Annotated in this window: 42 protein-coding genes (1 of these 42 only partly in view); 26 read left to right on the top strand and 16 right to left on the bottom strand. The window is 62.4% G+C overall.

Annotation, left to right across the window (positions count from 1 at the left end; all coding sequences use genetic code 11):
• Positions 1 to 185 precede the first annotated feature (185 nt).
• The 4 genes from NKI41_RS05680 to NKI41_RS05665 are packed head-to-tail and all read left to right on the top strand — an operon-like array spanning position 186 to position 3,740.
• Positions 186 to 605, top strand: a complete 420-nt coding sequence (locus NKI41_RS05680) for an endonuclease domain-containing protein (protein ID WP_352503192.1) — start codon at positions 186 to 188, stop codon at positions 603 to 605.
• Between the two features lie 3 nt (positions 606 to 608).
• Positions 609 to 1,859: a Zn-dependent hydrolase gene (locus NKI41_RS05675; RefSeq protein WP_352681865.1), complete on the top strand. Its 1,251-nt coding sequence runs from the start codon at positions 609 to 611 to the stop codon at positions 1,857 to 1,859.
• 58 nt (positions 1,860 to 1,917) lie between these two features.
• Positions 1,918 to 3,369, top strand: a complete 1,452-nt coding sequence (gene hydA, locus NKI41_RS05670; protein WP_352681863.1) for a dihydropyrimidinase — start codon at positions 1,918 to 1,920, stop codon at positions 3,367 to 3,369.
• A 29-nt stretch (positions 3,370 to 3,398) separates the two neighbouring features.
• Positions 3,399 to 3,740, top strand: coding sequence for a hypothetical protein (locus NKI41_RS05665; protein ID WP_352681860.1), 342 nt, complete (start codon positions 3,399 to 3,401; stop codon positions 3,738 to 3,740).
• Positions 3,741 to 3,775: 35 nt separating this feature from the next.
• Here NKI41_RS05665 and NKI41_RS05660 read toward each other — a convergent pair whose 3' ends face one another.
• A complete protein-coding gene (locus NKI41_RS05660) occupies positions 3,776 to 4,180 on the bottom strand; it encodes a cupin domain-containing protein (RefSeq protein WP_023720850.1) in 405 nt (134 codons plus the stop codon).
• A gap of 161 nt (positions 4,181 to 4,341) precedes the next feature.
• Here NKI41_RS05660 and NKI41_RS05655 point away from each other — a divergent pair, with 161 nt between their 5' ends.
• The 5 genes from NKI41_RS05655 (at position 4,342) to NKI41_RS05635 (ending at position 9,175) form a co-directional block, all read left to right on the top strand.
• Entirely contained in the window at positions 4,342 to 5,133 is a 792-nt protein-coding gene (locus NKI41_RS05655) for an ABC transporter ATP-binding protein (protein WP_352681858.1), read from the top strand.
• A 427-nt stretch (positions 5,134 to 5,560) separates the two neighbouring features.
• A complete protein-coding gene (locus NKI41_RS05650) occupies positions 5,561 to 6,439 on the top strand; it encodes an ABC transporter permease (protein ID WP_352681856.1) in 879 nt (292 codons plus the stop codon).
• Positions 6,436 to 7,572, top strand: a complete 1,137-nt coding sequence (locus NKI41_RS05645; protein ID WP_352501093.1) for an ABC transporter permease — start codon at positions 6,436 to 6,438, stop codon at positions 7,570 to 7,572. Before NKI41_RS05650 ends, NKI41_RS05645 begins: the two co-directional genes overlap by 4 nt.
• A 40-nt stretch (positions 7,573 to 7,612) precedes the next feature.
• Positions 7,613 to 8,584 carry an ABC transporter substrate-binding protein gene (locus NKI41_RS05640; protein ID WP_352681854.1) on the top strand — a complete coding sequence of 324 codons (972 nt, stop codon included), beginning with the start codon at positions 7,613 to 7,615 and terminating at the stop codon, positions 8,582 to 8,584.
• A gap of 147 nt (positions 8,585 to 8,731) precedes the next feature.
• On the top strand, positions 8,732 to 9,175 hold the full coding sequence (locus NKI41_RS05635) for a CHRD domain-containing protein (RefSeq protein WP_352681852.1): 444 nt from the start codon (positions 8,732 to 8,734) through the stop codon (positions 9,173 to 9,175).
• A gap of 40 nt (positions 9,176 to 9,215) precedes the next feature.
• Here the strand turns inward: NKI41_RS05635 and NKI41_RS05630 are convergent, their stop codons facing one another.
• The 3 genes from NKI41_RS05630 to NKI41_RS05620 form a co-directional block, all read right to left on the bottom strand.
• The gene (locus NKI41_RS05630) at positions 9,216 to 10,865 is read right to left on the bottom strand and encodes a thiamine pyrophosphate-binding protein (protein ID WP_352681850.1); all 1,650 of its coding nucleotides are present in this window, start codon (positions 10,863 to 10,865) and stop codon (positions 9,216 to 9,218) included.
• A complete protein-coding gene (locus NKI41_RS05625) occupies positions 10,862 to 12,037 on the bottom strand; it encodes a CaiB/BaiF CoA transferase family protein (RefSeq protein WP_352681848.1) in 1,176 nt (391 codons plus the stop codon). The genes NKI41_RS05630 and NKI41_RS05625 overlap by 4 nt, the downstream gene beginning before the upstream one ends.
• Before the next feature lie 78 nt (positions 12,038 to 12,115).
• Complete coding sequence (locus NKI41_RS05620) at positions 12,116 to 13,051, bottom strand: alpha/beta fold hydrolase (RefSeq protein ID WP_352681847.1); 936 nt, start codon at positions 13,049 to 13,051, stop codon at positions 12,116 to 12,118.
• Between the two features lie 266 nt (positions 13,052 to 13,317).
• Here NKI41_RS05620 and NKI41_RS05615 point away from each other — a divergent pair, with 266 nt between their 5' ends.
• From NKI41_RS05615 to NKI41_RS05600, 4 genes are all read left to right on the top strand, one after another.
• Positions 13,318 to 14,103 (top strand): alpha/beta fold hydrolase, encoded by a 786-nt coding sequence (locus NKI41_RS05615; protein WP_352681845.1) that lies wholly within the window; start codon positions 13,318 to 13,320, stop codon positions 14,101 to 14,103.
• Positions 14,100 to 14,549 carry a MarR family winged helix-turn-helix transcriptional regulator gene (locus NKI41_RS05610; protein ID WP_352681842.1) on the top strand — a complete coding sequence of 150 codons (450 nt, stop codon included), beginning with the start codon at positions 14,100 to 14,102 and terminating at the stop codon, positions 14,547 to 14,549. The genes NKI41_RS05615 and NKI41_RS05610 overlap by 4 nt, the downstream gene beginning before the upstream one ends.
• A 120-nt stretch (positions 14,550 to 14,669) precedes the next feature.
• Complete coding sequence (locus NKI41_RS05605; protein ID WP_352681840.1) at positions 14,670 to 15,683, top strand: ribonuclease T2 family protein; 1,014 nt, start codon at positions 14,670 to 14,672, stop codon at positions 15,681 to 15,683.
• A 74-nt stretch (positions 15,684 to 15,757) separates the two neighbouring features.
• Positions 15,758 to 16,372, top strand: coding sequence for a hypothetical protein (locus NKI41_RS05600; RefSeq protein ID WP_352681838.1), 615 nt, complete (start codon positions 15,758 to 15,760; stop codon positions 16,370 to 16,372).
• 27 nt (positions 16,373 to 16,399) lie between these two features.
• Here the strand turns inward: NKI41_RS05600 and NKI41_RS05595 are convergent, their stop codons facing one another.
• Positions 16,400 to 17,695, bottom strand: coding sequence for a GGDEF domain-containing protein (locus NKI41_RS05595; RefSeq protein ID WP_352681836.1), 1,296 nt, complete (start codon positions 17,693 to 17,695; stop codon positions 16,400 to 16,402).
• Positions 17,696 to 18,040: 345 nt separating this feature from the next.
• On the opposite strand from NKI41_RS05595, the gene ettA reads away from it, so the two are divergent.
• The 6 genes from ettA to NKI41_RS05565 all read left to right on the top strand — a co-directional run bounded on the left by ettA (position 18,041) and on the right by NKI41_RS05565 (position 22,723).
• Positions 18,041 to 19,690 carry an energy-dependent translational throttle protein EttA gene (gene ettA / locus NKI41_RS05590; RefSeq protein WP_352453385.1) on the top strand — a complete coding sequence of 550 codons (1,650 nt, stop codon included), beginning with the start codon at positions 18,041 to 18,043 and terminating at the stop codon, positions 19,688 to 19,690.
• Positions 19,691 to 19,748: 58 nt separating this feature from the next.
• Positions 19,749 to 19,982: a type II toxin-antitoxin system RelB family antitoxin gene (relB, locus tag NKI41_RS05585; RefSeq protein WP_352471524.1), complete on the top strand. Its 234-nt coding sequence runs from the start codon at positions 19,749 to 19,751 to the stop codon at positions 19,980 to 19,982.
• A gap of 2 nt (positions 19,983 to 19,984) precedes the next feature.
• A complete protein-coding gene (locus NKI41_RS05580) occupies positions 19,985 to 20,248 on the top strand; it encodes a type II toxin-antitoxin system RelE family toxin (RefSeq protein ID WP_352501113.1) in 264 nt (87 codons plus the stop codon).
• A complete protein-coding gene (gene tam / locus NKI41_RS05575) occupies positions 20,245 to 21,036 on the top strand; it encodes a trans-aconitate 2-methyltransferase (protein WP_352681834.1) in 792 nt (263 codons plus the stop codon). The genes NKI41_RS05580 and tam overlap by 4 nt, the downstream gene beginning before the upstream one ends.
• Positions 21,037 to 21,144: 108 nt before the next feature.
• Complete coding sequence (locus tag NKI41_RS05570) at positions 21,145 to 21,480, top strand: hypothetical protein (RefSeq protein ID WP_352471527.1); 336 nt, start codon at positions 21,145 to 21,147, stop codon at positions 21,478 to 21,480.
• A 121-nt stretch (positions 21,481 to 21,601) separates the two neighbouring features.
• Positions 21,602 to 22,723, top strand: a complete 1,122-nt coding sequence (locus tag NKI41_RS05565; RefSeq protein WP_352681832.1) for a beta-ketoacyl-ACP synthase III — start codon at positions 21,602 to 21,604, stop codon at positions 22,721 to 22,723.
• Between the two features lie 84 nt (positions 22,724 to 22,807).
• On the opposite strand, the gene NKI41_RS05560 is transcribed toward NKI41_RS05565, so the two are convergent.
• Positions 22,808 to 23,374: a methyltransferase family protein gene (locus NKI41_RS05560; RefSeq protein WP_352681830.1), complete on the bottom strand. Its 567-nt coding sequence runs from the start codon at positions 23,372 to 23,374 to the stop codon at positions 22,808 to 22,810.
• A 207-nt stretch (positions 23,375 to 23,581) separates the two neighbouring features.
• Here NKI41_RS05560 and NKI41_RS05555 point away from each other — a divergent pair, with 207 nt between their 5' ends.
• Positions 23,582 to 24,199: an MOSC domain-containing protein gene (locus tag NKI41_RS05555; RefSeq protein WP_352681828.1), complete on the top strand. Its 618-nt coding sequence runs from the start codon at positions 23,582 to 23,584 to the stop codon at positions 24,197 to 24,199.
• A gap of 294 nt (positions 24,200 to 24,493) precedes the next feature.
• Here the strand turns inward: NKI41_RS05555 and NKI41_RS05550 are convergent, their stop codons facing one another.
• Positions 24,494 to 24,805, bottom strand: a complete 312-nt coding sequence (locus tag NKI41_RS05550) for a DUF2293 domain-containing protein (protein ID WP_352456194.1) — start codon at positions 24,803 to 24,805, stop codon at positions 24,494 to 24,496.
• Positions 24,805 to 25,323, bottom strand: a complete 519-nt coding sequence (gene tsaA / locus NKI41_RS05545; protein WP_352501079.1) for a tRNA (N6-threonylcarbamoyladenosine(37)-N6)-methyltransferase TrmO — start codon at positions 25,321 to 25,323, stop codon at positions 24,805 to 24,807. The genes NKI41_RS05550 and tsaA overlap by 1 nt, the downstream gene beginning before the upstream one ends.
• 142 nt (positions 25,324 to 25,465) lie before the next feature.
• On the opposite strand from tsaA, the gene NKI41_RS05540 reads away from it, so the two are divergent.
• The 4 genes from NKI41_RS05540 (at position 25,466) to NKI41_RS05525 (ending at position 29,129) form a co-directional block, all read left to right on the top strand.
• On the top strand, positions 25,466 to 26,488 hold the full coding sequence (locus NKI41_RS05540) for an ArsR/SmtB family transcription factor (protein ID WP_352501078.1): 1,023 nt from the start codon (positions 25,466 to 25,468) through the stop codon (positions 26,486 to 26,488).
• Entirely contained in the window at positions 26,488 to 27,405 is a 918-nt protein-coding gene (gene metF / locus NKI41_RS05535) for a methylenetetrahydrofolate reductase [NAD(P)H] (RefSeq protein ID WP_023676795.1), read from the top strand. The genes NKI41_RS05540 and metF overlap by 1 nt, the downstream gene beginning before the upstream one ends.
• Positions 27,406 to 28,001: 596 nt before the next feature.
• Positions 28,002 to 28,439, top strand: a complete 438-nt coding sequence (locus tag NKI41_RS05530; RefSeq protein ID WP_352681826.1) for an antitoxin Xre/MbcA/ParS toxin-binding domain-containing protein — start codon at positions 28,002 to 28,004, stop codon at positions 28,437 to 28,439.
• The gene (locus tag NKI41_RS05525) at positions 28,440 to 29,129 is read left to right on the top strand and encodes an RES family NAD+ phosphorylase (RefSeq protein ID WP_352681824.1); all 690 of its coding nucleotides are present in this window, start codon (positions 28,440 to 28,442) and stop codon (positions 29,127 to 29,129) included.
• A 111-nt stretch (positions 29,130 to 29,240) separates the two neighbouring features.
• Here NKI41_RS05525 and NKI41_RS05520 read toward each other — a convergent pair whose 3' ends face one another.
• Positions 29,241 to 30,158 carry a DMT family transporter gene (locus tag NKI41_RS05520; RefSeq protein WP_352681822.1) on the bottom strand — a complete coding sequence of 306 codons (918 nt, stop codon included), beginning with the start codon at positions 30,156 to 30,158 and terminating at the stop codon, positions 29,241 to 29,243.
• A gap of 224 nt (positions 30,159 to 30,382) precedes the next feature.
• Here NKI41_RS05520 and NKI41_RS05515 point away from each other — a divergent pair, with 224 nt between their 5' ends.
• On the top strand, positions 30,383 to 31,603 hold the full coding sequence (locus NKI41_RS05515) for an alanine racemase (RefSeq protein WP_352539504.1): 1,221 nt from the start codon (positions 30,383 to 30,385) through the stop codon (positions 31,601 to 31,603).
• Between the two features lie 199 nt (positions 31,604 to 31,802).
• Here the strand turns inward: NKI41_RS05515 and NKI41_RS05510 are convergent, their stop codons facing one another.
• Positions 31,803 to 32,975 carry a lytic murein transglycosylase gene (locus NKI41_RS05510; RefSeq protein ID WP_352501074.1) on the bottom strand — a complete coding sequence of 391 codons (1,173 nt, stop codon included), beginning with the start codon at positions 32,973 to 32,975 and terminating at the stop codon, positions 31,803 to 31,805.
• 80 nt (positions 32,976 to 33,055) lie between these two features.
• A complete protein-coding gene (locus tag NKI41_RS05505; RefSeq protein ID WP_502893719.1) occupies positions 33,056 to 33,853 on the bottom strand; it encodes a glycoside hydrolase family 25 protein in 798 nt (265 codons plus the stop codon).
• Between the two features lie 406 nt (positions 33,854 to 34,259).
• On the opposite strand from NKI41_RS05505, the gene NKI41_RS05500 reads away from it, so the two are divergent.
• Positions 34,260 to 35,639, top strand: coding sequence for a serine hydrolase domain-containing protein (locus tag NKI41_RS05500; RefSeq protein WP_352681820.1), 1,380 nt, complete (start codon positions 34,260 to 34,262; stop codon positions 35,637 to 35,639).
• A 24-nt stretch (positions 35,640 to 35,663) separates the two neighbouring features.
• On the opposite strand, the gene NKI41_RS05495 is transcribed toward NKI41_RS05500, so the two are convergent.
• The 5 genes from NKI41_RS05495 to NKI41_RS05475 form a co-directional block, all read right to left on the bottom strand.
• Entirely contained in the window at positions 35,664 to 35,972 is a 309-nt protein-coding gene (locus tag NKI41_RS05495; protein WP_352453138.1) for a HigA family addiction module antitoxin, read from the bottom strand.
• Between the two features lie 12 nt (positions 35,973 to 35,984).
• The gene (locus tag NKI41_RS05490; protein WP_352456184.1) at positions 35,985 to 36,281 is read right to left on the bottom strand and encodes a type II toxin-antitoxin system RelE/ParE family toxin; all 297 of its coding nucleotides are present in this window, start codon (positions 36,279 to 36,281) and stop codon (positions 35,985 to 35,987) included.
• A gap of 136 nt (positions 36,282 to 36,417) precedes the next feature.
• Positions 36,418 to 37,083 carry a class I SAM-dependent methyltransferase gene (locus NKI41_RS05485; RefSeq protein ID WP_352681818.1) on the bottom strand — a complete coding sequence of 222 codons (666 nt, stop codon included), beginning with the start codon at positions 37,081 to 37,083 and terminating at the stop codon, positions 36,418 to 36,420.
• Positions 37,080 to 38,327, bottom strand: a complete 1,248-nt coding sequence (locus tag NKI41_RS05480; protein ID WP_352681816.1) for a BtaA family protein — start codon at positions 38,325 to 38,327, stop codon at positions 37,080 to 37,082. Before NKI41_RS05480 ends, NKI41_RS05485 begins: the two co-directional genes overlap by 4 nt.
• A 997-nt stretch (positions 38,328 to 39,324) precedes the next feature.
• Positions 39,325 to 42,145 carry the 3' portion of a hydantoinase B/oxoprolinase family protein gene (locus NKI41_RS05475; protein ID WP_352681814.1) on the bottom strand. 1,094 nt of this gene lie beyond the right edge of the window, so 2,821 of the gene's 3,915 nt are visible here — the last part of the coding sequence; its start codon lies beyond the right edge, outside the window; it ends in the stop codon at positions 39,325 to 39,327.

The raw sequence follows: 42,145 nt of genomic DNA, 5'->3' as shown, positions 1-42,145 counted from the left end.
CGAATTGATCGACCACGTGCGCGAAGTGCTGAGGGCGGTGGATTGAGGAACGCGCTGCAGCTTTCCCTCCCCCTTGAGGGGAGGGTGGCCGCGAAGCGGCCGGGTGGGGTCGGCGCGGCAGCGCGCCAGCCTGACCTTCGGCCGCATAGGTGCCTGTGATGCCCCGGACCCGCGTGAGCTTCGAAATGCGCCAGAAGGCGCGCGCGCTTCGAGTTCATGCGACCAAAGGCGAATCGCTGCTTTGGTATGAACTGCGCGAATTGAAATCGGCCGGGATGAAATTCCGCCGCCAGTGTCCGATCGGGCCTTATATCGTCGACTTTGCCTGCCTTGCGGTAAAGCTGGTCGTTGAAATCGATGGTGATCTGCACGAACAGGAGAAGGGCAAACGGCACGACGCCGTCCGTGATGCCTATCTGCGATCGCTCGGGTTCGATATCTTTCGCGTCGATGAGCCCGATGTCATAAACAGCGCTTGGCATGTCGCACAGGTGGTCAAGGAGAAGGTCGCGCGCATGTCAGCCGACCCCACCCGACCGCTTCGCGGCCACCCTCCCCTCGAGGGGGAGGGGGACGCTGGCGTGCCACAACCGATGAGGTTTTAGAATATGGCCGCCCCCGGCGAGAATCTGCGAATCAATTCAGACCGTTTGTGGGATTCGATAATGGAGATGGCGAAGATCGGCCCCGGCATTGCCGGCGGCAATAATCGCCAGACTGTTACTGACGAGGACGGCGAAGGGCGGCATCTGTTCAAGCGCTGGTGCGATGAGGCGGGGCTCGAAATGGGCGTCGACGAGATGGGTACGATGTTTGCCCGTCGCGAAGGCACCGACCCCAGCCTGCCGCCGGTCTATGTCGGCAGCCATCTCGACACCCAGCCGACCGGCGGCAAGTATGACGGCGTGCTCGGCGTGCTCGGCGGCCTGGAGGTCGTGCGCTCGCTCAACGATCTCGGCATCAAGACCAAGCATCCGATCGTCGTCACCAACTGGACCAACGAGGAAGGCGCCCGCTTTGCGCCGGCGATGATGGCGTCCGGGGTATTCGCCGGCGTGCTCGACCAGGCCGACGTCTATTCACATGTCGACAAGGACGGCAAGAAATTCGGCGAGGAACTCGAACGGATCGGCTGGAAGGGCACCGAGAAAGTCGGTGAGCGCAAGATCCACGCCTTCTTCGAATTGCATATCGAGCAGGGCCCGATCCTCGAGGACGAGGGCATCGACATCGGTGTCGTCACCCATGGGCAAGGGTTGAAATGGCTGCAGGTGACGCTGACCGGCAAGGAGGCGCATACCGGCTCGACGCCGATGCCGAAGCGCCGCAATGCCGGGCTCGGCATGGCGCGGGTGATCGAATTGGTGCACGAGATCGCCATGGACTATCAGCCCGACGCCGTCGGCGCGGTCGGCCATATGGAGGTCTATCCGAACTCGCGCAACATAATCGCCGGGCGCACCGTCTTCACCATCGACATCCGCTCGCCGGAAAAGGAGGTGCTGGACGCCATGGACGAGCGCATCCGCGAAGGCATCGACACGATCTGCGACGCGCTCGACATCAAATATCAAATCGAGCAGGTCGGCCATTTCGACCCGGTCACTTTCGACGCGGGCTGCGTCAAGGCTGTGCGGGATGCGGCGGAGCGCCTGGGATATACGCATCGCAACATCGTCTCCGGCGCCGGCCATGACGCCTGCTGGATCAACCGCGTCGCACCCACCGCAATGGTGATGTGCCCCTGTGTCGACGGGCTCAGCCACAACGAGGCCGAGGAAATCACCAAGGAATGGGCAGCGGCCGGCGCCGACGTGCTGTTCCATGCGGTCGTCGACACGGCGGTGATTGTCGAATGATGGGATAGCCTCGCAACGCCGCTCACAAGAAGCGCGAAGAGAATAAGGGAACAAGAAAATGTCCAAAGTCATCAAGAATGGCACCATCGTCACCGCCGACCGCACGTGGAAGGCCGACGTGCTGTTCAAGCACGGCAAGATCATCGGCATCGGCTCGGATTTGCATGGCGACCATGAGTTCGACGCCAGCGGCTGCTATGTGATGCCGGGCGGCATCGACCCGCATACCCATCTCGAAATGCCGTTCATGGGCACCTATTCGGCCGATGACTTTGAATCCGGCACCCGCGCGGCCCTTGCCGGCGGCACGACGATGGTCGTCGATTTCTGCCTGCCAGGGCCGCAGCAGTCGCTGCTCGAGGCCCTGCAGATGTGGGACAACAAGACTTCGAAGGCGTCCTGCGACTATTCCTTCCACATGGCGATCACCTGGTGGGGCAAGCAGGTGTTCGACGAGATGGCCACCGTCGTCGACAGGGGCATTACCTCGTTCAAGCATTTCATGGCCTACAAGGGCGCGCTGATGGTCGATGACGACGAGCTCTATTCGTCGTTCCAGCGCTGTGCCGATCTTGGCGCGCTGCCGCTGGTCCATGCCGAGAATGGCGACGTTGTGGCGGCGCTGTCGCAGAAGCTGCTGGCGGCGGGCAACAGCGGCCCGGAGGGACACGCCTATTCGCGCCCGCCTGAAGTGGAAGGCGAGGCGACCAACCGCGCCATCATGATCGCCGACATGGCCGGTGTGCCGCTCTATGTCGTGCATGTCTCCTGCGAGCAGGCGCACGAAGCCATCCGCCGGGCGCGGCAGAAAGGCATGCGGGTATTCGGCGAGCCGCTGATCCAGCACCTGACGCTGGACGAGAGCGAATATTTCAACAAGGACTGGGACCATGCGGCGCGCCGGGTGATGAGCCCGCCCTTCCGCAACAAACTGCACCAGGATTCGCTGTGGGCCGGCCTGCAGGCCGGATCGCTGCAAGTGGTGGCGACCGACCATTGTGCCTTCACCACCAAACAAAAGCGCAACGGCGTCGGCGACTTCACCAAGATCCCGAACGGCACGGGCGGGCTCGAGGATCGTTTGCCGGTGCTGTGGACGACCGGCGTCAAGACCGGCCGGCTGACGATGAACGAGTTCGTCGCGGTGACCTCGACCAACATCGCCAAGATCCTCAACATGTACCCGAAGAAGGGCGCCATCGTCGAAGGCGCGGACGCCGACATCCTCGTATGGGACCCCATGCGCAAGAAGAAGATCACGGCCAAGAAGCAGCAGTCGGTGATCGACTACAATGTCTTCGAGGGTTTTGAGGTAACCGGCCTGCCGCGCTTTGTCTTCTCGCGCGGCGAACTGTCGATCGAGGAAAACGAGGTCAAGGCGAAGCCCGGCCATGGCGAATTCGTCGCTCGCGAGCCGAACGCGGCGGTCAACCGGGCGCTGTCGACGTGGAAGGAAATTTCCGCGCCGCGCAAGGTGGAACGGACGGGCATCCCGGCGACGGGCGTTTGAGCTTGGCGAGCCACGGAGCGATTATCTCAATGGCCGCGGTGATCCTTGCCGCCGGGCCGGCGGCGGCTGACGTCCTTGCCGGCTCCTTTGGCAATGAGGTCGGTTGCGCTGGTGTACGGCTCGGTTATCAGGACAGCGACGATTATGTCGTGCTGACCGCCGACGGCGTCGAAACCTATGGCAGCGGCTGCCAGTTCGCACAGCGACTGACGGCGGCGCCTGGCACCCTGTTGTTGAGCTCCAGCTGTTTCGCCGAGGGCGAGGAGGGCTCGACCACGGATGTCGTCAAGGTCATCAACAGAGGAGGGGACGGTTTCTTCGTGACCATTCCCGGCCTTGAGGAGATCGGGCCGCTGAAATCATGTTCGTGACGGTGCCGATGACGACCGCCGCCTCGATGCCGGCGTCAGGCGACCAACCCGTCCAGTTCCGGCAGCAGGACGACGCTTTCCTGTTCGTTGGGATCGGTTCGGGCAATGACCGCCGAGGCGGGGCTGTCGCTCAGATTGGCCGGCAGATGCGGCACGCCGGGGGGAATATAGAAAAGATCGCCGGCCTTGACCACGATATGCTGTTCGAGCCGGTCGCCATACCAGGTATGGACTTCGCCGGAGAGCACGTAGATCGCGGTTTCATGGTTTTCGTGCATATGCGCCTTGGCGCGGGCACCCGGCGGCATGGTCAGCAGATGCATGCAGATGCCGGACGAGCCGACTGTTTCGGCGGCGATACCGGCGAAATAACTCAGGCCCTGCTTGCCTTCATAAGAGCTTTCAGGGCGGATAAGATGGCAAGTCGGTTTGGGCGACATGGGGGCAACTCCGGGCGTCTATCTGATGGGACAAGGGCGCATAGAACTGGCGCGCGTAGAACTGCGGCGAGTAGGACTGGGCGAGTGGAAAGCAACATCTGGGTAAAATCAATGGGATTCCGGCCGGCGCCGCAGTGGCCGGAAGCGACAGGCTACGGCCGATGACGGGAGTATCGCCAGCCGTTGTTTCGGCAAGCAAGCTTGGACTGACCTTCCAGACCAATGATGGTCCGGTACAGGCGCTGTCGAATGTCGACCTGACGATCGGCAAGGGGGAATTCGTGTCCTTCATCGGGCCCTCCGGCTGCGGCAAGACGACCTTGCTGCGCGTCATCGCCGATCTGGAGAAGCCGACATCGGGAGCCATCTCCGTCAACGGCATGACGCCCGAGCAGGCGCGCCAGAGCCGCGCCTATGGCTATGTCTTCCAGGCGGCTGCACTTTATCCGTGGCGCACCATCGAGCGCAATGTGGCACTGCCGCTGGAGATCATGGGCCTGTCCAGGGCAGAGCAGGCGGCGCGCATCAAGCGAACCCTCGACCTTGTCAATCTCAGCGGCTTCGAGAAGAAATACCCCTGGCAGCTTTCGGGCGGCATGCAGCAGCGCGCCTCGATCGCGCGGGCGCTCGCCTTCGACGCCGACCTTTTGTTGATGGACGAGCCGTTCGGCGCGCTGGACGAGATCGTGCGCGATCACCTCAACGAACAGCTGCTGGAGCTTTGGGAGCGCACCAACAAGACTATCTGCTTCGTCACCCATTCGATCCCCGAGGCGGTCTATCTGTCGACGCGCATCATCGTCATGTCGCCGCGCCCGGGGCGTGTCAGCGACGTCATAGAATCGACGCTGCCGAAAAAGCGGCCGCTCGATATCCGCGAGACGCCGGGGTTCCTGGCCATCGCGGCACGCGTGCGCGACGGGCTGAGGGCGGGGCACAGCTATGATGATTGAGCGGGATGAGCTCCCTCCTCTCCCCGTCGGGGCTAGCGGGGCCCCCCATGCCTTCGTCATCCTAGGGCGGAGCAGCCGCGAAGCGGCCTGCGCAGACCCTAGGATCCATGCCGTGACATTAGCCGAAAGGCGCAAGCGGTTCAGAATATTCGCCGGGCAGAGCGGTGTGGAGGAAGCCATTTTCAGCACCGTTGCGGAGCGGGGAGATAATGGCATGGATCCTAGGGTCTGCGCCGCGTCGCTTCGCTCCTTGCTTCGCCCTAGGATAACGAAAGCGTGGTGGGGCGCTCCCGATACGCACGCCGCTTCGCGGCGGTTCCGCCCTAGGATGACAAAAGCGCGGTCACCCTCACCCGGCCTCCGCTTCGCTCCAGTCACCCTCTCCCCGTTGGGGAGAGGAGGGCGCTTACCCGGCGAGGCCTGCTAGATGGACTCGTTTCGCGACAAGATCGTTCCGGTGACCTCGATCCTCCTGGGCGTGGTCGTCGTCTGGTACGTCATGGCCGTTGTCCTCAACGCACCGTTCCAGCGCGATCTCGACCGCCGCGCCAATCAGACACCGGGTATTGTGGAATTCATCGGCAAGACGCTGGCGCAGCCGAAGCCGACGCTGCCGGCGCCGCATCAGGTGGCGGTGAATTTTTTCGAAAACACCTTTCTGCGCAGCATCACCTCGAACCGCAGCCTTGTCTACAATGCCTGGGTGACGCTGTCGTCAACACTGCTCGGCTTTGCTTTCGGCACGGCGCTCGGCATCGTCATCGCCGTCGGCATTGTCCATGTGGCGACGCTCGACCGCAGTCTGATGCCGTGGATCATCGCCTCGCAGACCATTCCGATCCTGGCGGTGGCGCCGATGATCATCGTCGTGCTGGCGGCGGTCGGCATCACCGGGCTTATCCCGAAGGCGCTGATCTCGACCTATCTGTCGTTCTTCCCGGTGGCGGTCGGCATGGTGAAGGGACTGCGCTCGCCCGAGCTCACCCATCTCGACCTGATGCACACCTATAATGCCAGTGCCTCGCAGACCTTCTGGAAATTGCGGGTGCCGGCTTCGGTGCCGTTCCTGTTTACCTCGATGAAGGTGGCGGTGGCCGCCAGCCTGGTCGGCGCCATCGTCGGCGAGTTGCCGACCGGCGCCGTCGCCGGCATCGGCGCCAAATTGCTCGCCGGCGCCTACTACAGCCAGACCATCGACATCTGGTCGGCTCTGGTTGCCGGGTCGGTGGTCGCGGCGCTGCTGGTGATGGTCGTCGGCATCGCCGGGCGCCTTGTCGACCGCGCCATGGGCGGGAGGCCGGCATGAGCTCCATCCTGAGCCTTTCCTCAATCACGCCTCGATCCTGGCAGGGCTATGCCGCGCTTGTCCTGCTTGCCGGCGCGCTGCTTCTTTGGCCGCTCGTCAGCGCTACGCCCGGTTACGGCATGGCAACTGCGGTTTTGATTTTCATTTTGCTGCTCGTGGCAATCGAGGCCGACAACTTTCCACCGATGATCGGGGTGGTGTTGCTGTTCCTTGGCGCGCATGGCGCAGCGTGGATGCTGCTCGCCGGCATAACCGGCAATGAGGGCAGCGCTCGCGCATCCTTCTATCTGCTGCTCGTCGCGGCGTGGTTTTTGGCCTGGCGCTGCGTAACGGTCTTGTCGTCGTTTCGCCCGACGTCGCGCTGGGCGTCAACCGCCCTGCGCCTGATCATTCCGGCCATCTTCGGCGCCTGGATCCTGATCATCTGGGAGGCGGTGACGCGTGGTGCCGGCATTCCCTTCATCCTGTTGCCGCCGCCAAGCGCCATCGGTGCACGCATCGTCGGCTCGCTGCCGGTGCTGGGGGCCGATGTCAGGCAGACCATCTTCAAGGCGGTTATCTTCGGCTATGTGGTGGGGAGCAGCGCCGGCTTCCTCGTTGCCATCGCCGCCGACCGCGTGCCGTTCCTGCGGCGCGGGCTTTTGCCGATCGGCAATATGGTGTCGGCGCTGCCGATCATCGGCGTCGCGCCGATCATGGTCATGTGGTTCGGCTTCGACTGGCAGTCAAAGGCAGCGGTGGTCATCATCATGACCTTTTTCCCGATGCTGGTGAACACCGTCGCCGGGCTTGCCGCCTCCGGCCATATGGAGCGCGACCTGATGCGCACCTATGCCTCGAGCTACTGGCAGACGCTGTTCAAGCTGCGGCTGCCGGCGGCGGCACCCTTCATCTTCAATGCGTTGAAGATCAATTCGACGCTGGCGCTGATCGGCGCCATCGTCGCCGAGTTCTTCGGCACGCCGGTGGTCGGCATGGGATTCCGCATTTCGACGGAAGTCGGGCGGATGAACATCGACATGGTGTGGGCGGAAATCGCAGTTGCAGCACTTGCGGGTTCGGTCTTTTATGGCGTGGTCGCTCTTTTCGAGAGAGCAGTCACGTTTTGGCATCCCTCTGTCCGTGGTGGATAGGGGCGGTGGGTTTAGGGCGCTAACTTCAGAGGGTAAAAACATGAAAAGACTTGTTGTTTCGATGCTGGCCGGCGCGATGTCGCTTGCCGCGTTCCAGGCGATGGCCGCGGACAAGGTGACGCTGCAGCTGAAATGGGTCACCCAGGCACAGTTCGCCGGCTATTATGTCGCCAAGGCCAAGGGCTTCTATGAAGCCGAGGGCCTCGACGTCGACATCAAGCCCGGCGGCCCGGACATTGCGCCCGAGCAGGTCATCGCCGGCGGCGGCGCCGACGTCATCGTCGATTGGATGGGCGGCGCGCTGGCTGCGCGCGAGAAGGGCGTGCCGCTGGTCAACATCGCCCAGCCGTTCAAGAAGGCCGGCATGGAGCTGGTCTGCCCGAAGGACGGGCCGGTCAAGACAGAAGCCGACTTCAAAGGCCACACGCTCGGCGTCTGGTTCTTCGGCAACGAGTATCCGTTCTATGCCTGGATGAACAAGCTTGGCCTCAAGACCGATGGCGGGCCGGACGGCGTCACCGTGCTCAAGCAGAGCTTCGATGTGCAGCCGCTGATCCAGAAGCAGGCGGATTGCATTTCGGTCATGACCTATAACGAGTACTGGCAGCTCATCGACGCCGGCTACAAGCCGGAAGAGCTGACCGTCTTCAACTATTCCGCCATGGGCAACGATCTGCTCGAAGACGGGCTCTATGCCCTGGAGGACAAGCTCAAGGATCCGGCCTTCGAGGACAAGATGGTGCGTTTCGTGCGCGCTTCGATGAAGGGTTGGAAATACGCCGTCGATAATTCCGACGAAGCGGCCGGCATCGTCATGGACAATGGCGGCCAGGACGAGAATCACCAGAAGCGCATGATGGGCGAAGTCGCCAAGCTGATCGACAATGCCGATGGCAAGCTCGATCCGGCGACCTACGAGCGCACCGCCAAGGCGCTGCTCGACCAGAAGATCATCAGCAAGGAGCCTACCGGCGCCTACACGACGGCGATCACCGACAAGGCCATCAAATAGGGCTGTCAAACTGGCTTGTAGCGGAAAAGGGGCGGGCGACCGCCCCTTTTTAGTGGGAGGTAAAATAAACGTTACCGGCGGAAACATCCGCTCGCAAAATCGTTGTGCCGGTGCATCCGCCTCAAGGGTGTCACAACGGAGGTTTCCATGCGCATCCAGTCCTTCACGCCGATGCTTTCGGCGCTGGCCATTTCTGCAGCCATCTTCTCTGCTTCACCGGTCTTGGCCGAAACCATGAAGATGACGGCGACGCTCGATGGTGCTCAGCAGAACCCGCCCGTCACCACGAAGGGCAAGGGCACCGCCACGCTCAGGTTCAACACCGCCACCAAGAAACTCAGCTGGACCGTGAGATATTCCGGCCTCAGCGGGCCGGCGAAGGCCGCACACATTCACGGCCCGGCGGCAAAGGGTCAAAACGCCGATCCGGTGGTGCCGTTCGAAGGCAAGCTGAAGAGCCCGATCAAGGGTTCGGCGACATTGACCGATGCCCAGGCGACCGATCTTGAGGCAGGCAAATATTACGTCAACATCCATACCGCGGCCCACGCGGACGGCGAGATCCGCGGCCAGATCGAGAAGGCCAAATAGGCAGATCACGACGACAAAACAGGGCAATCATCCTGTTTTGTCAGGCCTTGTCGCGAATCTGGGTCATAGTGCGGGTCGGCGTGATGGCTTCAGGGTCGAGCCGGATCTCTACGATTGACGGCTTGCCGCTGGCCCGCGCTCGCTCGAAGGCCGCCGCGAAGTCGGCGGTCTTTTCCACCGTCTCGCCATGGCCGCCATAGGCACGGGCCAAAGCAGCAAAGTCGGGATTCTTCAAGTCCGTGGCGACGACACGGCCAGGATATTCGCGCTCCTGATGCATGCGGATGGTGCCGTAGATGCCATTGTTGACGACGATGACGATGATCGGCAGCCCGTATTGCACGGCGGTGGCGAATTCCTGGCCGTTCATCAGGAAACACCCGTCGCCGGCGAAAGCAATCACGTCGCGGTCGGGGAAAAGCTGCTTGGCGGCGACCGCCGCCGGCGTGCCGTAGCCCATCGAGCCGGATGTGGGTGCTGCCTGCGTGCCGAAACGCCGGAAGCGATGGTAGCGATGCACCCAGGTGGCGTAGTTGCCGGCGCCATTGGTGAGGATGGCGTCGTCCGGCAGCATCGTTTCGAGATAATTCATGATCGGCCCCATCTGGACGGCGCCGGGGCCGCTCTCCGGAGGCGTCGACCAGTCGAGATAGGCGGCGTGCAGCTTCGCTGCCTCAGCCGCCCACACCGGTGTTGCGGCCGGCTTGCGTCCGGCAAAGGCTTCGACGAAAGCGGCAGGCGAGGCATTGATCGCCAGCGCCGGCCGGTAGACGCGGCCGAGTTCGCCGGCGTCGGCATGGATATGGACCAGCGTCTGGTCGGGATAGGGGCTCTTCAGCAGCGTGTAGTCGGATGACGGCATCTCGCCCATGCGGCCGCCGATCAGCAGCACAAGGTCGGCCTGCTTGATGGCGGTTGCTACCTTGAGATTGATGCCGATGCCGACATCGCCGGCATAGTTCGGGTGGAGATGGTCGAACAGCATCTGGCGGCGGAAGGAGCAGCCGACCGGCAATGACCAGGCTTCGGCTATCGTCCGCATCCGTGCAACGGCCTGCGCGTCCCAGCGCGTACCGCCGAGGATGACGAAGGGCCGCTTTGCCTTGTTGAGCAACACTTCCAGTGCGTCGAGCTCGACTTCGCCAGGCCGCGTCTCGACAGGGGTATAATGCCGGGCGTCCGGTGCCTCGGCGAGGCTGGTCAGCATGTCCTCGGGCAGCGAGATGACGACCGGGCCCGGGCGACCGGACGTCGCCACCGCAAAGGCGCGTGTGACGAATTCGGGTATGCGTGCGGCGTCGTCGATCTCGACCACCCATTTGGCAATATCGCCGAAGAACCTGACGTAGTCGACCTCCTGGAAGGCCTCGCGCCCTTTGGCGTGGCTGGCGACCTGGCCGATGAACAGGATGAGAGGGATTGAATCCTGCATCGCGATGTGGATGCCGGCCGAGGCATTGGTGGCGCCTGGGCCGCGGGTGACGAAGCAGATGCCGGGCCTGCCGGTCAGGCGGCCATGGCAGTCGGCCATCATTGCGGCACCGCCCTCCTGGCGGCAGACGATTGTGCGGATCGGTGAATCATGCAGCGCGTCGAGCACCGCCAGATAGGATTCGCCAGGTACGCAATAGATACGGTCCGTTCCGTTGGCTTCGAGCGCATCGACGATGAGTTGTCCGCCGGTCTTCATTTTCCTGACCTCTCCAGTTCGGCAAGGATTTCTTGGGTGTGTTCGCCGAGACGCGGTGACGGACGTTCATAGACCAGCGGCGTGCCGGACATGACCATCGGCGCCCGCACCGAGGGCAAGAGATTGCCATGGCCGTCATCGAGGTCGAGCCGCATGCCGCGCGCTACGGTCTGCGGGTCGGCAAACATCTGGCCGATGTTGTTGATTGGGCTGGCCGGCACTCCGGCAGTCTCAAGTCTGGCCAGCAACGGGTCGCGATCGAAGGCTTTCAGCGCCTCGATCATATGCTCGCGCAGCTTTGCCCGGTTGGCGACGCGGGCGGGATTGGTGGCGAAGTCAGGGTTCGACGCCAGCTCGTCGAGGCCGACGGCAGCGCAGAACTTTGCGAACTGGCCGTCATTGCCGACCGCCAGGATGATGTGGCCATTTTTCACCGGCACCACTTCGTAGGGCGCGATGTTCATATGCGCATTGCCCATCTGCACCGGCGACTGTCCGGAGACGAGATAGTTGAGGTTCTGGTTGCCGAGCGTCGAGATCTGGGTGTCGTAGAGCGCCATGTCGATATGCTGGCCTTCGCCGGTCTTCTCGGCATGGCGAAGCGCCGCCTGGATGGCGATGACCGAATAAAGCCCGGTGAAAACATCCGATATAGCGACGCCCGCCTTTTGCGGTTCGCGGCCGACTTCGCCGGTGATCGACATCATGCCGGCCATGCCCTGGATGATGAAATCATAGCCGGCACGCGGCGCATACGGTCCCGACTGGCCAAAACCGGTGATCGAGCAATAGATCAGCCGCGAGTTGATTTTCCTCAGGCTGTCATAGTCGAGGCCGTATTTCTTCAGTCCGCCGACTTTGAAGTTTTCGATCAGCACATCCGACGTCGTGACCAGCCGGCGCACCGTCTCGGCACCCTCGGGCGTCGAGAAGTCGATGGCGATGGAGCGCTTGCCGCGGTTGCAGGAATGGTAATAAGCGGCCGAAAGGTTCTCGCCGTCATGGCCGATGACGAACGGCGGTCCCCATTTGCGGGTGTCGTCGCCGCCGTCCGGGCTCTCGACCTTGATCACGTCGGCGCCGAGGTCGGCAAGCAGCTGTCCGGCCCATGGCCCGGCGAGGATGCGTGCGAGTTCGATGACGCGGATGCCTTTGAGCGGAGGCTCAGTCATGGATCACCGTGGTTGATCGAAAGCGCAGCCTCTATCAATCCCGCGCGCCGCTGTCACGGCCCTTGCAATGGGCCAGTATCACTGTGCCCCCAGCACGCGGTCGGCCCAGGCGGCAAAATCCTCCATGATGATGTCTCGGTTGACCTCGTTCAGGCTTTCGTGGCGGGTTTTGGCGTAAACCTTTGAAACGAGATTCGAAAAACCCATCATGTGCATCCGGCCGGCAAGATGGCTGACCGCCTTGCCGCCGTCCGAGGCCGGATCTTGCTCGCCTCCGACCAGATTGACGAACAGGTCGCGCCGCACGCCGGAAAAATTGCGGTCGCTGCCGCAATGCAGCGTCATCATGACGATGTCCTGCCACATCGATACCGATGCGTCCCAGCCGCAAAGCGGGTCGGCGATGTATTTCTCGACTTCAACGGCATCGCGCGACAGCCAGTCGAACGGCGTCCGGTGATTGGGCACCGCCTTGCCCCAGGCCCGGAACGTCAGCCGGGGCAGCAGGCGCGACGGCACGTCTGAGCCAAGCCGGAACTTTTCCCAACCAAGCATGGCCAGCGCGATTTGGCCGAGCAGTCCGGTCGAGAAATTGCCGTTCCAGATCGCGGCGGCATGGATGCGCGCCGAGTGGCGGAGGACAAAGTTCAGCGAGACCGACGCGCCCAAGGAGTGACCGAAGACGATGACCGGCAGGCCCGGCTGTTCCCTGGCGATGAGATCATGGACGGCAGCGACATCGGCGATGACCTTGGCACCGCCATCCGCATCGGCGAACCTGCCAGGTGGCGCGTCGGGCGCCTTGGTGGCGCCGTGGCCACGGTGGTCGTGCGCGTAGACCTGGTAGCCGCGCTCGCCAAGGAAATCGGCGAAACGGGCATAGCGCGCCGCGTGCTCGGCCAACCCGTGATTGACCTGGACAATGGCGCGCGGTTGGCCGATGGCGTGTTTCACATAAAGGTTGAGCTCGGCGCCGGTCGGCGATGCCAGCATCCTCTGCTTGTCAAATGGCATGTCTCGCTCCCGTCGGCGACTGTTGGGCGACGCAGCGATCGACGTCAAGGGACGCAGGGTACCCACTCGACGGCGTTGACAGCATGCTGTCAATGTGATTACATGACAGCATACTGTCAAATGGTCAGCGGCAGATTGGGGGTATGACTATGAAAACCACCGGGGCCATTTCGCGGCGTGCAATCTTGCTGGCGGGCTTCGCCTTCACGACGGCCACCCTGTTGTCAGGGATTGCTGCGTTCAGTCAGGAAACCAGGGAGATGACCATGATGACGTCCACTGTTCCAGGCCCGCAAGGCCAGCTTGCCACTTATAGGATCAACGCCGGCAATGGCCTGCCGATCATGTTCCTGCATGGCGATTGCAGCCGCGCTTCCCACTGGGACCGGGTGATGCAGCTCTCCGTCGAAGGCCGCGAGGCGGTAGCCTTCGATTTTCGCGGTCATGGCGCCTCCGCGCCGGCGCAGGACGGTGACTATGGTTATGACGGTCGTGCAATGGATGTCGGTGCCGTGGCCGACGCGTTTGGCCTGAAGCGGTTTCTCATTGTCGCGCACAGCGGCGGCGGTGGCGTGGCGCTCGCTTATGCCGCCAGCCATGCCGAACGGGTCGCCGGTGTCTTGCTCGTCGACCCGGCGACCGATCCTCGTGCGCTGCCGCAGGCGATTCGTGACGGCTTTGTCCGCGATCTGGCCGGTCCGCAAGGCCGTGATGTCCTGAACGCCTATTATGCGTCGATTGCCGGCCCTAACGCGGTTGTTCGCCAGCGTGTTCTGGCCGATGCGGCAGTGGTCGATCCGGCGGCGAGGGCAGGTGTCGGCAAGGCACTGGCCGAATGGAACCCGGAGCCGGCACTCGATGCGTATCGCGGGCCTATGTTCGTATTGGCTACCGAGGCCAGTGACACTCCAGCCGCGCTCTACCGGCTGCGCACGGACATTCCGCGCCAGATCGTGGCGGGCAGCGGCCATTGGGTGATGCTTGACAAGCCCGAGGTCGTAGCCGAAGCCGTTAATAATTTCGTCGCGACCATCGAGGCCGGCCAGAAATGACGACCAGGACCGAAGCGGCAAATGTGCTCACCGAACTGGTGCTTGCCGTGTTCAGGATGAACGGCAGTTTTCTGGATGCGGCCGACCGGCTGGCCGCTCCAACCGGGCTGACGGCAGCGCGCTGGCAGGTTTTGGGTGCAGTTTTGAAGGAGCCGAAATCTGTGGCCGACATCGCCCGCGACATGGGTCTCGCCCGTCAGAGTGTACAGCGGCTGGCCGACATACTGGCTGCGGAGGGGCTTGCCGCCTACGCCGACAACCCGGCGCATCGCCGCGCCAAGCTGTTGTCGATAACCGATGCCGGCCGGGCAGCGGTCAAGAATATCGGCACACGCCAGCATGTTTGGGCGAACCGCGTTTCGGAGGGTATGGACGCCGACGTGCTGAAAGCCTCGCTTGATCTGCTGCGCACCCTGACGGAACGGGTGGAGGCGGGCGGATCCTGATCGACCACGCGCGAGCCGTCTCAATGCGCTGGCGATTGTTTTTACGGCCGGCGAAAGAAATCGTAATTCTGACATGTCGCAAGTTTCTAGCTTGCGGCGTGAATCACGAGGAGTGCCGGAATGCGGATTTGGGCGATATGGGGGGCAGTGTTTGTTGCGTTTGCTGGCGCAAGCGCGGCGCGGGCCGATGTGAAGATGACCGGCTCTTTCGTCGCCGATGCCGCCTGTCCGGCAACGCAGGCGATCAAGAGCGGCAAGAATCCCGGCAATGTCTCGACCGCGGCTGGTCAGAGTTATGATCTGCTGGCCGGCAACAAGGACGCGCCCACGCACTACCTCATTCGCGTGCCGGGCGCCGATCCGGAGCGCCGCTGGGTCAAGATCAGCTGCGGTCACGTTTCGGGCGGCAGCGCGTCGACGATGCCGGCTGCACCGGCGCCTGCCGAGCCGAACAAGCCATCGGCGTCCGGAAAGCCGGAATATGTCTTCGCGCTGAGCTGGCAGCCGGCTTTCTGCGAGACCAAATCCGGCAAAACCGAATGCCGTGCGCAGACCGCCGCCGGTTTCGATGCGACCCACTTCACCTTGCATGGGTTGTGGCCGCAGCCGAACGGAAATTTCTATTGCCAGGTCGCGGCAAGCGACAAGGCGAACGACGATCCGGCACACTGGCGGGATTTGCCGCCGGTCACCCTTGACCCGAAAACGCGAGCGGAACTCGACCAGGTGATGCCGGGCACCGCGTCCGCCCTCGAAAGGCATGAGTGGATCAAGCACGGCACCTGCTACGGCAAGAGCCAGCAGGAGTATTTCGCCGACGCCTTGAACCTGATGCGCGCGATGAATGCGTCGCCGGTGCGCGATCTCTTCATCAAGAACATCGGCAAGCAACTGACATCCGATCAGATCCGCAGCACCTTCGACAGTGCCTTCGGCAAAGGCGCGGGCGACCGGGTCCGCGTGTCCTGCGTGGTCGATCCTTCGAACGGCAGGCGGCTGATCGGCGAACTGACGCTCGGCCTGACCGGCCCGATCGCTTCGAACGCTTCGCTCGGTGCCCTGCTGCTTGCCTCGGCGCCGACATCCAAGGCCGGCTGCCCGAAGGGCGCGGTCGATGCCGTCGGGTTCCAGTAAACAGGCCGTACGCGACTGTCGCTTTGCGCCGGGGATGGTATGATCCCGGGCGCATCATTCATAAGGGGGTGGCGATGAGTGGTATGACGAGCGGCGCGCTGGCGCGGCTGGCGTTCTGGGCCAAGGGCATGACGGCGATCCGCGACGGCCATATGGAGTGGCCGGGCTTTTCCTACACCGAAGTGGAGTGGGCTCGCATGACCACGCTCGCCAAACCCGTCGGCAGCGGCACCTACCAATTGTTTACGCTGGTCAACGCGGCGATCTTCATCGCCATCGCCGCGCTCGGGATGTTCTGTGTCTTCCTGCCGCTGGCGGCGCTGCTGTTCCCGGTACCGGCCGAAACCAGTGCGCTCAAGTTTTCGCTGCTCCTGGCGGCATGCGCCTTCCTGATCATCGGCATAGGCCTGCCGATTTCGCTGCGTCTTTCGACCACGCTCGTGGCGCCGAAGGCAATGCGGGCCGCGCTTGTCGCCGTGCCCGGCGACCAGGCGCTTGCGGCAAAAGTGTCATGGCAGATCAACCGGATCACGCTCGTGCTCTGCGGCCTGCTGGTACCGGGCATTCTTCTGTTCATTGCCTACGATATCGAAGCCGGCCCGATTATTACCGCGTTGAAATGGCTGGCGATCGCGCTGATGGCGGTTTCGGTTGCGATCGGCGGATGGCAGCGGCGCAAACAATCCTGATTGAGCCAATCGCAGGCCTGGGCAGCGTTACGCGCCGGCGCTGCGCTCCGGCCAGGTCCATGCGTTGCGGCCGTCTGCTTCGTTGCCGCCCGGTTCGCCGACAACGCGATCGCGTCCCGTGGATTTGGCCTTGTAGAGACGCTGGTCGGCCAGCGCAAAGAGATCGGCAAGGCAACGGGTCGTCTCGCTGACCGTCGAGATGCCGGCGCTGACGGTAATGTCGAACCGGCTGGTGCTCGCGGACGTCTTGACCGCTTGCCTGACGGTTTCACCCAGCAGCCTGGCAAGCGGCTGCGGACGCCAGCCGAGGATGGCGAATTCCTCACCGCCGATCCTGAACAATTGATCTTCGGTCCCGACAAGTTCGCCAAGCAAAATCGCCAGGGCTTTCAGCACCTTGTCTCCCTCGGCGTGGCCGAAGCGGTCGTTGATCGATTTGAAGTGGTCGACATCGATGATCAGCAGGCTGAGCGGCCTGGCGGTCCGCAGGCTGGCGGCAACGGCGGCCTCGCCATCGCTGTCGAAGCGCCCCCTGTGCAGGAGGCCGGTGAGGCCGTCGCGACCAACATGCTCGACCAGCGCCTCATAGCGCTCGCGATAGGTCAGCGTGTCGAAAATGTCGGAAAGCCCGCGCGGCGCCGGCACCTGCCGCGCCTCGAACCACCTGATATAGGCGACCAGCATGGTGCTGTAGACCAGGGCCGCTGCCATCTTGGCGAACCAGCCGCCGAAGAACACCGCGACCGGCGCACCGGTGACGAAATGCAGCGCCGTGAAAAAGCCTGCCTGGTCGAAGGTGAGCACGCAGGCGACGGAGACCAGGATGCGGGTGAAAAGCGCCTTGCGCAGGTATTTGCCGAGCTTTTCATAGAGCAGAATGATCAGGATGGCGTCGACGAACAGCAGCGTCGTGCCCCACACCATCAGCCAGCCCATCTCATCGATGAAGCCGATGTCGGGAAGCTTGCCGTCGGGCAGCGGTGCGATGTCGTGCAGGCGCAGGATCAGCACGAGCCCGACCATCAGGGCATTGCCGAGCAGCAGGCCGTAAATCGGCTGCCGGACAGTTGCCGCGTCCTCCTTGATGTAGAGCAGGAGAAGCATCACCAGCTTGCCGGAAAACAGCACGGCCGAACCCGGCGATACCATGCCGAACGGCAGCGCGACGTAGAAGACGCTGGCGAGATAGGTTTCCAGGAAATGCATGACGCCAAGGGCGCAAACAAAGACGCCGAGGCCGATGCGGCCCCTGAACCGGAAAAGCGTGACCATGATGCCGAAATAGAGAACCGCTTCGGCAAAAAGCAGGAAACTGTTCAACACGGCCCGATCTCTCTCCCCGAAATCGCGGCTGCCAGCGATTTCCAATCCAACATTGTTTGACGCGGAATGATTAACCGGAGCTTTCGCCTGGGCGCCGGCACGAAATGAAGCGGCTAAGCGTTTGCGGCTGCGACCAAATCCGCCTGGAGCGGGTCATCGTTTCACGGAACCGCTGAACCGCTCCATCTTTTTTGTTTTGACGCAATTCCGGACGGAAAACCGTTTCACGGTTTTTCCTGGAATTGCTTTAGGGCCAAAACTGTTTGCCGTTCGCGGCTGCATCGCTTACATAGCCCCCAACTTCCATCCAATCCGACATCAGTCGACTTTTCAGGGAAAGCGCGCGTGGCACGCCAGTTCATCTATCACATGGCCGGCCTCAACAAGGCCTACGGCACCAAGAAGGTGCTCGAGAACATTCATCTGTCCTTCTACCCGGACGCCAAGATCGGCATCCTCGGCCCCAACGGCGCCGGCAAGTCGACGATCCTCAAGATCATGGCCGGCATCGACAAGGAGTGGAGCGGCGAGGCCTGGCTGGCCGAGGGTGCTACCGTCGGTTACCTGGCGCAGGAGCCGGCGCTCGATCCGAACAAGAACGTGTTCGAAAACGTCATGGAAGGCGTCGCCGCCAAGACCGCCATCATCGAGCGCTACAACGAATTGATGATGAACTATTCCGACGAGACGGCGGACGAGTCGGCCAAGCTGCAGGACGAGATGGACCGGCTCAACCTGTGGGATCTCGAACAGCAGGTCGAGATGGCGATGGAGGCACTCGGCTGCCCGCCCAAGGAGGCCGATGTCACCAAGCTGTCGGGCGGCGAACGCCGTCGCGTCGCGCTTTGCCAGCTCTTGCTGCGCCAGCCCGACCTTCTGCTGCTCGACGAGCCGACCAACCATCTCGACGCCGAGACGACGGCGTGGCTGGAAAAGCATCTGCGGGCCTATCCGGGCGCGGTGATGATCATCACCCACGATCGCTACTTCCTCGACAATGTCACCGGCTGGATCCTCGAGCTCGATCGCGGCCGCGGTATCCCCTACGAAGGCAACTACACCAAATACCTCGAAGCCAAGGCCAAGCGGCTCAAGCAGGAAGGCCGCGAGGACGATGCGCGCCAGCGGGCGATCGGCCGCGAGCGCGAGTGGATCCAGTCCAGCCCGAAAGCCCGGCAGACCAAGTCGAAAGCCCGTATCCAGGCCTTCCAGGATCTGCTGGATGCAGCCGACAAGCGGCGTCCGAGCGACACCCAGATCGTCATTCCGCATGGCGAGCGGCTCGGCAATGTGGTGATCGAGGTCGAGGGCCTGTCGAAGGGCTTTGGCGACACGCTTTTGATCGACGATCTCGAATTCAAGCTGCCGCCGGGCGGCATCGTCGGCGTCATCGGCCCGAACGGCGCCGGCAAGACGACGCTGTTCCGCATGATCACCGGCCAGGAAAAGCCCGATGCCGGCACCATTCGCGTCGGCGAGACGGTCAAGCTCGGTTATGTCGACCAGAGCCGCGACGCGCTCGACCCGACCAAGACGGTCTGGGAAGAGATCTCGGGCGGCGCCGAAGTGGTCAAGCTCGGCAAGTTCGAAGCCAACACCCGCGCCTATTGCGCGTCGTTCAATTTCCGCGGCGGCGACCAGCAGCAGAAGGTCGGCAACTTGTCCGGCGGCCAACGCAACCGCGTGCATCTGGCCAAGATGCTGAAGACCGGCGGCAATGTGCTGCTGCTCGACGAACCGACCAACGATCTCGATACCGAAACGCTGGCGGCACTCGAAGACGCGCTCGAGAGCTTCGCCGGCTGCGCCGTCATCATCTCGCACGATCGCATGTTCCTCGATCGCCTGGCGACGCACATCCTCGCCTTCGAAGGCGACAGCCATGTCGAATGGTTCGAAGGCAATTTCGAGGACTACGAGCAGGACAAAATCCGCCGGCTTGGGCCTGAGGCGGTCAATCCGCACAGGATGACGTATAAGCGGCTGACTCGGTAACAACGGATTGGTTGCAAGCGCCCCAGGCTGCTCATAGAATTACCGGAAGGAGATAAACATGCTTAATGTCGAGCTTCCTACCGCGCTGGAAAAACGCCTCGAGATCGTCGCAAGGAAAACTGGCCGGACAAAACATGACGTAGTCGTTGAGGCCATTGTCGAGCAAATTCAGGATCTGGAAGACGGACTAATCGCCCTCGAGCGCCTTAACGATGGTGAAGGTGAATGGCTTTCTCTGGCCGAAGCTAAGGAACGACTGGGATTGGACGCAAGCGACCGCAGTGACGGTTGATCGTGTGGACAATTCGTGTCGAGAAGCGTGCACTGAAGGATATCTCCAGATTGCAAAGGTCCGATCAGCGTCGGATTGTGGACTTCCTGGAAAACAGGCTCGCCTCGCGCGATAATCCACGCGAACTTGGCGAAGCGCTAACAGGACCACTGGCAGGTCTCTGGAAATATCGTGTGGGCTCATTCCGAGTTCTGACAAGGATCGATGATAGCGCTGTCGCGATTTGGGTGGTTCAAGTAGGCGACCGTCGCGAGGTCTATCGATGAATACAGTCGCGAAGGTGAGACCCGACTGGTCCGCCGCCCTCTACCTGAAATTCGAGGACGAGCGCACCCGGCCGGCGCGCGATCTCGTCGCGCAGGTGCCGGTGCCGGAACCGCGCCGGGTGGTCGACATCGGCTGCGGGCCGGGCAATTCGACCGAATTGCTGGTCGAGCGCTGGCCGCGGGCGCAGATCAGCGGCTTCGATACCTCGCCCGACATGATCGAGAAGGCGAAGGCGCGCCTGCCCGGTGTCAGCTTTGCCTTGGCGGATGCGGCGGCGTGGCAGCCGAACGAACCGGTCGACGTGATCTTTGCCAATGCGGTGTTTCAATGGCTGCCGGAGCATCCGGCGGTCTTCCAGCGGCTGATGGGATTTTTGGCGCCCGGCGGCGCGCTTGCCGTGCAGATGCCGGACAATATGGCCGAACCTTCGCACCGGCTGATGCGGGAGACCGCGGCCGAGATGCCGTTTGCCGAAAAGCTCGAGCGCGCGGCCCGCGCGCCGCTGCCGCCGGTCGCGTTCTATTACGACCTTTTGTCGCCATTCTCGGATCGGCTCGATATCTGGCACACGATCTACAACCATCCGCTGGCCGATGCCGAGGCGATCGTCGAGTGGGTGAAATCGACGGGGCTGAAGCCGTTCCTCGATCCGCTCGCCGAAAACGAGCGGCAGCTTTTCCTGAAGCGCTACGCGGGCGGGATCAGCGAAGCCTATCCGAAAACGGCAAGCGGCAAGGTGTTGCTGCGCTTTCCCCGTCTCTTCATCGTGGCGCGGCGTTCCGCTTAGAAACGCTTAGCTACACCCAAAAACAGCTAGCAGCGGATGCTTGACCGGCTTTCGCCGTCATGCGCATCTCGCTGGGGCACGGCCCTTTATGGGCCATGGGGGTGGATGATGACACTGAAAAAGATGGGTTTCGGCGGCAGCATTTGTGCGGCCGCTGTGCTTGCCTTGTCTCTATCGGCGGAGGCCAAGCGAGCGCGCTGCTTCACCAGCGACGACGGCTATTTCTCGTGCAGCTATCGGGCGCTGGACGATGCCGGCAGCTTTCGCATCTCGGCGCCGGGTTATCCGACCTACGTCCTGGAAATCGACGGACCGGGTTTTGCCTATGGCTATGTCAATCTCGGCCGCCGCAACGTGCCGCTGCCCGGGCAATTCGTGCGCAGCCGCGATGACGGTGCCTGCTGGAACAACCCGCAGACCAATACCAAGCTCTGCGCCTGGTAAAGACCCGTCCCAGGGACTTGATTTAAGCCGGCATAAACTGGCTAGGTGCAAAAGAGGTTGCGCCGAGCTTTCTGCGGCGTCGACATGAAGCCGCAACGCCTGCGCACGGGACGAACTGGAAATGCATCGCGTCATCATCAGCGGCATCGGCGTTGAAATCCCCGAAGCTTTGATCACCAATGAGGAACTCGTCGCCAGCTTCAACAGCTGGGTGGATATGGAAAACGTCCGCCGCGAGGTGTCGGGCGAGCCGCTGGTACAGAAATCGGACAGTGCCTTCATCGTCCATGCCTCGGGCGTCCAGACCCGCCATGTCATCGAACGGGAAGGCATCCTCGATCCGACCCGCATGGCGCCGCGCTTCCCGGCGCGGCCCGACGATGCGCTGTCGCTGGAGGCCGAGTTCGGCATCGCTTCGGCCCGCAAGGCGCTCGATCATGCCGGGCTGACGCCTGGCGACATCGACCTGGTGATCTGCTCGGCCTCGCACCATCAGCGGCCCTATCCGGCGATCGCCATCGAAATGCAGCAGGCGCTGGGCACGAAAGGAGCCGGCTTCGATATGGGGCTTGGCTGCTCTTCGGCAGCGGCGGCGTTGCACATCGCCGTCAATCTGGTACGGGCAGGGGCGCATAAACGCGTGCTGGTGACGACGCCGGAGATCATCACCGGGCACCTCAATTTTCGCGACCGGCAGACGCATTTCATCTTCGGCGACGCTTCCGTGTCGATGGTCGTCGAAGGGCTTGCCCAGGGCGAGAAGCGGCCGGGCCGCTTCGAGGTGCTGGATACGCGCGCCTGGACGCAGATGTCGAACAGCATCCGCACCAATCTCGGTTATTATACCCGCGCTGCCCAGGACGATCCGTACATGATCGATCTGGAAGGCAATCTGATCAAGCAGATCGGCAACAAGGTATTCAAGGAAGTCACCGTTGCCGGCCACAAATTCATCGTCGAGTTCCTGGCCGAGCACGGGCTGACGCCGCAAGCGATCCGGCGTTTCTGGCTGCATCAGGCCAATGCGCGGATGAACGCCATGATCCTGAAACTGTCGTTCGGCCATGACGTCGACCACGACCGCGCGCCGATGGTGCTGGAGCGCCTCGGCAACACCGCCGCCGCCGGCGCCATCATCGCCCTGTCGGAGAACCATGCCGACATGAAGGCCGGCGACTACGGCCTGCTCTGCGCCTTCGGCGCCGGCTACTCGATCGGCGGCGCGCTGTTGCGCATGCTTTAGATTTTTGTTTTACGCATGTCGTTGTCCCAAAACCACTGCACACCCTCGGTTCAAGCCCGAGGGCATGCTTTTGGGCGACATGCATTAGCCCGGCGCGAACGGCACCAGCATCGGAACGCGCCTGGCATAGTCGTCGTAAGCGCTACCCAGTTCACCGCGCAGAAAACGCTCCTCCAGCGTTGCCTTCATGACGATGCCGACGGTGATGAGGATGGCGCCGGCAACGCCCCAGACAGTGCCTTTCGCCGCCATGGTGGCGAGGATCGCCAGAAGCAGGCCGGTATAGATCGGGTGGCGGACCAGCCGGTAAGGGCCGGTGTCGACGACGCGATGCGCGGCCTTGGCGGTGACCGTGGCCGACCACAGGCGGCCAAGATGCAGCCGCGCCCACCAGGCAAATGCCAGGCCGGCGGCAATCAGCGCGACGCAGATCCACGCTTCGGCAAGGTTCGGCGTCCAAAGCCTCAGCGGGCCGGCATAACCGTGCGCCGGGATGAAGAGCAGGATCGTGCCGAGCACCATGACGGCGCGGGATGGAAGCTCCACCCCGAAGCCGGCGCGTTTTTCGGCCCGGTCGGCCCAGAAGGCGGCCGCGGCCCATGAAACCACCCAGAGCAGCCAGAGCTGTGCGATTGCCGATGCGGGATGCATGATAAACCTCCGCGGGCTTGACCTGATCGATATTATCAACCGATGCAGCGCGGCAGCAATGCGGCACGCTTTTGCACGAGGCTGATTCAACCAGGACGCTGGTGGTGCCGACCCGTATCAGCCGTCTTGATTGGAGCATCAACGCTTTCGACTGGACCCTATGAATCGACTTCGGCTAACTGCATCCGGCAGCTAGGAATGAAACCAATGCCGGATATGTTTCCCGAAGCCGAAACTCCGGTCGAGATCGTCCCGTCGCGAAAACTCGCCGCCAGGGTGGCGGCGCTCTATCTCGCATCATTCGATCGTTTTGAGACACGAGCGGTGGATACGCTGCAACTCGGTTTCGACGGCATCGACGGCGATTTCCATGCCGGCACGACGCGGCGCTCCGGCGGGCGGGAACCCTGGTATCGGCGCGGCACCGAGATGCGCAACGAACGGCAATTGTCGATCGTGGCTGCGGACGAACTGGCAATCGTCGCCGAACGGATGGGCATCGCCGAGATCAAGCCGGAATGGATCGGCGCCAATCTCCTGATCGAAGGCCTGCCGCGCCTCTCCATGCTGCCGTCCGGCACGCTGCTGTTCTTCAAAGGCGGCGCGACCGTCAAGGTCGACGCGCAGAACGGGCCTTGCCGGATCGCCGGGCGATCGGTCGCCGAAAATGCCGGGATGGCCGACCATGAGGCCGGCGCGCTGCTGTTCCCGAAGGCGGCGAAGCGGTTGCGCGGGCTCGTCGCCTGGGTCGAGAAGCCCGGCACGATCGCGGCCGGCGAGGAGATTTCGGTGCGCGTGCCGGAGCAGTGGATTTACCGGGCCTAGTCCAGGCAAGGCGACCTCTAGTCACGGCGTATTTTGTTCTTGCTTTGTGCCGGCAGCTATGCTACTAATTTGGGTATGGTGCCAATTGGGTTCCAACGACCCGCCCACCGAGGCGGGTTTTTTATTTCAGGCTTTGAAAGTTCCGATGTTGCCGACCTGAGGTCGGCGGGACAGCGCCCCCCTCTGTCCTGCCGGACATCTCCCCCACGAGGGGGGAGATTGGCCGTCACCTTTCGATTTCGCCAATCACAACGGTGAAGCGCCGTAGAACTCGACGCGTGTGCCTGCCATTCTCTACGCCTCATCCTCATCGTCGAGCAGACGGGTGGCGCGCCAGCGGGTGAGCACATTGTTGGTCTGTTCGATGACGAAGAAGCGCGCGGAATCGCGGTCATAGCCTTCGGCCAGCAGCTTTTCGTAGTCGGTGTGGGCGTGGCGAATATGCGCTATCGTCGCCAGCCACACGGCAATGCTCGGCGGCAAGGTCTTCATGTGCACGGCGCCGGCATCGGCACGGATCTTTTCCATGTCGGCATAGGGCGCCAGCGGCAGCAGCGCTGTCAGTGCCTTGGCGATGGCGCGGCGGCGGCCGGTCGGCGCGCTCATCACTCCACCGGCCCTGGCTCGTCCCGCCCGGCGATGGTCGCATCGGCAAAGGCATCGGTCGAGGCGAAATAGGGCTTGATGTCGATGACCGGCGTGCCGTCGAGCACGTCGATGGCGTCGAGATCGATGCGGCCGGTGTCGATGTCGAGGGCAACCAGCTTGGCGACATGCAGTCCGACAGGATTCGGCCGGGCAGGGGAGCGCAGTGAAAAGACGCCTTTCGGCCCTGTGGCATGGCGGGGTTTCTGGACAATCAGTTGCCGCGGCGCATGGTGCAGCCAGGACAGGACGATCACGTGGCTGGCGCGTTCCAGCCCAAGCAGGCCATCCCGATAAAGCGGGTCGATGACCAAGTGCGCCGGCTGTTCCGTCTCCCGCGCCGCCTTCATGTTTTTGGGGCAAGTCTCCCGCGTGATCCAAGGCGAAGCGATGCGGCCGATGAAGACGACATGGCCATCCGGTGGCATCGTTGCCGGGTCGGTTTCCAGGAGCTTTTCGCCGCTGCGCGTTTCGAACATGGTTCTCGCCCCGATCATGCGTCCGTTTTTGCGCGATCCGCCACGCATGCGTCATTTTCTTGTCCGGAAGCGACATAGCGCTTGCAAGCCTATCCAAACCGACATAAACATATGTTTATATCTTTTCAAAGAGAATGCTCGCATGCATGTCGCTCTCGACACGATGGTAGATACATTGAAGGCGGCGGCGGAATCCAGCCGGCTGCGCATATTGGCGCTGCTGTCGCGCGGCGATCTGACCGTGTCCGATCTCACCGAAATCCTCGGCCAGTCGCAGCCGCGCGTCTCGCGCCATTTGAAATTGCTGCTGGAGGCCGGGCTGATCGGCCGCTACCAGGAGGGCTCGTGGGCGTTCTTCCGGCTATCGGATTCCGATGCGTCGCGCGATTTCGTGCTCAGGCTGGTCTCCGGCATCCGCGGCGCCGATCCGCAGGTCGAGCGTGATCTCGAACGGCTGGCCGCAGTCAAGCGCAAGCGGCAGGACCGGGCTGCCGAATATTTCTCGGTAAACGCCGCAAGCTGGGACCATATCCGCTCGCTGCATGTGCCGGATCGCGCCGTCGAAGCAGCCCTCATCAAGCTCGTCGGCAAGCGGCCGTTCCAGTCGATGCTCGATCTCGGCACCGGCACCGGACGGCTGCTCGAGATCTTTTCGCCGCTCTATCGGCGCGGTGTCGGCATCGACATGTCGCGCGAGATGCTGACGGTGGCGCGCGCCAATCTCGACAAGGCCGGCGTTTCGAATGCGCAGGTGCGCCAGGGCGACATTTTTGCGCCACCGGTCGAACGCGACGCCTTCGATCTCGTTACCATCCATCAGGTGCTGCACTATCTCGACGATCCCGCCCGCGCCATCCGCGAGGCAGCGCGTCTGCTACGCCCGGCCGGCCGGCTGGTGATCGTCGATTTCGCGCCGCACACGCTGGAGTTTTTACGCGACGAGCACGCGCATATGCGTCTCGGCTTTTCCGACCGGCAGATTGGCGACTGGTTTTCCGAGGCCGGCCTCGACCTCGAGGACAGCCAGGAATTCGAGCCGCGCGGCGGCAACGAGGCCAAGCTCACCGTCAAACTCTGGCTCGGCCGCGATCGGCGCATGCTGATTGCCGAGCCTTCCAACGACAGACAACCGGCCAATGCGTATCCGATAGGGGAAACCGCCTGATGAACCAGTTCCGCTTCTCCCGCCGCCCCGACATCGGCGACAAGGTCAGGGTTTCGTTCGAGTTCTTTCCGCCGAAAAACGATGAGATGGAAGCAAGGCTGTGGGACACGGTCACCCGGCTTGAGCCGCTTAAGCCGAAATTCGTCTCGGTCACCTATGGCGCCGGTGGTTCGACCCGCGAGCGGACGGCCCGCACCGTCAAGCGCATCCTCAATGAAACGACGCTGACGCCGGCGGCGCACATGACTTGCGTCGATGCGGCGCGTCACGAGGTCGATGCGGTGATCCGGGAGTTCGCCGATATGGGCGTCAAGCGTTTCGTCGCCCTGCGCGGCGATCCGGCCGAGGGCGTCGGCGCGGCCTACCGGCCGCATCCGGAAGGCTATGCCAATGGCGCCGAACTGGTTGATGCGCTGAAGGGCGCCGGCGATTTCGACATATCGGTCTCGGCCTATCCGGAAAAGCATCCGGAAAGCCCGGATTTCGCCACCGACTTCGACATGCTGAAGCGCAAGGCCGACAACGGAGCGACGCGGGCGATCACCCAGTTCTTCTTCGACAACGATCTCTATGAGCGCTATGTCGAGCGGGCACGGCGGGCCGGCATCTACATACCCATCGTGCCGGGCATATTGCCGGTGCACAATTTCACCCAGGTCGCCAACTTTTCGGCGCGGTGCGGCGCCTTGGTGCCGGCATGGCTGGCCGAGCGTTTCGATGGGCTGCAGAACGATCCGCAAACGCATGCGCTGGTGGCATCTGCCGTGGCGGCCGAGCAGGTGCTGGACCTTGTCGAGCGCGGCGTCGGCGATTTCCACTTCTACACGATGAACCGAGCCGATCTGGTCTTCGCCATCTGCCACATGATCGGCATCAGGTCGCACGAAGTCGAGGCGGCGGGATCAGCCGCGGCGTAAGGCGGCAAGCTCCTTTTTGAAATGTCAAAGATCGGGGGAATGCAAAAGGCCGGGCAAAATGCCCGGCCTTTTCAAATGGTTTGGAGTATTCGGTGCTGGTCTTCCCCCGCTCAGCGGCCTTATGGAAGGACGCCCATAATGAGGGCGCCGATGAATGCAAACGCAGCACAAATCATCAATGCGTTGATCGGCCTCGTCAGTCCCATGTCATAGCCTCCTCTTAAAGAGCTATGGCGAGAGTCTAGGGTCATTTGTGCCACAGGCAAGCAGAAACTTTGCTGCAATGCGACGAGATTGTGGAATTTGCGACCTGCCGTTTGCCGTTAGGCATTGAAACTCTTTGTCAAAAGCCGGCTCGGGACCTGTGAATAATTTGTGGCAAAGCCGTGGCAGCAGCGAGAATGGCAGCGCTACCGCGGTGGAAAATCGGAATCGATTTTTCGGACCGACTGAAGATTCGACGCATCCTTTGCGCATCCAACCGGATGCTGCACGCTATACCAATGCGGTGGGCAACCAGCAGCGTTGTGAGATAGCCATGACTTGAATTTTCTGCCAATTGGCAGTATATTGTCTGCCAAGTGATGGAGGCCGGAATGAGTGTCGGTTATGCGGTTCGCGATCCTGCAAATCAGGCTTTGCCGGCAAATCTGGCGGATGCCTCGGTACGGGCGCGGCTCACGCCAGCGGCTGTTGCCGGCATCGTCAGGCTCGCAGACATCTGGCATCTGACCAGCACCGAGATCTGTACCTTGATCGGCGAGGTGTCGGAGAGAACCTGGTTCCGCATGAAGAAAGGCGAGTGGGAGGGCGTTCTCTCCCAGGATTCGCTGACACGCATCAGCGCCCTGATCGGCATCTTCAAGGGACTGCGGCTTCTGTTCTCTGAAGCGCTTGCCGATGAATGGGTGCGGTTGCCGAACAAAGGGCCGCTTTATGGTGGCCGGCGCCCCCTGGACGTGATGATCGAGGGCGGCATTCCGAAGCTGCTGCAGGTTCGCCAACACATCGACGCTTTGCGCGGTGGACTTTGAATGCAGATCCCGCCGCGCGCTGACATTTCCCAGCGCGACACGATCCGGCTCATTTCGACAGGCAGGCTCAAGGAACCGGTCCTGATGCCGTTGGCCAGGAATCATGGAGATTTGGAGGACCTTGCGGAGCTCGAAGGGGCCACCAGCGGCCGTCTTCAGGCGCAGCAAGGGGGATTGCCCGACCTCGATCCGCGCGAACTGGTTTTCGGGAGGCCGGGCTACACCTTCATCAATGCGGCTTTCGCTTACACCCGTCCCGGCGGCAATCGTTTCAACGATGATGCCAGGGGCGTCTGGTACTGTGGGTTCGATGCGGAAACCGCACTCGGCGAGGTCTCTTTTCATCTGACGCGCGAGCTTGCCGCAATCGAACGTTTCGAAAACGTCACCGACTACGCGGAGCTCGTTGCCGACTTCATAGGCTCGTTTCACGATCTGCGCGGTGCTGAGTTCAGCAAGGACCCGGTGCTCGATCCGGATACTGTCTTAGCCTATCCTGCCGGTCAGGCGCTGGCGAAGCAACTCCGCAAGCAAGACGCCGCGAGCGGCTTTGTCTATCCTTCCGTGAGACATGTCGGCGGGACCTGCCTTGCCGCCTTCCTTCCCGATCTCGTTCAGAATCTCCGGCAAGGCGGTATCTGGCGTCTGGAATGGCAGGGTTCATCTGTTCCCGCGATCACGCCCATATAGCGCCATCTCTAAAGCGCGTCGCGTTCGACCGGCCTCGTGCGACGCGCTTTAGGTTCTTTTTCTATGCATGTCGTTACCGCAAAACCGCTGCACATCTTTGCGCGACATGCATTAGCGCCGCCCGAACAGGCGACCATCGATGGTGACGAGGCCGAGCGCGATCAGCGCCATGCCGCCGAGTTCGAACAGTTCGAGCCGCTCGCCCAGGAACAGGAAACCGAGCAGGATGGCGCTTGCCGGCACGATGAGCGTGACCAGCGAGGCATTGGTGGCGCCGGCCGAGGCGACGAGATTGAAATAGAGGATGTAGGCGAAGGCCGTCGACAGCAGCGCCAGCGCCAGCACCGCCGCCCAGACCGGCGGCGAGGCCGAAAACAGATTGGCAGCGTCATAGGTGAACAGAACGACCGGGATCATGATGATGGTCGAGCAGGTCAATTGTCCGGCGGCAATGACCGGTGACGGCACACCCTTGAGGCGGCGGGCAATCATCAGCGCAACCGCATAGGATGCCGACGCTCCGATCAGCGCGAATTTCGCCCAGACCGGACCGCCGAGCCCGGCGACGAGGCCGGGGCCGATCATCACCGCCGTTCCCGCGATACCGAGGGCGATGCCGGCAAGCTTGTTCCACGACAGCTTTTCGTCGCTGGTCAGGGCGTTGGCGAGGATCAGCGTCCAGAACGGCGTCGTCGAATTGAGCACCGAGGCGACACCGGCGCCAAGCTCGGTCTGGCCGGCAAAGATCAGCGAGAAAGGGATGACATTGTTGGCGAGCGCCAGCAGGAAGAACAGGCCGGCATGCGGCAAGGCGAGGCGAAACGACGGGCCACGGACCGCAAGATAGAGCTGCAACGCGATCGCAGCTATGGTGACGCGGAACAGCACCAGCACCAGCGGCGGAAGTTCCGACACTGCGATACGGGCAAAGAAGAACGAGCCGCCCCAGATCGCGCCGAGCAGCAGAAGCTGCGCCCAGTCCTTGAGCACCATCGGACCGCGCATCGTGGTGGTGGCAGCTATCGCCATTGGTCGTCCTCCCAGACGAGATGCCTTGCTCTCAGGCATCTGTTCACGCTCTACCCGATCCGGCCGCAAGGGCCACCCGAAACCTGAGCGATGGCCTAGCTCACTCATAACCGGCGTGCAGCACCGGCGTAGCGCCGCGAAGCCAGGGCGGCGAGACATAGAATTGTTTTCATTAGCCGCTAGCTTGGATTAATTGTGCGCAGCCTCAGTCAAGGGATTCGTCCATGCAGCGATTCGAAAATGCCCGCGAGGCAGCGCTGGCGCTTCGCCCGGACGATCCGATCTATTGCTTCCGCCCGCAGGTGCTGAAGGCGGACGCCAAACAGTTCATGGGCATGTTTCCCGGCAAGACCGCCTATGCGGTCAAGACCAATGGCGAGCAGATCGTGCTCAACGCCCTGGTCGAGGCCGGCGTCGGTGCCTTCGATGTGGCCTCGCCCGGCGAATTCGCCGCCGTGCGCGCCGTCTCGCCGGACGCCGAGATGCTCTACATGCACCCCGTGAAGGCGCAGTCGGACATCAGGCTGGCGCTGGAAAAATACGCCATCCGCGTCATTTCGCTCGACCATGAGGACGAGGTCACCAAGCTGACCAGGGTGGTGCGGGCGCTCGACATCGATCCGGGCGCCATCACCGTGTTCGTGCGCATCCAGACGAAAGGCTCGGCGGCCTACGAACTGTCGAAGAAGTTTGGCGCCGGACCGGCCAATGCGGTCGAACTGGCCGAACGGCTGAACCGGACGGGCTACAAGGTCGGGCTGTGCTTTCACGTCGGCAGCCAGATCGAGGATCCCGACACCTATGAGCGGGCGCTGGCCTCCGCCGACTGGGTGCGCAACCGCGTCGGCTTCGACGTTGCCGGGCTCGATGTCGGCGGCGGGTTTCCCGCCGAATACGGTCATGATCCGAACAGCCGCAAGCCGGAAATGCCGTCGCTCGGCCAGATCATGTCGCGGCTGTCGGGCGACCTCCAGGAGTACCAGTTCGACCAGATGCCGCTGGTGGCCGAGCCCGGCCGGGTGATCGTGGCGCGCTGCCTGTCGCTGATCGTGCGCGTGCTGCTGCGCAAGGGCAAAAGGCTCTACATCAATGACGGCATCTGGGCATCGCTGTCGGATTCATGGACCGGCAAGATCACGCTGCCGGCGCGCTTCATCCCCGATCCGGCGATCCGCTCGCGCAATGGCGAGGACAAGACCATCGTGCCGTTCAAGGTCTGTGGCGCGACCTGCGATTCCGTCGACATATTGTCGCGGCCGTTCTGGCTGCCCGAAACAGTCGATACCGGCGACTGGATCGAGATCGGCCATATCGGGGCCTATTCGCTGTCGCTCAGAACACGGTTCAACGGCTTCTATCCCGACACCTTCGTCGAGGTGGCGACGCCGTTCGACGAAGGCGATGCACCGCAGGGGTTCGCCAGCCTGGAGACGATGGCGGATTAGTTAATGGTGGAATGGTGAATAGTGAATAGTGAATGGTGAATAGTGAATAGTGAATAGTGAATAGTGAATAGTGAATAAATGAATAGTGGTAATTCTGGTGCTCAATGCGGCTCCGGTGCTATTCTTTTCACCATTCACCATTCACCATTCACCATTCACCATTCCCCATTCCCCATTCCCCATTCCCCATTCACCACCTTCACAGCCTTGCCAGCAGCTCCGGAGTCGGCCAGCCGTCGACCGGCAGGCCCAGACGCATCTGCTCCTTACGGATGGCTTCGCGGGTGTTGGTGCCCAGGATGCCGTCGACGGTGCCCACGTCATAGCCTTTCGCTTCGAGCTTGGTCTGTAGCGCCTTCATCTGGTCGGCGTCGAGGCCGGGTTCGGGGTTGCGCGGATCGAATCGCGGCGCGCCCCCCAGTCGGGCGGCAAGATTTGCCGCGGTCAGGGCATAGGTGAAGGACTGGTTCCACTCGAGATAGACGTCGAAATTGTCGTAGGTCAGGAAGGCTGGCCCCTTGCGACCCATGGGCAGCGCCAGGCCGGCCTTCAGGCCGTTGTCGAGAAGCGGCGTACCGTCGGGCCTGGTAACGCCCCACTGGCTCCATTGCGTCAACGGCAGCTTGTTGGTGCGTCCCGTCTGCTCCCACGGCAAATCGTCAGGCACACGGACTTCCTCGATCCAGGGCTGGTCGCGCTTCCAGCCGCGCGACTGGATCTTGCTGGCCGTGCTCATGATCACGTCCGGCGCGCTGCCGCGCAGGTCGACCAGGCCGTCGCCGTCGCCGTCGACGCCGTGGCCGAGATAGTCGGAAGGCAACATCTGCGTCTGGCCGATCTCGCCGGCCCAGGCACCGGTCACGTCGGCCGGCACCACGCCGCGATCGATCAACATCAGCAGCGGCACGATCTGCGGCCGGAACAGCTGCGGACGGCGGCAGTCATGCGAGAGGCTCACCAGCGCGTTCAGCGTATGAAAATCGCCCTGCACGGCGCCAAAATCGGTCTCCAGGGCCCAGAAGGCGGCGATGACCGGCGCCTGCACGCCGTATTCGCGATCGGCGCGGACAAAGACCTCGGCATATTTTTGCAGATTGGCCGCACCTTGCTTCAGCCGATGCGACGAGATCATGCGGTTCGAGAATTCGATGAAGGTCTGGGTGAAGACGCCCTGGGCGCGGTCGCGTGCCAACGCCTTCTCATCGAGGGTGGCGTTTTCCAGCGCATCAAGGCCGGCAGCGCCGACGCCGGCCGCCCTGGCCTCCGCCGCCACGCCGTGCTTCCATGACTCGAAATCCCCGCCGCATTGCTGTGCCGCGGCCGGCACGGCGGTCAGGAGCAGCGCCGCGAGAAGTCCAAAGCGCAATCGCATCGCTATCCTTCCAAGAAGATTACCGGCGGTTGCAGGCATTCGTCGTTGGCTGTGTCGAAAAGCAGGCGGCAGGCCTGGTGTCAACGGGTGTTCTGCCGCAACCACTTCTTCCACGCGGCTTCGGAGCCGTTGAAGACGCTGATGTCGGCGTTTCCGGCCATGCCCGGCACGACACCCGTTCCGGTATACTGCCAGAAGGTGAAGGGATGGCTGCCGTATTTCTGGCGCGGGTGCCCGGCGACGGAGCGCAGCCAGTAGGGGTAATTGCGGAAGCCCGATAAACCGTTATCTTCGAAGAAATCGACAGACGTGTAGATGATTGGCTTCTTGCCGTAGTATTTTTCGACGATTTCGAGGAACGTGCTCATCTCGCTGCGTACCGTGGCGGGATCGGGCCGCAGCTTGCAGGTCGGCGATTTCGGGTTCCATTCCATGTCGAGAACCGGCGGCATCGCCGAGCTGTCTTTGGGCACGTTCTGGATGAACCAGCGCGCCTGGGTAGCGGCCGGCGTGCAAAAGTAGAAAAAATGATAGGCGGCACGGGGGATGCCCGACGCCCTGGTGCGGCTCCAATGCTCGTTGAAAGCTTCATCGAAACGGTCTCCGCCTTCGGTTGCCTTGATAAAGGCGAAGGAGATGCCGCTGGCCCTGGCCGCCGGCCAGTCGATCGATGTCTGGTATTTGGAGACGTCGGTGCCGTGGACGGCATAGCTCCACGGTGCGCCGCTGTCCCATTCATGCGGGTCGGAATCGGCAAAACGCGGCGCGCGTACCGCAACCATCGAGGCGCTGGACGACGATAGCGATGGCGTCAGATCCTCGACCGTCGAGCAGGCACCAAGCAGCATCAGCGTGATGAGAACCGCGAAACGGCGCATCGCTACTTCCCGAGCCGGTTTCAGCCGGCCGCTGATGGGTCTTTCCGCGGGTGGCCCCTCGACCGGGCGCAGCGTGTCTGAAACCGACTTACGCGGCGCACCTGGATCTTCGTTTCATGCATTCCCAAACCGTTACGCAGTTTTGGGACGCATGCATTCAAGCCCCGCCGGACGGTCACCCCACAGGATCGCCCGGTCTGTCCCAAGCGCGTCGCTTCGACGCGCTTGGCTCTTTTGTCTATGCATGTCGTTGTCCCACAACCGCTGCGCACTTCTGGGCGACATGCACCTGTGATCGCCGATCATGGTTGATATTCGGTTGACGGCGCTCGACAAGAGCAGCGATTTTGCCGAAACAATGGCGGCAAATCGATGACATAGATCGGGCTCAGGGGAATTCGAAAAAATGCAGATCCTCCTGAAGTTCGTCAAATGGCTGCTCGGCCTGGCTGTGCTGGCGGCCGCGATACTCGCCGGCTGGCTGTATTTCGCGCCGCCGGAACTGATCCGCGTCGGTTCCGGCTATGCCGCCAAGATCGTCTGCTCGAACGTCTTCATCGCCGGGCGAGACGCCGACGACGTGCTCGCCGTCGATGTGCAGGCGCCGGGTCATCCGCTGCTGAAGCTGATGAGAGTGTCGGTGGACAAGGAGAAGGGAACGGTTTCGGCGGGCCTGTTCGGCGCGCTCGGCAAAAGTGTCGCGGTCGCCCGCGAGGGGCTCGGCTGCGCCTCGGTTCCCGACGGCGATATTGCCGCCGCCAAGGCTGTCGCCGGAGCTGCACCGACGCCGGCGTCGCTGCCCGATCTGATCTGGCCGGAGGGCGACAAGGCCGATGCCTCGCAGGATCCCGAGGTCGCGAAAGTCCTCGACGATCCAGCCATGACCGGCGCCGGGATGCGGGCGGTCGTGGTGGTCAAGAACGGCCGCATCGTCGCTGAGCGTTATGGCGACGGCTTTTCCGAAAAGACGCCGCTATTGGGCTGGTCAATGACCAAGACGGTGAATGCGGCGATCGTCGGCACGCTGGTGAAGGAGGGCAAGCTGGCGATGACCAACCAGGGTCTGTTCGGTCCCTGGAAGGGAGATGGCCGCGCCGTGATCAGCCTCGCCGACATGATGGCGATGTCGAGCGGGCTGGAATTCAACGAGGATTACGGCGACGTCGCCGACGTAACGCGCATGCTCTACCTCGAACCGGACATGGCCGGCTTTGCCGGATCCAAGCCGCTGACCGGCGAGGTCGGCAAGGTGTTTTCCTATTCGAGCGGCACGGCGGTGATGCTGTCCCGATTGTGGCAGGACGCGATCGGCGACAAGGACAAGGCACTGGCGTGGCCGAGGACCGCGCTGTTCGATCCGCTCGGCATGCAGAGCGCTGTGCTTGAGGCCGACGAGCACGGCACCTTCGTCGGCTCGTCCTATCTCTATGCCACGGCACGCGACTGGGCGCGCTTCGGCCAGTTCCTGCTGCAGGGCGGCGTCTGGAACGGCCAGGAGATCCTGCCCGCCGGCTTCGTCGACTGGATGCGGGAACCGGCAACTGCCTCGAAAGTCTACGGCAAGGGGCAATTATGGATAGAAGGACCGGGCGACGAAGAAAACCCCGGCGCCGGCACTGCCGCCGGCGTGCCCAAGGACACCTATTGGATGGAGGGGCATGATGGGCAAACGGTTGCCATCATCCCCTCAGAGCAGCTGGTTGTGGTGCGGCTCGGGCTGACGCCGGCCAGGCTCGGCTACCGGCCGCAGGCGATGGTGGCGGCGCTGATCAAGGCGCTGCACTGAGGAATGCGGCGGTCGCAGTCTTGTCTATGCGGCTGTCGCCAAAGGCTTGGCGCGATCAACACGCGCCCGCTCGTCGGGTGAATTCATAACCGTCCAAAGATCGTTACGGCGCTGGACGTTCAACCAGAAATCCGGGCTGTTGCCAAACACCCGCGCCAGAATGAGCGCGGTAGCCGCCGTCACGTTGCGGCGGCCGTTGCACAATTCGTTCACATGCTTGCGCTGGACGCTCATAGCTTCGGCCAAAGCCGCCTGTGTCAGGCCGAGTGGTTGCATGAATTCTTCCGTAAGAATTTCGCCAACCGTTGCTGGCTTGCGTGCGGTCATCAACATGTCTCACCTCACTTATATATAACTGTGGTCGTCGAGATAGATGTCCGACGCCTCGCCCCGGCCCCCGTCCCAGCGGAAGACCAGCCGCCATTGTTTGTTGACACGGATCGAATGGAAGCCTTCGAGATTGCCGCGCAACTTCTCGAAATGGTTGCTGGGCGGCACACGCAAATCCTGATCGATCGCCGCGTCGTCAATCATCTGGAGCTTGCGGAACAAACGGCTTTCGAGATCGGACGGAATATTGCGGGAGTGGGTGTCGTCCACGAAGAAAGCCCGCAGCCATCCATCTCTAAATCCGATGATCATCCCATGCTTCCGGCGAGGAGATAATGTACCACTCCTTGGGTCACATGGCAATGTGTGATTTAGCCAAATTAACTGATTTCAGCCACGGCCCCCATTTAGGATTGGAGCCCCAAAACCTTCCACGCCAAAATTGATGTTAGATGGCGATCTTGATCACGGCGAGCCAGCTGTAGCCGCGATAAAGTGTTCTGAATCGAAGGCTTGCACCAACTCTCGCAGATTCCGATTCCAGGACGTCGCGCAGGACTTCACGCGGCTCGACATGGAATTTTTTCAGCCAGCCGCGCAACAGCTTGCGGAACCAGCTGGGCAAGGCTTCCTGCTGGCCAAAATCGACGACATGCAGCGAGCCGCCCGGTGACAGAGCAGCAAGAGCCGCGGATACCGTCTTTTCCCAGCCGGGGATCATCGACAGCGAATATGAGACAAAGACGCGGTCGAAACTTTCGACGCCGAACAGCGCTTTCGCGTCGAAATTCGTGGCATCGCCGCGCGCCAGCGTGACGCGGCCGGAGAGGCCTTCGCGCGCGAGGGCGGCAGTCGCCGTCTCCAGCATCTCGGCCGAAATATCGAGGCCGAAGAGGCGCGCGCCGGGATAGCGGCGGGCGGCGAGGATGATGTTGCGGCCGGTGCCGCAGCCGAGCTCGAGCACGGTGCCGCCGGCCGGCACATCCAGTCCGGCGATAAGCCGGTCGCGGCCGAGCAGATAGTATTTGCGGGTCAGGTCGTAGATATGACGCTGCCAGCGGTAGACGCCGTCCATCAGCTCGGCATGGCTGGCCGGCAATTCGGTCGTGCTCATGCGGACCGCTTCACATAGAGATGGAAGCCACCATAGATGGCCGAGCGGTCGCGCGCCGAAAACTCGCGCGAGGCGTCGTTCTCGTAGCGCCACTGGTCGAGCAGCGAATTCGAGACGCGGCCGGGCAGCAGGCTGGGTTCCGCGGCGGTACGGAAGATGACGCGGGCGCCGGTGGAGGCGGTTCGGGTGATCTCGGCCCACAAACCATTGAGCTGGTGGTCGGTCATCCAGTCCTGTGCATCGAGCAGCACGAAGCGATCCACCGAGCCGGCATCCTTGCCGGCAAGGAACTCGATCAGATTGGCGTGGTGGATGGCAACGCGATCGACATTGTTGCGGATCGTCTTGTAGTTGCGCTTTTCGAGATAGGCGGGCAGGGCGGCCTCGCCCGGATCAGGGTAGCGGCGGGCGAAAGCCTGCCAGGCGAAATAATTGGTCTTCAGCGGAAAATCGCAGGCGAGCTTTTCCAGTCGTGCCTTCAGCACGCTGGCCATGGTGCCGTCACCCGAGGTGATCAGCGAATCGTACTGGGCCGGCGGAATGCCGAGGCCGAACAGCGAGGCTTTTCGCGAGGTCGCCCATTTCAGCAGCGGTTTTTCGAAGACCGGCGCCAGCTCTTCGTCAAAGAAGCGGCGCTGATCGGCGATGCTCTTAGCGTCCATGATGCCGGCCGGGTCGACGCCGAAGAATTTTGCGGTGCGGTGGCCTATGGCGATGAACAGGCCAAGCAGGCCGGTCTGGTAGAAATTGCGGTCGAAGACAGCGATGCGGCGACGGCCGCGCCAGTTGCGGCGCTCCCAATAATGGCGGCTGACCGGGTCGAGATGCGGTGCGATGAAGCGATCGTAGGCCTGTGAATTGTGCCCGGTCTCAGCCGCGCCGAAGAAACGGAACAGGTCGCCCTGCGACGGCAGGTGACGGACGGCTTCGAGCTTCATGCGGTTCAGCGCGATATGGGCAGCGTTGAGGTCGACGGCATCGATCCTTTCCGGCGAGCGGGTGAGATAGGCAAGGATGTTACAGCCGCCGGAGGCAATGGTGACGATGCGGTGGCCCGTCCCGAGCTGCATCGCGTCCATGTCGATTTCGGGGTCTTCCCAGATCTGCGGATAGACGAGGCCGGAGAACAGGAAGGCGAACAGGCGCTCGGAGATGCCGGCTTTCGACAGCGGGCGGTTCTGGTAGACGGCCTTGCCGACTTCCTTGCCGCGGCGAAAAACCAGGTCCCCAGAAATGTCCGTCATGGCAAGGCGATTCCCCGTTTGCTTTGGCGCAAGCCGGTAGCGCAGGGTGATGACAGGCCAGTGACAGCCTGTTGACGCCGGCTCAAGCATTGCTGTGGCGCGCAAAATTAGGTGGTGCCTTGGCACAACCTTACTTGGCAGCGAATTTGGCTGGAAAATCGAGGGCCAGTCGAATCGTAGTTCATGAATCTACGATCAATCCGTAGAGGCAGGCGAGCATCCCCAAATGTCGGTTCCGGTGTCGCAGTTTTCATGAGTTTGTCAGCGGTTGAAACCAAGATAGCTAAATGTATTTGTACAGAAAGTGAGCATCAACCAAAGAGGGCTTGTGCAGAATATGCACCACAGCACGATCACCGTTCGAAACACTTGATCATGAGGGAATGTGAACGGATCGATCTTGGGATGACCTAAGAGTTTTGATAAGGGCGGCACATAATTACCTGTAGCGGCAGCATGCATCGTCTTAGAAAAATGTTTCCATCTTAGAAAAACGAAGCAAGCCCAAAATGCAGGAAAAAGCGTCAGTGCGAATATCATCTTTAGCGGTATGGGTTGCCCGCCGTGAATGATCCACCCAGGGCAACTACTTCGCGCTGGGTCGACCAGCGAAAAGATGAAGGCCTCCACAACAACTCCCAAAAAACAGACTATAGCTCCCCACTTAGCAACCCTTCGACAGAAATCTGGATCATAGTTCGGGAGGCGCGTATACTCATCCATATGGGTGCTAAGTCCTCATCGGTCCTGGAAGTCTTTGGTATAGAATGGCGAAGCTGCTCTTCGCCCTTGAGGGTTTGATCCGCCCGCCGACATCGAAATTGCGCCCGCAACCCTTTTTGGCCCACGGTCGGTTTGGTCCCGCCGGATCGCTCTCAGCCCCCTGCTTTCCATAGGCCCCTGCTTTCCATAGCTTGCGCAATCGTGCCCGCCGTTTTCCCACCTTGCCCTGCCTAGGCGGCCGATATCATCTTATCTTGCGCGTTACACTTGCGCGTTACGACTTGCCAAATCCACCTGGGGTCGGCGTCGTCACGATGACCGCCTCGCCAGCGTCGAGGATGGTCTGATCGCAGGCTTTCAGCGTCTCGATCGCGCCGGTCTTGCGGCGGACCTTGGTCGAACCGGCCTCGCCATCGCCGCCTCCGTCCAGTCCCCGCGGCGGGCGGTTGCGATGCGAGGACAGGATGGCGCATTCCATTTTTTCGAGGAAGCGGATGGTGCGCCTGGTGCCGTCGCCGGCATTCCATTTGCCTTCGCCGCCGGAGCCTACGCGGATATGAAAATCCTCGAGCAATACCGGGAAACGCAGTTCCAGCACTTCCGGATCGGTCAGGCGCGAATTGGTCATATGGGTGTGGACGCCGGAGGTGCCGGCAAAACCGCGGCCGTCGTTCATCCGGCCGGCCGGCGAGCCCGAGCAGATCGTCTCGTAATACTGATACTGCTTGTTGCCGAAGGTGAGATTGTTCATCGTGCCTTGCGCATTGGCCATCGCGCCCATGGCGCCGAACAGCGCGTTGGTGACGTGTTGCGAGGTCTCGACATTACCGGCGACGACCGCCGCGGGATAGGCGGGTTTCAGCATCGAGCCGTCGGGAATGATGATGTTGATCGGCCGCAGACATCCGGCATTCATCGGGATGTTGTCTTCGACCATGACGCGAAAGGCATAAAGCACCGCGGCACGGGCGACTGGCTCTGGCGCATTGAAATTGTTCTTCATCACCGGCGACGTTCCGGTGAAGTCGACGGTCGCTTCGCGCTTCCGCCGGTCGACCGATATCTTCACCTTGATCATTTGGCCGGTGTCGGTCGGATATTCGTATTCCGAACTGTCGGGCAGCCGCTCCAGAACGCGGCGCACGCTTTCGGCGGCATTGTCCTGGACATGGCCCATATAGGCTTCGACCACATCGAGGCCGAAATGCGCGACCATCTTGCGCAGCTCGGCGACGCCCTTTTCGTTCGCGGCGATCTGCGCCTTGAGGTCGGCGATGTTCTGGTGCGGATTGCGCGCCGGGTAGGGGTGGTCGGTGAGCAGCGTCTCCAGGTCCTTCTCGCGGAACCGGCCGCGATCGACGATGCGGAAATTGTCAAACAGCACGCCTTCCTCGTCGACGGTTGTGGCAAGCGGCGTCATCGAGCCGGGCGCGGTGCCGCCGATGTCGGCATGATGGCCACGCGAGGCGACGTAGAAGAGGATCTTCGGCGATTGGCCGATCTCCCCCCTTGTGGGGGAGGTGGCGGCGAAGCCGCCGGAGGGGGTCGTTGCGGCAGTGCTCGACGCACTTGTGGTGCCTTCTGCGAGGACCCCAACCGGCCGCTTCGCGGCCACCCTCCCCTCAAGGGGGAGGGAAAACACCGGCGTCACCACTGTGATATCAGGCAGATGGGTGCCGCCATTGTAAGGCGCGTTCAGCGCAAAGACGTCGCCGGGACGGATGTCGCCGGAGTTGAGCCGGATGATGGTTTCCACCGAGCGGTCCATCGAGCCGAGATGCACCGGCATATGCGGCGCGTTGGCGACCAGCGCGCCATTCCGGTCGAAAACGGCACAGGAGAAGTCGAGGCGCTCCTTGATATTGACCGAATAGGCGGTGTTCTGCAGCGTCACGCCCATCTGCTCGGCGATCGACATGAACAGGTTGTTGAAAACCTCCAGCATCACCGGATCGGCTTCGGTGCCGAGTGCGGCGTGTCGGCGCTTCTTCTCGACGCGCCGCATCAATACGTGGTTCTTGGCGGTGATCTCGGCCTGCCAGCCCGGCTCGACGACGATGGTCTGGTTAGGCTCGATGATCAAAGCGGGGCCGGCGATCTTGTTACCAGGCTTCAGCGTTTCGCGAGGGAAAATGCCGGCGTCGCGCCAGACGCCGTCGACAAAGATTTTCCGGTTCCCGGAAGGATTTGCGGCCATGTATTCAACAACTGAATTGCTTTCGTCGCGGCCGGTGCCGCCGGTATCGGTACCTTCGACGCCGATCGACTCAACGATCATCGGCTTGTCGTCATAGACGAAACCGAACTGTGCCTTGTGCGCCGATTCGAAGTCCGCCTTGGCCTGCGCAATCGAGCCGTGCCCGAAGTTCACAGGCAGCGCGGTATCGGTGGCGTCGTAGCGGATCTGCAGCACCGGTCTCGAGACGACCGCGTCTTCGCTGATGCCTTGCGCGGCGAGTTCGTCGATGACGGCTTTGCGCAGCGTTGCGATGAGTTCATCGATCGCTGGCCCGGAATTGTCCGCCAGCGGCTTCAGCAGCGCCTGCTGGCGTGACGCAAATACAGAGGATAGGCCGATGCCGTATGCCGAGAGCAGCCCTGAGAAGGGATGGATCAGCACCGCCTCCATGCCGAGCGCATCGGCGACCAGGCAAGCGTGCTGGCCGCCGGCGCCGCCGAAGCAGTTCAGGAGGTATTCGGTGACATCGTAGCCGCGCTGCACCGAAATCTTCTTGATGGCGTTGGCCATGTTTTCGACGGCGATGGTGATGAACCCTTCGGCGACGGTTTCCGGTGAGCGGCCGTCGCCGATCTCGGCGGCAAGTGCGGTGAATTTTTCGCGAACCGTCTGGACGTCGAGCGGTTCGTCCTGGCCCGGTCCAAAAATAGCCGGGAAGAACTCGGGCTGCAGTTTGCCCAGCATGACATTGGCGTCAGTGACGGCCAGCGGGCCGCCGCGCCTATAGGCGGCCGGGCCGGGGTTGGCGCCGGCCGAATCCGGCCCGGCGCGAAAGCGGCCGGCCTCGTAATGCAGGATCGAGCCGCCACCTGCAGCGACGGTGTGGATGCGCATCATCGGCGCGCGGATGCGCACG

This window comes from Mesorhizobium sp. M0601, from assembly GCF_040320845.1.
Taxonomy (GTDB): domain Bacteria; phylum Pseudomonadota; class Alphaproteobacteria; order Rhizobiales; family Rhizobiaceae; genus Mesorhizobium.
This window is presented reverse-complemented; position numbering and strand designations above follow the sequence as displayed.

Coding starts and splice junctions, on each gene's coding strand:
- NKI41_RS05505 (WP_502893719.1), bottom strand. CDS start 33,853: ATGCGCCGTTTCGCGGTTCTCATCACGCTGATGCTGCTTGGTGCCTGC.
- NKI41_RS05625 (WP_352681848.1), bottom strand. CDS start 12,037: ATGACTGAGCCTCCGCTCAAAGGCATCCGCGTCATCGAACTCGCACGC.
- NKI41_RS05645 (WP_352501093.1), top strand. CDS start 6,436: ATGAGCTCCATCCTGAGCCTTTCCTCAATCACGCCTCGATCCTGGCAG.
- NKI41_RS05650 (WP_352681856.1), top strand. CDS start 5,561: ATGGACTCGTTTCGCGACAAGATCGTTCCGGTGACCTCGATCCTCCTG.
- NKI41_RS05630 (WP_352681850.1), bottom strand. CDS start 10,865: ATGAAGACCGGCGGACAACTCATCGTCGATGCGCTCGAAGCCAACGGA.
- NKI41_RS05520 (WP_352681822.1), bottom strand. CDS start 30,158: ATGGCGATAGCTGCCACCACCACGATGCGCGGTCCGATGGTGCTCAAG.
- NKI41_RS05680 (WP_352503192.1), top strand. CDS start 186: ATGCGCCAGAAGGCGCGCGCGCTTCGAGTTCATGCGACCAAAGGCGAA.
- NKI41_RS05675 (WP_352681865.1), top strand. CDS start 609: ATGGCCGCCCCCGGCGAGAATCTGCGAATCAATTCAGACCGTTTGTGG.
- hydA (WP_352681863.1), top strand. CDS start 1,918: ATGTCCAAAGTCATCAAGAATGGCACCATCGTCACCGCCGACCGCACG.
- NKI41_RS05600 (WP_352681838.1), top strand. CDS start 15,758: ATGAGTGGTATGACGAGCGGCGCGCTGGCGCGGCTGGCGTTCTGGGCC.
- NKI41_RS05620 (WP_352681847.1), bottom strand. CDS start 13,051: ATGCCATTTGACAAGCAGAGGATGCTGGCATCGCCGACCGGCGCCGAG.
- NKI41_RS05605 (WP_352681840.1), top strand. CDS start 14,670: ATGCGGATTTGGGCGATATGGGGGGCAGTGTTTGTTGCGTTTGCTGGC.
- metF (WP_023676795.1), top strand. CDS start 26,488: ATGAACCAGTTCCGCTTCTCCCGCCGCCCCGACATCGGCGACAAGGTC.
- NKI41_RS05530 (WP_352681826.1), top strand. CDS start 28,002: ATGAGTGTCGGTTATGCGGTTCGCGATCCTGCAAATCAGGCTTTGCCG.
- NKI41_RS05525 (WP_352681824.1), top strand. CDS start 28,440: ATGCAGATCCCGCCGCGCGCTGACATTTCCCAGCGCGACACGATCCGG.
- NKI41_RS05495 (WP_352453138.1), bottom strand. CDS start 35,972: ATGTTGATGACCGCACGCAAGCCAGCAACGGTTGGCGAAATTCTTACG.
- NKI41_RS05635 (WP_352681852.1), top strand. CDS start 8,732: ATGCGCATCCAGTCCTTCACGCCGATGCTTTCGGCGCTGGCCATTTCT.
- tam (WP_352681834.1), top strand. CDS start 20,245: ATGAATACAGTCGCGAAGGTGAGACCCGACTGGTCCGCCGCCCTCTAC.
- NKI41_RS05510 (WP_352501074.1), bottom strand. CDS start 32,975: ATGCGATTGCGCTTTGGACTTCTCGCGGCGCTGCTCCTGACCGCCGTG.
- NKI41_RS05615 (WP_352681845.1), top strand. CDS start 13,318: ATGATGACGTCCACTGTTCCAGGCCCGCAAGGCCAGCTTGCCACTTAT.
- NKI41_RS05570 (WP_352471527.1), top strand. CDS start 21,145: ATGACACTGAAAAAGATGGGTTTCGGCGGCAGCATTTGTGCGGCCGCT.
- tsaA (WP_352501079.1), bottom strand. CDS start 25,323: ATGTTCGAAACGCGCAGCGGCGAAAAGCTCCTGGAAACCGACCCGGCA.
- NKI41_RS05555 (WP_352681828.1), top strand. CDS start 23,582: ATGCCGGATATGTTTCCCGAAGCCGAAACTCCGGTCGAGATCGTCCCG.
- NKI41_RS05665 (WP_352681860.1), top strand. CDS start 3,399: ATGGCCGCGGTGATCCTTGCCGCCGGGCCGGCGGCGGCTGACGTCCTT.
- NKI41_RS05655 (WP_352681858.1), top strand. CDS start 4,342: ATGACGGGAGTATCGCCAGCCGTTGTTTCGGCAAGCAAGCTTGGACTG.
- NKI41_RS05515 (WP_352539504.1), top strand. CDS start 30,383: ATGCAGCGATTCGAAAATGCCCGCGAGGCAGCGCTGGCGCTTCGCCCG.
- NKI41_RS05640 (WP_352681854.1), top strand. CDS start 7,613: ATGAAAAGACTTGTTGTTTCGATGCTGGCCGGCGCGATGTCGCTTGCC.
- relB (WP_352471524.1), top strand. CDS start 19,749: ATGCTTAATGTCGAGCTTCCTACCGCGCTGGAAAAACGCCTCGAGATC.
- NKI41_RS05485 (WP_352681818.1), bottom strand. CDS start 37,083: ATGAGCACGACCGAATTGCCGGCCAGCCATGCCGAGCTGATGGACGGC.
- NKI41_RS05565 (WP_352681832.1), top strand. CDS start 21,602: ATGCATCGCGTCATCATCAGCGGCATCGGCGTTGAAATCCCCGAAGCT.
- NKI41_RS05550 (WP_352456194.1), bottom strand. CDS start 24,805: ATGAGCGCGCCGACCGGCCGCCGCCGCGCCATCGCCAAGGCACTGACA.
- NKI41_RS05480 (WP_352681816.1), bottom strand. CDS start 38,327: ATGACGGACATTTCTGGGGACCTGGTTTTTCGCCGCGGCAAGGAAGTC.
- NKI41_RS05500 (WP_352681820.1), top strand. CDS start 34,260: ATGCAGATCCTCCTGAAGTTCGTCAAATGGCTGCTCGGCCTGGCTGTG.
- NKI41_RS05560 (WP_352681830.1), bottom strand. CDS start 23,374: ATGCATCCCGCATCGGCAATCGCACAGCTCTGGCTGCTCTGGGTGGTT.
- NKI41_RS05490 (WP_352456184.1), bottom strand. CDS start 36,281: ATGATCATCGGATTTAGAGATGGATGGCTGCGGGCTTTCTTCGTGGAC.
- NKI41_RS05540 (WP_352501078.1), top strand. CDS start 25,466: ATGCATGTCGCTCTCGACACGATGGTAGATACATTGAAGGCGGCGGCG.
- NKI41_RS05660 (WP_023720850.1), bottom strand. CDS start 4,180: ATGTCGCCCAAACCGACTTGCCATCTTATCCGCCCTGAAAGCTCTTAT.
- NKI41_RS05610 (WP_352681842.1), top strand. CDS start 14,100: ATGACGACCAGGACCGAAGCGGCAAATGTGCTCACCGAACTGGTGCTT.